Source organism: Methanogenium cariaci JCM 10550 (genome assembly GCF_001315945.1).
GTDB lineage: Archaea > Halobacteriota > Methanomicrobia > Methanomicrobiales > Methanomicrobiaceae > Methanogenium > Methanogenium cariaci.
Map to the genome: position 1 here is coordinate 1 of NZ_BBBG01000017.1, position 52,533 is coordinate 52,533.

The window sequence follows — 52,533 nt, forward strand, 5'->3', positions numbered from 1 at the left end:
AAAAAAAGATATGTAATTATATCATACGAACGAACAATCTCAGGTATGAAGAAGACAATCGGAAAAATCGTCGGGGTTCTGGTATTCTTTATTATCCTTCTCTGGCCCATGGACCCCCCCGCCTTTTTCCCGGTGCAGGCGACCGCCGCGTCTACTATGCTTATGGTGATCTGGTGGATCACCGAAGCAATCCCTATTCAGGCGACTGCTCTGCTGCCCATCGTGTTATTTCCCACCCTGGGTGTGCTGACTGCCACTGAGGCGACGGCCCCATATGCTGACAAGGTCATCTTCCTTTTCATGGGGGGGGATTCATCATTGCGATGTCCATGCAGCGCTGGGGTCTGCATGAACGGATTGCCCTTGCGATTCTTAACAAGGCGGGTTCAAATTCACGCATGCTGATCTTCGGGTTTATGGTCGCAACCGCATTTCTTTCGATGTGGATATCCAATACGGCGACCGCGATGATGATGGTCCCCATTGCCATCGCCATCATCGCCACGATCCTGCCGAGAAATGACCTGAAACTGGCAGAGATGGACAAATCACAACGTGACTTTGCAGAATGTATTGTCATCTCCATCGCCTATGCACCAGTATCGGCGGACTTGCGACAATCATCGGCACGCCGCCAAACGGCATATTCCTCGCACAGATGGAGACAATATTCCCGACTGCTCCAACAATAGATTTCTTTACCTGGATGAAGTTCGGGCTGCCGCTCGCCATCGTCTTCCTTCCGATTGCCTGGCTGTGGCTTACCTACGGGCCTATCGGCATATGCCGAAGAAGATCTCCCACGGGCATAATATCATCCAGCAGCGGATATCAGAGCTGGGTCCGATGAGCAAGGGGGAACGCTGGACCCTGATGGTCTTTGTACTGACCGCGGTTGCCTGGATTATGCGTTCTGAGAAGGACATTGGTGGACTCATCATCCCCCCCGGTATCAATACGTATATGCCGTGGTGCATGATTCCACCATTGCAATCGCAGGGGGGGCTCTTTTGCTCTTCCTGCTGCCGGTTGACCGGAAAGAGGGCGTCTATACGATGAACTGGGAGTGGGCAAAGAAGATCCCCCCCTGGGGAATTCTCATCCTCTTCGGCGGAGGTATTGCTCTCTCAAAGGCGTTCATCGCATCGGGCCTTGCACAGGAAATCATCAACACCTTCACGATATTCCATGGTCTCCCGATTGTAGTGGCAGTGGTTGCGGTGGCAATCATCGTCTCCTTTTTGACCGAGGTGACGTCTAATACCGCGATGGCATCGGTGATGATTCCCATCATGGCGGTGACCTCCCTTTCGATGGGTATTCATCCGTGGATACTGATGCTTACCGCAACTTTTGCCGCTTCGATGGCATTTATGCTGCCGGTGGCGACCCCCCCACCGAATGCGGTGGCCTACGGTTCCGGCTACATCACCATGCAGGATATGATGCGTTCCGGATGGGTGCTCAACTTCATCGGTATCGGTATCCTGACCGTGATGATGTTTACCATCATCACCTGGGCCCTTGGTATCGGCCCGGATATCCCGATATGGGCACTGGAACCCGTGCTTGGTCCCTGAAAAAGAGAGCATCTTTTTTTACCATTTTATATTTTTGCGGGTTTCTTTCCGATCCCGTGCGTATTCACCATATGACCCTGTGCCAAAGGTAGTAACATTAATAACTTACGGGTCGACGTTTTCCGTATGGCACGGGAACGCTTTATAAAATCTGATCTTGATGAGGGTCTTGGTGTCGAGGGAAAGCGGCCCAACGATACAAAGGCCCGTGTTGATGAGGGGTCTGGCAGTTCCGTTCAACCAGAGAAACGGTCTGCCCCCCCTGTTGAACGGAACCAGAATCCGGAAGCAAAGACGAAAAAAGGGATGCCATTTGATCGTCTCTCGATTAAAGAACAAAATGACGCAAACATATTCCGGTAACACGTGCCGGATTTATTGCGGTTGGATGGTAATGTCTTTTGGACATTCAACGACTATCTCTTTTTTTCTTGGTATGTCTGAACGGTGCCGGTCACACTGACCGTCTCTCCTACAACAGTTTCCGGGTCAGCCAGGGCACCGTCCGGCACAAAGACGGAGGTATTGTTTACGGTGAGGATGAGGTGGCCGCCCGTCCGGGTATTGGCCGCGGCAGTTACGGTGCCGGTGAGCACGGCAAGGTGGCCGTCCTTCAGGGTATCCGAGAAGGGTGTTGCAAACGGTTCCTTTCCTGTGGATTCAATTAGAAATGAGATCCCCCCCGCAAGCAGTATGAGAATTCCTGCGATGAGGAGGAGGGCGGTCCGTTCCTGCGGATGGAGCATACTATCTGAATGTTGCCTTCTGCTCTTGTAAATATGGCGGTAAACACATGGTGAGAGGATATGTTTATCAGGTTGATTAATTAAATTTGATTGATTTTGGAGTAACAATTCACAATTCTTTTAAACCCCCCCGGATACAGATTTCTCCAAATCAGGTGTTTTTGTGGTTTCCCGTATCTGCCGTTTTAGTTTACTGTGTATTTTTCTTATCGGGCTTGTCATCCTCCCCCCCGTTATGGCCACAACAGAGATTGTCACTGTGGCACGCTATGCCCCCGGGAGTAGTGAACCGGCATGTGAAGAGTCGTTCACCATTGCGTGGATGGAAAAGAATCTCCCGGTAATGGGAGATGGTACAACTCATTATTATCTGCAGGGCCCGGTCTTTGATGAATCCGAGGATCCCTGGAACCCGGATGAGGACATCAACTGTTATCCAAATAAGGACATGGGTGCTCTCCGGGGGGGCACGAATGTGGTTGACCTCTGTGACCAGGTAGGCGGTGCCCACCGGGGGGGAGATGTGATTCTCATCCGCTCCGGTGATGGGTTCCGGAAGTCGTTTCCCTATGCGAATGTCTATACCCCGCCCTCCCGGCAGGCCCGATGGTACTTACCTGGGAACGGGACGGGCAGAAGGCGGGTGCCGGATACTATGATGGGATGCGGCTCATTTTCTTTGCCGATACCTCGGTGAACCCGTGGGGGGGCGAGCATATCTTCGGCAACAGTGATATGCAGTCCGCACTTCCTGAGGAATACTGGCACTTCTTCCAGCCGAACCTGCCCACCACCACCGGGCTTTCCGTACAGTCGGTTTCCCGCATCGAGATCTATGAATCAGGCGGCGGACAACCCCCCCCGGTGATCCCGTCCGGCGGGAGTGACGACGGAGCGGATATATGGACACCTGCCACCGGGACCCTGACCGTGCACTCTGTTCCAACGGATGCTGCGGTAGTGATTGACGGTGCCCTGACTGAGTTTGTGACCAATGTCTCCATTCCGGATATACCGGAGGGGTATTGCGGTGTCACGGTGCAGCGTGAGGGATACAAGATCCCAGCCGAAGAATGGGCCAGTGTGGAAGATGGATCCAATGCCACGGTCTCCTTTTCCCTGACCCCCATCCTCTCCTCCTGCACAGTCATATCTCATCCCGCGGGTGCTGCTGTTGCCGTGGACGGAGTAGACAGCGGGACCGCAGCGGGTGCCGAACCCCCCCTGACACTCATCACCGGAAACCATACCCTGACGCTCACCATGGAAGGCTATGTGCCACTTGAAATTCCGGTACACATCACGAAAGAGGGTGAAAACCGTGCGGAATGGGGGGTTCTTGTGCCCCCCCTCTGCAGTGAGGATGATATCCCTGTGCTCTCTGCGGCCCCATGGTCTCCTTCCCGGTTCCCTGATGGTGACAGCGGCACTGGGATATCCCGGATTTATTGCCAAAGGGGGGGTGTGGCCCGGGTAGACCTGCCTGATGCAGACGGAAAGGAGATCACGTCATATCTGCTCTTTTCCCATGGTTATAACACCACCTCAGGTCTTCCTGCAGAACCACAACCCGCCCTGTCGGCCGGGGGGGGAACGGGCCTGATTCCCCGGCACCTTGCCAATGCCCCCCCCGGCCCTGCGGGTACCGTTGACCAGACCTGTGCTCTCTTCCCGTCCGTATCACGGGCAATCTCGGTCAGTGGTGCAGGAGGAACGGATGCGGTTTTTTCTCTCTGTGCAGCAGTATCCCTTTCTGCCCGCCCTGGCCCGGAAGAGTTCTCGTATGCGGTGTATGAGGGATGTGTCCCGGCAGAAGGAGATTTTCTTACTATTCCTGCAGATACTCTGCCGGTAAACGGCACCCGGACACTCACGCTGATCTGTAGCGGAGGGGGGGAAGAGAAGACAGATGCCCCGGCGATCTCGGTGAACGGGATGCCGCTGACAGCAGAGGTCTCTCTTCCTGTGCCGGGCCTGTTGTGCATGACACTGCCCCCCCTGCCGCTGGGTGATGGTGTATACACCGTCACCGCAGCGGGCGCTTCTCCCGGATGTGTGGTGAGAGTAGCGGTTGCGACCGTGGCAGCACCGTCCGGTGCTGTTCCGGATGCAGCAGATGCGCCCGGTGACGCTGATGCCGATGCCGATGGCGGCATCTTCGCAGGCATATCCCGGTTCTTTGCTGCCCTCTTCTCTTCATCTGCATCGGAAATGTCCGCACCCGGGAATGGCACCTCCTTCCCAGTGGCAGGCAGTCTGCCGGATGCAACACCCCTCCCCGACACCCCGGCCCCGGAGATGACGGCAACACCTGCAGAGGAGAGCAGCTCGCCGGTGATGACCGGGGGGGGATACTGGTGGAGTCTGTGCCGTCAGGAGCGTGGATCAGTCTGGACGGCAAATCGACCGGGCAAAAGACCCCCGCCCTATTCGCCGGGCTCAAGGAGGGCAACCATCGCATCGGTGTCTCATCTGTACTTACCGATGACTCACGATCTGATACGGCCTGGGTCTATCCGGGGGGGCCCTTGGTTCTATCTTCTTTGACTTATCAGGCAGTCTCCCCGAGGCGACCATACAGGTAACGAGCGGCACGGATGAACCGGTAATGTTTACCGTGAACGGAAAACTCCCGGAGCAGACAACACCTGCAGAGGTGACGATCATGGATGCCGATTCATTCGTTGCCGTCACTTCGGATGCCGGATATCAGACGTATCCCCCCTGAACTACCAGCGTGATGCCGGGACGCTCTCCCTTGTCCCGGCCGCGTCCGGGCCCTGCACTGTTGTGGTCACATCCGACCCGGCAGGTGCGGAGATCTTTATCGACGGCAGAAGAACAGGAGAGATCACGCCGTCTGAAATCTCCGGACTCTCCACCGGTCACCACCGGGTCGCCTGTTCCCTGCCGGGTTATCAGCCGATGGCACGGGTGGTATCCGTGAATGATCTCCCGGCACTCCCGATGCGGAGGCAGGGTTTACCCTCTCGTCGTATTCAAACGGCGAGATATGCGTGACATCAGAGCCCGCGGGTGCAAAAATCTACCTCTATGATCGCTACACCGGTCTGGTGACCCCCCCCGCGACGATCTCCGGCCTTCCGATAGGCACCTATGCAATCGGTCTCTCATCAGAGGATGAGACCCTGATCCGCGAAGCCACCGTCCTCCCGGACACCGTGGTGACGTATGAATTCCGGTTTAAAACAGATTGACCGGGATAAAAAACATGAACACGAGTATGATTCCCATGTATGCAAAACAGAACGGCCCTTCCGGGCCAAAGATTCTCTGCCGCCTCACCGTGGCAGTGATTGTGGCAGCACTTCTCCTCTGTGCAGGGGGGGCTGCCGCGGGACCGACGACAAACATCACCGTGACCAAGATTGCGGCAGATACCGGTGACGTCATTGCCGAGAAGACGGTGGACTATCTCTGGATGCAGGCGAACCTGCCGGTGCAGGGCGATGGCGTCACCCATTACTACCACCAGGGTCCGGTCTTCTCCGACGATAAGGAGGTGGCCTGGGACCGCAATGAGACGACAAACTTCAAGGACCATGGGGCAGTGATGGGCACCGATATCGCCGACCTCTGCGAGCTGGTCGGCGGTGCTGCACCGGGGGGGATGAGATCATGGTGAAGGCCGGAGATGGCTACCATGTGGAGTTCCCGTATGAAAACGTCTGTACCCCCCCGACCCCCCCGTCAGACCGATGGTCGTTACCTGGTACAATGGTGAAGACGCTGTCTCCGGAGAACGGGCCGGTGTCGGGTATCCGCCGGAGGACTACTACAGCGGCATGCGCCTCATCTTCTTTGCAGACACCTCCACCAATGCAGAGGGGGGGAAGCATATCTATGGAAACTGGGATATGCATGAGACAATGCCTGGATCGGTGCAGCACTTCTTTGATCTGATGCCATCGAACAACGGCTACACCGTGAAGCATGTGGATGAAATACGTATCTATGAAGGCGGGTTTACCGGGGAAACCTCCGCACCGGTCAAGTCCCTGCAGGCTGAAGCCGGAGAAACCGGCGCTGCAATGCCGGACACCACACCTACACCCGCTCCGCTGGCGCTCATCGCTGCAGGATTTGCCCTTGCCCTGGTGCCGCTGCGCCGGAGGTTATGATGAAGCAGCTGATTTTGGTGCTTGGTCTCTGCCTTCTGGCCGCCGCCTGCGTATGCGGCTGCACGGGGGGGACGGCTGAGACGACCGTGGCCGTTCCGGAACCCCCCCTGCCGGGGGGGAATATTACGATCATAAACGGGGGGGATTCCGAGATGGTTTTGGACTGGGACGCGATCACGGCGATGCCCGCCTTTGAAGGGTACGGGTATGGTGTCTCCACCGTGGGAATCAAATACGGCCCCCTATGAGGTGAAGGGTGTGCGCCTCACCGACCTCATCGCTCTTGGAGGGGGGACTTCGGGCCGGAGAACCTGACCTGGATCTCGGCGCCGGACGGCTACCTCTGGGTCTTTGACTATGAACAGGTGCAGGGTGGGGGGTTCATCACCCTCGATGACGGCCTCAAAGAAATTTCGGCACCGCCCCCCCTGACTGTGATCATCATGTACGAGCAGGATGGTCTGCCCCCCCTGACCTACAATGATGGCGGCCCCCCCTACCGCATGGTGATCGCAACCGATACGCCTGACGTGATCACCGAAGGCAGTTCCTGGGTGAAATGGGTGGATACCATTGAAATCAAGTAGTTCCCGGACATCTCCCCCCCTTCTTTTTTTGCTCATCTGTTGTTCTCTGCTGGTCATGTCCATTGTGGCGGGGTGCAGTGACGCAACGGAGAAGACGGTCGTCAATGTGGTTCCAGCGGGCAGTCTCTTGGGCCCGATGGAGACGATGGAGGCCGAGTACGAAGCCCTGCACCCGGATATTGATATCCGGAGCGAGGGGGGGCACGGCAGTATCCAGTGTATCCGGCAGGTGACTGACCTGCATCGGGACTTTGACGTGGTCATTGTCGCAGACGAGTCGCTGATTCCCGACATGATGTACATCCCCCCCCGTGAGGACGGGAACGAAACCTATGCGGTGTCGTACACGCCTCTGGCCCGCAATGAGATGGTCATTACCTACACCAACCTGAGCCGCTACAACGATGAGATCACTGAAGAGAATTGGATGGAAATTCTTTGCCGCCCGGATGTCCGGACGGGCATATCAAACCCGATGCTCGACGCAGCGGGTTACCGCGGTCTGATGGTGCTGCTTCTCGCGGAGAATCACTATGGCACCGAGGGACTCTTTGACACGATTGTTACCCGCAATCTTGCGCAGGAACCGGTAGTGGTGCGCAACGGCAGCGCAGCTGAGGTCATCCTCCCGGAGATGATGAAGACGTCCGGGCCAGGGCTTGTCATCCGGGACGGCAGTGTGCATCTGCTCTCCCTTCTGGAGGCAGGCGGCATCGATTATGCCTTTGAATACCGGAGTGTGGCAGAGGAGCACAGGCTGCATGCCCTTTCCCTGCCGCCGGAAATCGATCTTAGTTCACCGGCATATGCGGACCTCTACGACGACATCAACGTGAGCCTCTGCTACCAGCGGTTCAGTTCAATCGGCAGTGAACGGACCGGGCGGCCCATCGTGTATGGCATCACCGTGCCGACGACAGCCACCCACCCGAAAGAGGCGGAGGAGTTTGCAGCGTTTGTTCTTCAGTCGATGGCAGCTGGGTATGATACCTGGCCCCCCCGACCGTATTCTGTAACAAATATTCAATCCTGATCCTCATCTCTTTTTTACGCGTTGATCGTTTCTCGTCACCAGTATCTCTGTGAGTCAGACCGGTAGTGATTTTGTGGATCCGGTTGCAGAAAAAAATGGAAATCAGAGAGCGTTTAAGTCCATCACGGTTCTGATGCTCCGGGCACTCTCCGGGTGATGATGAAGGGCATCCCCCCCTTCCCGGTCTGAATCTCAATGGAGAAGACCGTCTCCGGGGACAGACCTTCTGCAGGATAGAGGAGAATGGTGAATATTTCACCGGGCTCGATGATGAGGTCGTTGTCCGCCTGTTCTCCCGGATTGACATGGCTCCGGGATGCCACCGTCCAGTTCGGGCGCTCCAGCGGCATGTTGCCGGAGTAGCGGAGTGCCTCGACGTGCTCTGGTGCGGATATCCTGACATCTGCGGTCTCCATGTCAACCCCCCCTCCCATCTCGCCTCCCATCAGACGCAGGGAGAGCGAGACTGCACCCATCATATCCGGATGGGTGGGGGGGCCTTCGGCCACGGTGACGCCCTCATATGGTCCGCCATTGTCGGCAAACCCGTAGACATCCCCCCCGTCAGTGATGAGTGCATCGGCGGATGCCTCAACGAACTTCGGGATGATGCCCTTATCGTGGTCCGTGGTCAGGGGTGATCCAAGCAGGAAATGGATCAGGATCACAATACCGATGACGGCGATGACACCAATCACGAGGTCTGCACCGGTGACGGCGTCTTCACGGTGGGGGGGGTTCATAGTATCTCTTCTGTTCTGCCCTGATGTTAATATTCGTGTTTATCGCAGGCGGCGCCGGATACCGTAGCCGATGATGAGGAGCAGGACGACCCCCCCCGCTGCAATCGCCTGCCGGAGAGAGGTGTCATCCGTTTCTGCTGTCATGTCATCCCGTAGCGGTCGGGCGTCCTCCCAGTCTTTTGAAAATACTGCACTGAAGTAGGCACCTGCCTCCGGACTTTCGACGATGACCCCCCCTGCCTCACGGTTAAAGGAGGGGGGGGAGTTCTCGTTCCAGTTCACCGATGATATGAGCACCATGTCACCGTCCACGATGACGCCCTTGTTGTGTACCTTGTCCGGGTATCCGGAACCGATGCGGGCAAGGCGTGCCTCCATGGGCAGGTTCTCTGCTGCGGCAACGGCGTTGATGTGTGCGATCATCTCATCGTTGTCGTTCTTTCCTTCCGTATTGAACCAGTAGCTGTCGAGAATGATTCGCACGGAAACTCCCCCCCTCCGGGCGGCGTCCATTGTTGCTTCAAGGTAGGGATTGGGAGCGCCCTTTGTCCAGTTGCTGATATATGCCTGCTGTATGTCGACCGAACGCTCCGCCGTTTCGATGAGTGCCGGTATGAGAGATGCGGTGTCCGGAGCAAGGACCGGAGTCACGCGGGCATTGTCAAAGGAACGGGTGCCGAATGTCGGTTTGTATGAGTCTCCGGTTGTCTTTTCCGGCAGGTCGCCGGTGCCGGGAAACGGTATGATATCACCCCCGGCCATGTCGGTCTCAAAGACGTCTGCAAAGTAGTCTGCCACCCGCGGGTCGGTGATAAGTACGCCCCCCACCCCCCCCGGTTTCCTGCTTTGCCTTTCTCCGGAAATCCGCTCTCTTTGAAGTTTTCCGATGTTACCAGCACGACCTTGCGGTCGGCAATGATATACTTGGCGTGGTCATAGCGGTAGCGGGCATGGGCATTGTCTGTTGTCTCCATCGTGTATACTGCGGCACCGTTGTCGCGGAGGTATGCGACCACGCCCTCCTCCTCGGTGCTGATGCCGCCGACCGGCCCGCCCTCAAGGAGGATGGTGATACTGGTGCCGTTGTTCCGTGCGGCGGCAACGTCCATGGCGATGGTCGGATCGGCGAACTCATAGACGTTGATGAGCAGTTCTGTGTCTGCAAGGTTGATGGCCTTCCGGATCATCTCCTGTGATGCATCCGGTGCCGTGAATGCCGTCCCGGAGACGCCACTGAAGGAGATGGGGGGGAAAACCGGGACTGGCCGATCATCAGGGGGGGCGGGGGGGGTCCCAGACCTCGTCTTCATAGAAATGTACCTGCCCTCGCGGCAGACGACATCCTTTGGCCAGGTGATGCAACTGGTCTCCTGCCCGTCCTCCCGGAGAATGACTTCGTCGCCTTTGTTTGCCAGTTTCAGCGTGCCGGTGCGGATCATGTCCGGCACATCGGGTGTGGAGTCATACCATTCATAGTCCGGGTAGTTGCCGTGCACCGTGCGATAGGCTTTTGCCCGCTGGGCTATGACCGTTCTCCCGGTGGCCCGGTCGCCGTCCGGAAACCGGGCACTGCCCCCCCCCGTCTGATATCGAGACACCGGTGAGACGGCCCGTGCCGGTGATGACGAGGTATTCGTCGGCCTCTCCCTTGTACCAGGTATCCGGGCAGACCTCGGTGATGGTGAATGCCGCGGTCACCGTGCCGCAGCAGAGGAGGCAGAGCATGAGTGCAACAGAGAGCGTGCGCATATCTGAGAGATGCGCAGGGGGGGGAGAGATACTCTTTGCGGATCATATCCGTTCCGGTCTTTTGGCGAACGGCTTATGTCCCGGAATGGTGATGATGTATGAGATATACCGATGGATATGGCAGCAGAAAAAAGCGAAGACCTTCTGGTCGTTAAAGCGGGCGGCAGCCTGACAACAGAGATTCCGGCACTATGTGCACTTCTTGTAGCATCCGGCCGGGACCTGCTGGTCGTGCCGGGCGGCGGCCGCTTTGCCGATGCGGTCAGGGACAGTGGTGCTGAAGACACTCCGGCGCACTGGATGGCCATCTGTGCAATGGAAGAGATGGCCTGGCTCTGGGTGGCTGCCGGGGCAACGCCGGTGGAAGGGTTGCATGATCCGGTAGTGGGTGTCTCGGTGCTGTTGCCCTACCGGGTGATGCGACAGGCAGACCCGCTGCCGCATTCCTGGGATGTGACCTCTGACACCATTGCCGCATGGGTGGCAACGGCACGGGATGCCCCCCCGCTTCTGCTTTTGAAGTCAGTGGATGGAATCTGCTGTGAGGGAGTACTGTGCGAATCAGTTTCCGGGGGGGAAATGGAGGTGTCAACAATGGGGGGGACCGATGTGGTGGACCCGATATTTTTGTCCTTTGCCCGTGCATCCGGTGTCCGGTGGGCCATCGTGAACGGCCGCAAGCCGGATCGCATCCGCAGCTTCCTTGAGGGCGGCAGGCCCCCCCCGGCACCTATTCTTATCCACATCTTTAATAGTTTTGATGCCGAATTAATGAGTTAACTATGGCAATAGAGAAGTGTACTTCCTGTAATGTCCCGCTCGCATCAGAGGGCTGGACAAAGTTCCCCCCCTGCCCCCCCAAGTGTGGGGGGGAAACCATATACCGGTGCCATGACTGCCGGCACCAGAGTATTCCATACGAATGCAAGAAATGCGGATTCATGGGGGGGCCCTGAAATATGGGAGACGTAGCAGTCATCATCAAGATTATGCCCGCGTCACCCGACGTCGACCTCGTGGCACTGCAGGCGTTAATCAAGGAAAAGCTTCCCGGAACACAGGATCTGGTTGTCGAGCCTATTGGCTTTGGCCTCTCCAGCCTGAAAGCTGCAATCGTTGTCCCGGACGCTGAAGGGAGCACCGAAGAGGCCGAGGAAACCCTTCGTGGCCTTGAGGGTGTTGAGTCTGCAGAGATTATCTCTGTTACCCTGACCTGAGAACAGAATATCTGTTCTTATCAATTTTTATCATTGGGCCGGTGTGCCTGTTTGGTACGTTGGCGTCTGTAGTGGATCAAACGAGTTGTTGAGTATTTTTCCCCCCCACGGGTTCGGATGTCTGGAACGTGGGTGGGCCGGATTGTTTTGATTCCCATCCGTTGTATGACGGGTAAACGATTGGCTCATAAGATATTAATTACATGAAGTCAAGAGTCATGCACGTAGCACACAGAAAAAATGTTGCACGGGTTCTATAAATATCGAAAGTATATATTGGTTAATTAACAAGCAACAATATCCATATTTGAATTAACATACGCATCAATCGGTGAGATAAATGAAGAAAAAACTCATATTTTTAGTCCTTATTTTTATTTTTTTATCCGGAGTTATTCCCGGATGTGTTGAAAACAATAATCAGGATACTGAAAAATTTCCGTCAGATAATCAAACCGTAAATGTAAGTGAATTAAATTCCCTGACAGAAGAAAAGACTGAAATGCTTGATAAAATGCTGTGGGTTCCTGAGATCATATTTGATGGCAATACGTCAGATTCGGTCATAAATGCCACCGCTGAGAAATATTTTGGGGGGAAAACAGTCCCTGGAAGATAAGAGACGAACCAGTTTATGTAAACTCCTATCTCAAATCAGATAAAGACCACTTTGAAGGATACAAAGCTGATTTACAGAATGACAGCCTCGTGGAGATCGGAAACCCGGCTTTACCCTGGTTATACACAATTGTTGAACCCGAAAAAGCGATTGACGGAGACATTATATTGGCGACATATATATCAAGAGAAAATATATCCGAAGAATTCAACAGGATCACGGATTCCGGAATCCCCATTAAAAGAACAAAATCCGCAATAATCAGCACATCATATGCAGCAAATAATTCAGATTCTAAAATGACCACCGCAGTTGATGAATGTAACAGAGATGAAAATGTGCTTTTTGTGCTCAAAATATATCTCAAGTGCTGATACGTTTGATTTCGGACCCCCCCTCATAAGAAAAAACCATTTGAATTAACGACCCTGGAGAATTGCTGCGAAGCGAAAGACTGCGTGTGTTGAAATGCAAACTGGTCGGATCAATACCGGAAACGGGGGGACTGCACTGAGTCCCCCTTTTTTCCCTTTTTTGACCCTCTTTGACCTCATGTTTTAATGAATCTGAGGGTAAATCGGACGTATTTTTTGCTCATATTTATTGCTGAAAAATACGCCTGTAATGCATTTTATTTGCTGAAATATCGGTTGATTGCAGATTAATAAGGGGGGGTCGCGATTGATTGTAATTTTGGAGAGGACGTATGGGTTGTCTCAACTGAGAAAGGGCCACTCAGGGCTTCTGTGTGGGTGCGGTTTTTTGGAGGTTTGGTCATTTTGGAGGTTATTTAAGCATTGTTTAACCCGATGAGGATTTTTGGTTCCCAACGTAACAAGAACCGTGGCCCGCAGCAACGGGCGGTTCTCTCCTCAACGATCATTTATCAAATCGTACCCGTCATCCCGCAGTCTACTCCACCCATGCCGGCATCCCGGAAAGATAGGTATCTGCCTTTTCCTCTGCCATATCCCGGCTCAGATCCTGTATCTGCATCAGAAATGCGGCCATGTTCTCACGCACGTCATCAAAGCTCTTCAGGCTGCCGTCTGTTTCGGTGCAGCGCACACAATAGGGGGGGTTCGCCGGATTCCCGCCGCCCCCACTCATCGGGTCTGTGTATTGGCATGCCGCAGCTCAGGCATTGTCGGGAGGTGACCTCGGTGAATGCAAGCCGGTATCCATCCGGGTCTTCAACGGTAAAATTCCTGACACCATAGGATTCGTCTTTGATATCCTGTGTGAAACGGACATTGTTCTGCTTTAGTTCCCGGTAGTAGTCATTGATATCTCCGTCAATGTTCAGATACAGCGTTACGCCAATGCCGAACGGTTCCTCCGTGTCGGTACCGTGATCCTTCGCCGGTATCACCATCAACACCATGCCGTCCTTTGACAGGTCGGCATACTCAGGATTTTCGGCGTTGGGAAATACCATTTCCGTCTCAAATCCGAGCATGGTGGTGTAGAATGCAATCGTGTTCTTCATGTCCCGTACGGCAAGCAAGGGTGAAAGCATACCCATCTTTATCATCTCCTCTGGTCTGGCAGAGCATACTGCATTGGTGCTATATACGGTTTTTCCCGGATCAGCCTGAAACCACAGAGTAAAGGTCATCCATCTCGTTATGGACAGTCGGCTGGCTCACCGACCATGCATCCCGGATGGGATCTTTTTTTCACCGTTATCCTTATCGGTGCGGCAATCAGATTTCATCTCTGACGTCCGGGAAAAAACAGAACGTTGGAATAATATTCTGTCTGAACACGGGGGGGCGTAGACAGTTGTTATGAACAATTCCATGAAGAGATATGCCGTTTGTCTTGTTCTTTTCGTACTTCTGAGTGGTCTTCCTCTCGTTGGTGCGAACTGCCAGACAGGGACTGAACCAGGATACTACATCGTCCACTGGTATACGTATGACAGTGCAGAAGTCTATTTTGATGACGAGTATAAAGGCACTATCAGTGATAGTGAACTCGTTGTCCCGGTGAACCTGACAGCACTGCCATACCGCAGGTATTCCATCACAAAAGAGGGGCATGCGACCTTCACCGGCTATATCAATTCGGTTCCCGCACCGGGAGAAACAATTGATCTCCATCCCTGGTACGTGCAGACAGAACAACCTGAACCCGAATGGGACGGTGGTGACTTGGGATGGTATGTGGTGCATGAAAGCAAAAGCAGAGAAGGGTCCTCCGTCTACTTTGACCGGACGTATATGGGTGAGATTGCAGACGGGACACTCAGGTTGAGGTGAATCTGAGCGAACCTGCCTTCACCGAGTACCGGGTTGTTGAACCGGACGGGTGGACAAGTCATACCGTGAGTATTCAGCACATCCCTCCGGCAGGGGGGTACCGTGCATTATTATGCATGGGTGCAGTCAGCCCCCCCTGGCCCCCCCGCCGATGCGGCCCGGCCCGGATGCACCGGAATCACTTCCCACAACCCCCCCGGCAGCCAGTCCCGAAAACACTACTGACAGTGAGGGGGTGAAGACACCCGGCTTTGGAATTGGAATCCTCATCGGCGGGCTGGTGATCGCGGCGTGTGCGGTGAGGAGATGGTAAACAGTGCACCCGACAGGAGTCCGTATTGAGACCGGCAACAGGGATGTTGCAGGTCGGCGATACACTTAATTGAGGTGGGGGGGGTGTTTTTTATTTCAGGCAGATTCCTGAAAGTTCTGAATCATGGGTGTACGTTTGCTCCTCCTCCCGGAGTTGGACTGACGGGAGCACCGGAATTGTCCTGATGCAACAGGAATGATGCAAAATGGGAACCGGCCCTGAATTATGTGATAGAAATGGAGAAATACACCTATTATACCCTTCTGCTCATCGGCGCACTGCTCCTTCTGTCACTCTTAAGGTTCATCCCTTTTCATCAGTTATTCCCGGATATAGATACCGAAGAAAAGATGGTCGATATCACGCATTTCGACCTCCATGACAATACATCCGGATCACTGGTACAGGGGGGGGCGATGTTTGCAGGGATGAGTGACGTAACCCGTCAGGTGATCATCACCGCCCGCATTTGGATATCTCCAAAAGACTTCGGGGGGGCGTGGAGTTTTCCATCCCTCAGGAGTGGGTGGTTACAGAAAAATACAGCAGTTATCCCGGAGGTGAGATGGAATCCCGTCCTGAATCCTTAATATCTGAATGGCATACCGGTGGTTTGGCAGAATACAACAGAAGGGTGAGAATTACACGGTATGTCGATTCCTACGATACCTATATTTCCGGCGAGGGAAAGGAAGGGTATGTCGTTCTGCTCCTTCAGCCGGAGGGTGGGAAACATCCTCCTGAAGAATGCCATATTTGTGTTGGTGTCGGGAGTAAAATGATCAAAAACATTTCGGTAATCCATCCGACCTTTGGAGAATATGCCGTGAATTTTACCCCCACCCGGAAAGGATCTGCATATGCCCATCTCCGGATTCTGAACCGTCAGGAGGAATGGGTGGGGGGGTGAGCAACCCCACCGATGAATTTTATTATCCCATATCTTTTTGGTCTAAAAAATGATAACTGACACAGAATGAACGGCAGCGTGGTATATGGGCTACCTGTAGGAACCCTGAAGTGGCTTACCCTTCTGATCCTGATTCCCTTTGCCTGCATGACTGCGGCAACCGGTGCCGGACTATCATCCTTTGATGCGGCACCGGGCACGATTCTCACCCTCACCGATGATCTTGATGCCCAGGAAAACCCGGCAATCGACGGAAACACCATCGTCTGGAATCATGTCAGTGAAGAGAATCCTCTAATCGTGGTCTATACCATCACAACCGGAGAGCAGACCGAAATCCCGGTATATATCACAGACCGGCGAGAGGGCCCGCAGATCTCAGGGGGGGACTACATCGTCTGGACAGACAAACGCAGTGCCGGTTCGCCGCGGGATGTGCAGGCCGTGTATCTCTATACAATTTCCACCAAAGAACTCCGGAACATATCATCCGAAGCTGCCAGACCGGAAAACCCGCAGATATCCGGTGATTATGTGGTTTGGCAGGATTCCCGGGAGAAGGAAGGCTATAGCAGCAGGGACATCTATCTCTATCATATCCCCCCCACCGGGGAGGAAACTGTAGTCTGCACAGCACCGCATGACCAGCGGGCCCCCCCCGCATCTGGGTGATCGGATTGTCTGGACGGATATGCGCAACGGAAATGCCGATATCTATATCTATACCATCTCAACCGGTGAGGAGACTGTGTTCACAACGGATACCGGTGATCAAACCGTATCTGATATCTTCCGGGATCAGGTTCTCTGGACTGACACTACATCCGGTGAACTGCGTCTCTCGAATCTCACCAGTGGGACAGATCGGGTGGTCTCCGGCGGCACTTCATGGAAGATGGGGGGGCTGCTCTTTCTGGTGACCGGGTGGTGTGGAGCGATGCTGCCTTCCGGGGGGCAGCGATATCCCGGATAATGACCTCCACCTCTTCAACCTCACCGGGGAAAAGGAGATGCTCGTATATCCGTCCCGCTACCACAGCCAGGGCCGTCCTGCCATATCCGGAGATTACATTGTCTGGGAAGAGGGGGGGGAGATATCCGGCTCTTCACATACATACCCGGGGGGGCTCGCCGCCTCCCTCTCAGGAGACGCCCGGCTTTGCAGCGCCGGGCGCCCTCCTGTCATCCGGCATCTTTCTTTCAGTATGGCGGAGGGCCGGGGGGGGAGGTGAACACTTCGAAAGAGGGTAACGATCTCTCTTTACGGTAGATGGGTTACCGGTATCCTATTCCCACTCATGCCTGTCTGCGTAAACGAAAACGCTAATATCTCCCCCCCAACAGTCTGCTCAGCCCTTCGCTGGTGATGATCCCAAGAACTGTTGTCCGCGTCCACCACCGGGAGTGCCGATATGGAGTTTTTCGTCATCTTCTCCGTTGCCTGCTCTATCGACTCTTCCGGCGCCGTGCAGACCACATCCGTTGTAATGATCTCCTCAAGCCTCTCAAGGCGGCAGGCAACGGCCTTTGCAATGTCCCATGATGTGACAATCCCTGAAAGTCTCCCCGATGCATCCGTTACCGGCAGGTGATTGATCCCTCTTCTGATGAGTACTGCCGATGCCGCTTCAATCGTTGCGTTTTTTTCGATGGTGACGACCGGAGTATACATCACATCCTTCGAGCAGATCCGGGAGAGGAACCGGCCGATGATGTAGTTCAACTGGCCACCTTCAATCAGAAAGGCGTCATGGCCGTAATGGGATCTGATTTCTGCATACTCCGCTTCTACTCCGTTTTCGAGCAGTGCTGATACAATCTCCTTTGATTCAGACGGCGGGTAAAGCCAGTCGGACGTGATTGATATGACCAGACATTTCGCCCTGACCGGTGAGAGCCCCCTCTGAGAGCGTGTTGTTTGTGGAGAGGTCGAAGAGATCCACGGCCTTTGTGATGTAGAGGTATGCGTTTGCATCAAATCTCCCGGTAAACGAACCGCCCTGATAATCGAGATAGCTTTCCACCTGAAAGTCCGGGGGGGACAGATCGGGTTCGTCTTTCTGTGCAAGCAGGGTATCCCTCCCGAACTTTTCATACATCGATTCAGAACTCAGGTATGTGGTATGGCCGATCATCCGTGCAAGCGAGAGGCCCTTTTTCGGGAAGGCAACCCCGTAGTAATGGCCGTCTTTCCACTCGGGATCATCGGTAACCGCCCTTCTGCCGATCGCGTTGAAGGCAATCTGTTGCGGGCCTGAGGACGCGGTCGTTGCAATTGCGACCACCCTTCTGACCATCTCCGGGTATGAGACCGCCCACTGTAAGACCTGCATCCCGCCCATCGAACCTCCGGCAACGGCAAAGAGGCGGGTTATGCCGAGATCATCAATGAGCAGCTTCTGTGCCCTGACCATGTCCCCCCCGATCGTCACGATGGGAAAGTCTGTTGCCCACGGTCTGCCCGTTGTCGGGTGTATCGATGCAGGGCCTGTCGAACCACTGCATCCCCCCCCAGCACGTTTGAGGAGATGACACAGAACTGGTCCGTGTCAAACGCTTTCCCCCGGCCCGATTGCAATATCCCACCAGCCCGGTTTCCGGTCCCCCCTCATGCCATCCGGCCGCATGGGCGTCTGCGGTCAGGGGGGGATGGCATATGAGTATTGCGTTGCTCTTGTCGGCGTTCATCCGGCCGTATATTTCGTAGGCAATATCAATGCCCGGCAGCACCCTGCCGCTTTCGGTAACAAAGTCTTCGGCGTATGAGAATGTCCCCCCCTCCTGAATTGCCCTGACCGTCCCTTTCCTATTTTTCATCTTCAGATTCTCTTCAGCGCTTCACTGAGATCTTCAATCAGATCGTCAGGGTCTTCGATGCCGATGGCGAGTCGCACGAAGTTGTCCCGGACTCCCGCAGCTTCTCTCTCTGTTTCCGGGAGCTGTGCATGGGTTGTCGATGCCGGGTGCACGATCAGGCTTCTGGTGTCCCCCCCGATGTTTGCCAGATGGGAAAAGAGCTTCACCTCCTCGGTCAGCCGGGAGGCAGGTTTCATCCCGCCTTTCATGCCCACCCCCCCGACAATCGGCCGAACCCTCCGGTGAGATATCGTTTCGCCCGGTCATGCGATGGATGGGATGAAAGACCGGGATACGAAACCCATTCAATTTTGGGGTGATCCGTCAGGAATTCTGCAACAATTTGGGCGTTTTCAGAGTGCTTTCTGATTCTAAGCGGCAGGGTTTCAAGCCCGGTCAGGAGCATGAATGAATTGAACGGCGATATGCACGGCCCCATATCTCGCATGAACTGCGCCCTCGCCTTTACGATGAATGCCGCATTCCCGAACTGTTTGGGATAGCATATCCCGCCGTAGCTCTCGTCCGGTTCGGTGATCTCAGGGAATGTACCGGAATCCCAGTCGAATGTTCCGGCGTCCGTGATTACACCCCCCCCATTGAATTGCCGTGGCCGCCGATATACTTCGTTGCGGAGTGGACGACGATGTCGGCACCGAAGTCAATCGGCCGGGTCAGGCCGACACCCACGGTGTTGTCGACGATGAAGGGTATCCGGTTTTCGTGGGCGATTTGGGAGAGTCTATCAAAGTCCGGGATGTCCAGCCCGGGGTTTCCGATGGACTCGACAAAGATGCCACGGGTCTTTTCGGTTATCTTGTTTTCAAATGCAGATGGGTCGTTTGCATCGGCAAACGAGACCGTTCTCCCGAGTTTCGGGAAGGTCTGGCTGAAGAGTTCATGCGTTCCCCCCCGTAGAGTTTGTCTCCTGAGAGGATCTCATCGCCAAGAGCGGTGAACGAGAGTATGGCCGTTGATATGGCAGCCATCCCTGATGCCGTTGCAAGCGATCCGACTCCTCCTTCAATTGCCGCCACTCTCTCCTCGAAAACCGCTGTTGTCGGGTTGTTCAGCCGGGTGTATATGTTCCCGGTCTCTTTGAGCGCAAAGAGATTCTTTGCCTGTCTGGAGTCTTTGAAGACATATGCCGCGGTCTGGTAGATGGGAACCGTTCGTGCCCGGGTCACCGGGTCGGGTGTTGCACCTGCATGGACGCAGAGGGTTGCCTGCCGGTATGTTTTATCGGTCATGGTATTACCTCAGGCGGGTGTGTTACGGCAATTTCGTCAAACGCGTCAGCGAGGTATCTCACCTTCTCCGATGGCCCGGATGCCTCTTCTCTGTCCCGTAGGGAAGGCTGGTGTCGATGGTCCTGAGCTTTGGCTGTCCGGTTCCCGATTCGATATCCGACAAGGTATGTTTCAGTGCTTTTGCCATATGGCTTACTGCTGTTTCGCCGTCTGCATCCGGCCCTGCCGGGAGGGGCTCCCGGAAGACTTTCCGAATCTTTTCAGGATCGAAAAGGGCCTCATATGTCTTTTGTATTCTCAAATCCAATGTCCCATCTCCTCTTTTCTTTCTTCCGGCAGAAGGCACCGATCACCATTGTGAACGATACCGGTTATGTTCCGGCCGATGACCCTGATAGGAATGGAAGAGATAAAAATAGATCCGGGATTTTGTGTAGGGTGTCGCAACAACACGGTCCATGTCTGTCGATCAGTATTGGGTGCGATCAGCGGCTGTCCGCCTCATGAATTCTGGTGAGAATTGGTGTTCCCCCCCCGAGTGATGGTCGTCACATATTCCTCAGTACTCACCATGGCGCCGTTTGGCACCTGGGTGATGCGGAGTGCATTGGAATCATAGAACGCGGCAGTCTGCGTGCCCTCTTCATCAAAGACCCGGACGATCCCATCCACCGAAAAGAGCATGACTGACCCGTAGGGGGGGATCTCGTAGTCTTTCGTCTGTTCGTCTGCCGCTACCAGCATGATTTCGTGCGTGAGCAGCACCGGTTTCATCGATTGGTTCACGGTAAGCGGGGGGGCAGGTGGAGTGCTTCCCAGTCGATGGGGGGGTTTTTGGGCAGGAGGGTGGGTGAAGGCTCCGGCAGGAGGTCGAATATCTGCGTGGTCTCGACATCGTAGCGTTCACTGAGGGGGGAAGACCTCGAGGCGGTACTCGCCCGGCCTGAGCAAAGATGCATTGACCATGCAGGAAAATCCCCCCCGTGTGGTGGCGTTAATCCATGTGACGGTGGTGTTCATATCCGCCCTCTCGTGCGACCAGTCATAGTTTTTCGGCGTGGGATGCGTTATGGTGGTCATGACGTGTACGCCGAGACGCTCCCCCCCTTCGGAAGGTTGGTGGTGCCTGAGATCCGGAGGGTATTTTTCCGTGCTGTTCCTATGGGGTCAATCTCAATTTGGGGCGGTGCCGCGATGATATGATAGATGGTGCAGCGGTCACGGGATATTGGATCGGTGATTGCCTGTATGAGGGTGCCGGCGGAGTTGTTTATTTCCATCGACCGGGCCGCGGTGAGCTGGAAGAGTCTGGTATTGCGGTAGAAAGAGGCGACTTCATCGGTGGTCGCATTATACGTGACGCCGAACCGGCCATCCGGTCCCGGCTCCTGCACCACAATCACGTACGTGGCATCGCTGAATCGACGCGTCTCCCCCGGGGGGGGTGAGGTAGTTGTAGGAGCGGTCGAAAGGTAGTTGCTGTTCGGTAACGGTCGCAGTATCCGGCCCGAACAGCCATATTTTGACCACGGATGAACCGGACTGCTGTGCTGTCCCGGTTATTTCAATGGGTTCGCCGGAGATGACGGAGAGCGTTGATTCGGGTGTAGGAAGGGGCAGTTCACGCAGGGAAACGGATTGCGACTGGTTGCCGGTCAGCCCGATCTCCAGTGTTTTGATGCCCTGTGTTACCCCCCCGGCCCGTGTCTCTGCGAACACCATGACGGGATAAGTCCCCCCCGTATGTGTAAACGTATGGGTGGTGTGCTGTCCGGTTGCATTCATGCCGTCACCGAAATCCCAGCGCCATGATGTGCCGGGTGTGGTGGGTGTGGCGTTGAAGATGACCGTGGCAGGAGGAGTATCATTCACCAGTCTCGCGGTAAATCCGGCATCCGCAAGATTTTCACAGAGCATCCGGAGCACGAATGCATCTGAATTGCCCTGTTTATTTCTGAACTGTGCATCTGGTGTGGTCGGGAAGGTGGCATCCATCGTCTTTCCGGTCATCCATATGGTGTTGTTTCCGGCGGCAGCGATGTCAGTTCCCGTTGAATAGCTCTCCTCTCCCAGGAATGTTGCGTAGGAAAGTGTTGTCAGGGGGGGCGTTCAGACGTGCCACGAACGCACTTGAATCCTTCATGAATGTCTGCTGATAGGCGCCGTCGGTGGTCGGGAAGTCCGGTGAACCGGTGACCCCCCCGGTCACGTAGCAGTCCCCCCCGTCCGCATCAACGGCGATGCCTCTGATCCCGTCCGATCCCGTTCCGCCCAGGAGCGTTGCCGCCACAATCCCTGTTCCGGTGGCGTTCAGGTGTGTGACAAATCCATTGGTGGTGCCGTTGTTCGTCTGCTGAAAGGCAGCGTCAGTTGCCGGGAAATCAGATGAACGGGTGTTCCCGGCGATTGCAATGCTGCCGTCGGGACACCGGGCGCATCCCGTTGCCTCGTCGTCACCGGAGCCGCCGATATACGTTGCGAAGAGGAGATCTGATCCGGACGGGCTTATTTTTGCCGCGAACACATCCGTTCCCCCTCCGGTGTGCGGGCAGCAGCTGCCAACCGTTGCCGGGAAGTCATGTGAACCCGTGGTTCCGGTGACGATGACGGCACCGTCCGGTTCGAGGATAATACCGGTCGCTTCATCGTGTCCTGTCCCGCCGAGACGGGTGGCATAGATCAGGTCAGTTCCTTTCGGGTGTAGTTTCAAAACGAACGCATCACCCGACCCCCCCTGCGGGTTCTGCTGGTATGCACCCGTTGTTGTGGGAAAGTCCGGTGAATACGTCGTGCCTGCACAGAGGCATTTCCTTGTTCGTCTACCGCGATGGCAGCACCCCCCATCACCGATTGACCCACCGATTACGGTTGAATACAGAAGCGAGGAGCCTGACGGATCGATTCTGGTGACAAAGAGATCCTGATCCCCCCCGCTGCCTGTTTTTGCGTAGGCTCCGTCTGTGGTCGGAAAATCCGCGGAACTGGTCTTGCCAGTGAGAAATGCGCTGCCCCCCCTGCTGTCCACCGCGATGCATGGATTGTACCCCCCCCGGCACCCCCCCACCCAGATACGTTGAATAGACGATTTGGTGTGTGGTGGCATCGAGTTTTGTCACAAACATCTGTGATGAACCGGTAGCGCTCTCTGAGTAATCCGGAGACTCTGCGTCCGGTGTAACGGGGAAGTCCGGCGAACTGGTGGTGCCGGTGACATAGATGTTGCCGGCCGGGTCGAGGGTAATACGGTTCCCGTCTTCATTGTCCAGCCCGCCAAGGTAGGTGGAGTAGAGAAGCTGGGGGTCGATTGTGAGCGGGACGGTCGGGTCATAGCGGCCGACTACAAACCCGACGTCATTGCCGTCCCAAAGTCGGTAGCAGACAGGCACCGTCACCTCTCTTTCGTCAATCATCTGGAAGCCGACCGGTGCGGATTCGTCTGGATACCGGTGGGTGTCGTAATGATGAGTGTCCCGTCTGTATCGACAGAAATTCCTGTCGCTCCTTCATAGTGAATTCCGATTGCTGAAGGGTTGGCACCGGGGGCCACGACAAATTCCCGCTTCATGTGGCCGTCTGTATCCCGGTAGATGCAGTCAATACCGGGATACAGGTTGTGATAGACAATGCCGGTATATGTGGTGAGGTTCGTGTACCAGCAGGAGGGGGTCAGACCCGGAAAAGAAGCTGGCCGAATTCTCCTGCGGGCCAATTCCCTCAATCACCGGGTGGGGGATCTGCCCCCCCCTCCCATGTCTGCACGATCACAGCATTCCCGGCGTTTTTTTCCCCCCGGCATCCGTGAGCACCACCAGTGAGTCCGGTATAAAAGTGAGCGTGGTGCGTCCACGAAGCACCGCGAAGGCGACCGGTTGCTCAAACTGTCCGGCATTGGGAATGAATCTGACCGGCAGAATGTTGGCGGAGCAGTCGGCATCCGGTGAGATGGGAGTTGATGAGGCTCCTTCGGCTGATACGCCAGCCCCCCCGCACACCACGGCAACGAGTGCGATTGTCAGGAGTGTGAGAGCAGGGACGCGGGATCGAGAGGGGGGCGGACTGGAACACTCATGATGTTACTATTATAAAAAGCGACCATTAATTTTTCTGATACAATCGTCTACATGTTTTAGGTAAGTCGATGATCATGACCGGGCACTTATTGTGCAGTTTCCTGGGAGTTTCATGAGCTGTCCGTGAACATATCGGAATGATGAAGATAAGGGATATTTGTATGCTGGGCGTTTCTGATGGTGAGAACAGCAACGGTCTTTCTGTCCGTCAGCGACATGATTGTTGACTCCGACACTCTCCAATTATCCACAGTATCCCATTGAGGAAATGGCGAGGAAGGGAGTCGCCAGCACTGCGGGCCATCATTTCCGGAGTGCGGATTTCTCTTTTGTTACCCCCCCGGAAAAGGGTTATCCCGGAAGCTGTCGCATCCTATGTACATGTTGGATGATTACTATGCGGTCAGCGAGATCTCCGGTGTGATCGACCGAACCAAAAAACTCCTCTGGCCGTTTCAGTGGGGGGGTGTCTGGCTCCGTATTGCCCTCATCGCTCTCTTCATCGGCGGGGGGGAGGGTTCAACCTCCCCCCCAGCGGCTCCTATGGTGACTTCTCCGATGCTGACCTCCCTCCGGGCAGTCTCTCCGACCTTGGGATGGACGGTCTCGGTCTCATCCTGTTCATCGCTGGTGTGGTCCTGCTGCTGGCGCTCATATGGATGTTCATTGGATCTGTCCTCCAGTTCGTCTTTGTTGACTGCCTCAGCAGTGGCCGGATACTGCTTACCCGGACATTTAAAGAACGCAGCGGTAAGGGTGTTCGCCTGCTGCTCTTCAATATCAGTATCACCCTGATCTTCCTCCTCATCATCGCCGTCCTGGCTCTCATCTTCTTCCTGCCGGTGATGGGCGGGACATCGCCCGGTAATGCAATGGCTATCGGCAGCGTGCTGACGTTCGTCCTCCTGATACTGCTGCTTATCATCCCGCTGGCGCTCATTGCGCTCTTCACTACCGACTTCGTTGTCCCCGTTATGATCCGGGATGACTGCGGCGTGATCGCGGCGTGGCGGCAGGTCATTGCCATCCTCGCACCCGAGTGGAAGCAGGCGCTCGTCTACGTGTCGCGAAAATTGTGCTTGGGATTGCTGCAGCCATCCTCCTCCTGCTCGCCCTCCTGCTCGCCCTCCTCGTCATCGCCATACCCTTCGTGATCATCGGGGTCGTGCTCGCGACGGTCTTCAAGGTGATGAATGTCACGCTCCTCCTCCTGCTCATCCTCTTCCTTGCGATCATCATCCCGGTAGCCCTGCTGATCCAGGTGCCCTTCGTCACGTTCTTCCGCTACTACTCCCTTCAGGTACTGGGGGGGAGACTGAACGCGAAGTACGCCCTCCTTCCCGGCGAATCCATGGATGAACCCCCCCGCCGCGTGATCAGGGGCCGGTCGGTACGGTGATATATGGAGGTTTTCCAGACACAGAAAAACAGGTGGTGGTCAGCAGGGTGAAAGGAACATTTTTCTCCTCTGATCATGAAAACCAGCTCCTGCAAGGGTTCTCGTCACTCTTGCCCTGACACCATCACCATTGAAAAAACAGGTTATTGTATTTGTTTTAATTTATTTTTCAGATAATCAATGGAGAGTTTCACGTCATCCAGATTCTTTGCCCCCGTGAGAATTAATTTCCCGGATGAAAAGAGCAACGCCACGACTTTTGGATCATACATCCGGTAGACCAGACCCGGAAACTGTTCGGGTTCATATTCAACACTCTCATGACTTAACGTGATAACCACTTTATTGAGGTTAATAAAATTTCCACTATCATAGGAACAGACCATATTTGAAATAACCACATCAGGGGGATTCAATCGTCTTTATACCCAGCTCGTTTAGCTGACGGACAATGGTAGCAAGGCCTTCCTGAAATTCTTCATTGTCTGATATTCCCGTCATGACGATTTTCCCTGATGAGAACAGCAGGAGTGCAATATCAGGGTTTTTCATATGATAAATGGCACCCGGAAATTTTGCTTTATTTAAATCACAGCCATCCAGTACGCCTGAAAGATATTCAATATCAATAGCTTCTGCAACACTTCCGGAAGCAACAATATTTTCAATTTTCAGTGAACTATATTCACCCACATCATCCATCGCCCTCTGTTATGCTTCTAAAACGATAACTATTCGCCAATAATTTTATCTTTGCCTCGTTAACGGGCCAGTTTCGGATCTTATTATCAGAGAATTAGTCCCGGATGATCGTCGTGATCGTACCGATCTTTTGAAACATCTGCACACTGCTACCCTCCCCCCCATCATTTTAGTTGTGGGCTTTCTGCCTGTGTTCTTCGTAAGATTAATGTGTATACTCCGTCCATACCCGATTCATACCGGTATCATTATGGGAGAAACATCTGTTTATGCACATATTTTGATTGCACGAGTGCCGGACTCGGTTCTCCTGTCCACCTCATATTCATTGTGGGAATTTTTTATGGAGATCTCTTTTCAGATATCGGACGTTACCTGCTGATGTTTTTGTCCCTGTTTCTCATCATCTACGGCATATATCTGGGAAATTCGTCAGATGATCGTGCTGGTTGCATGCAGGAAGAAGAACGCCACTTACCCACGGATGCAAAAATTCTGAAAATAACTGCCGTTTCATCCATTACAACCGGTCTGTTGCTATCTCTGTATTTCGGGGGGGCACCGGCATTTTTGTTTGCCCTTGCATGCAGTCTGCTGTTTCTTTTGTATAATTCCCTGCTGAAGAGGGTGCCTCTTCTCAAGGACATCATCGTCGGCTTTGGATTTACCTTTCCGTTGCTATATGGTGCCCTGATACATTCGGGGGGGATGTGCCGCCGATTTTATTCTATTTTGTCGTACTCAGTTTTCTTGCTGGATTTGGTATTGAGATACTGTGTGATATCAGGGATAGGGAAGAGGATGTTCTGTCACACGTTAACACCCTCCCGGTTATCACATCAGAAAAATGTTGTGCACTCATTACCTCGGCAATCTTCGGCTGCATCATTATTCTTGATCCGTTGCCATTCTTTTGGGACATTGATGCAGGATTATACCGAAATTATATCTTTCTATTTCTGATCATCATTCCGGTTGCAACCTTTGCCGTAATGATTTTCTCCCTCTCAAAAAATGCCGGTCCAGATAATGCCGGGAGATGGATCACCTATGCCCGCCCGGCGATGCTGGCAGGCTGTCTGGCATATGTCCTCGGGGTCGTTTTTCAGGATCAGTTTATATGCTTTTTATGAGATTTTATGGTATGGAAGAAACCGGGCATGAAAAAGATATTCTGGTATTTGTTTACAATGCGGACAGCGGTGTCTTCAGTGAATTAAAGGATTATGTCCATAAGGCTGTTTCACCGTCTACGTATGACTGTCCCTTGTGTGCACTGACCTATGGGAGCACGGGGATGAAGAAGGAATGGAATACCTTTTTGAAAGAGCTTGACTTCAGGGTTGAATTCCTGCACCGGGACGAGATGGCAAAAAAATATCCCGCTGTTGGCGTCCCTCTTCCGGCTGTATTTAAGAAATCGGGTTCGTCCATGAATCTGGTGGTGAATGCAGGAGAGATCGGGGGCATGCAGGGATCTTGAGGAACTGATGGACTTGTTGACGTACAAGCTGAAACACGTGGGTGTCATGATGAAAATGATGCACTGAGAATCCGAATGGACGGCATAATCCCTGCATTCCATCGGCGGAGGATACAACGGGGGGGTTATTCTTTCCTGTCAGCGTATGAAATATCGCAGACCCCTTCAACACGAAACACAATCAGAAAATACCGTGAATTCCCCCCATTGGAAAATAAATGAAATGGGAGCGGTCTCACTCCTTCTTCAGAACACCGGCTGCAACCAGCAGACTACCGACAAGGAAGACCGGAACCATCAGTGTGGGGAATTCCGGAACGGGTGGGTCCCGGGGTATCGGAACCTCGATGATAATCTTCTGTCCTGCCAACCGACAGGTTCAATCAGGACTGCGCCGATATCACCTGGTCCCGGCGAATACGCAGGGTCTGCAGCAGCGATTAATCCCTGGGAAACAAGGTTATTCCAATCGGCGGTGGTAAACAGTGCAGGTTTCCCCCCCTGGCCCAGTATCTTCAGGACTGCGACCTCGATTTCAACATAGGTGGCACTTCCCTTGTTGTTCAGGATCCAGTTGATCCTGTTCCAGTCATCACCTTTCCCAAGGGTTGAAGAAAGACAGGCCATATACGCAGTACCCCCCCTGATTGAACTGCTCCCGGTATCGACGCACCAGCCGGGATAGTCGGCCCCCCCGTGTTTTTCACGAGCAGAAGAGGAATCTGCCCCCCCATTTGTATTTTCAAAGACAGATACGTCAAAGTACGTGCCCATTCCTCCCGGCGAATATATCTCGTCGATCCAAACGATCATATCGGTGGGAAGCATGTCCCATTCTACCGTGGGTGACGACATAGCAATGGCTGGTGCTACCAAACAGAGTGCGGCAGCCAGCAACACTATGCAGAGTTTTTTTATTTTCATAACCTACCTCATTTTACATGCAAAATCGATGGCGTCCCGTCTTCAGCAGGTGAACACCGTCTTGCACATGTGCCCACGTTATCCAATCACTATATATGGTGATGTGCCTGACAGAAGTGCACAGCAATCCCGGTGCATCAGAGGGCAGAGACTCTTCTTTGCTTATTTTCCGGGAGGTATCTCTCATCAGTATTAAAAATGGGTTTCCGGGGGGGATTCTGCTTGAATTTCTGCTCCCGGTGATGCGCTCAGACCCGATCGAATGAGCCCACAAAGCGCTCTTTGATCTCAATCGGTGAGAGCGGGATATTCTTTGCGTCCGAATTTCCCGGTTTTAGGAGGACATGAATAAAGCACGGGCCTGTTTTCCTGTTTTGCCATGCACATTTCAGTTCGTCTGCGGTGTGCACCTTGCAGGTGTGGGTGATGCCTGCTGCGCGTGCATACAACTCCATGTCAACGCCGCTCCAGGCATGCGTCATCTGGTTGCCGGTGCTCCCGAACGCCCCCCCGTTGTCAAGGCAGATGATGGTCAGGTTTTGGGGGGGTTTTTCTGCGGCGATTACCGGCAGAATCGCGGTTCCCAGCAGGCTCCCGTCGCCGTCAAGCACAACGACATCGCGTTCGGTTCCCTGGCTGATGCCAAATCCGATGGGGGGGGATGCCTGCGTATAGCTTCCGAGCATGTAGAAATTCTCGTCCCGGTCGGATGCGGCGTAGAGCTCCTTTCCCGGCACACCGATGTTTGAGACGATCAGTTCATCATCCAGCACCTCTGCAACGGCTTTGATCGCGTCTGCCCGTTTCATCACCGGTTCCGGGAGTCTGCGGGTGTAACTGAGTGCCACGTCCCGCTGCCGGGCGGGGGGGAATATGGTTCCTTTCACCGAGCAGCGGCTGCACTCCCAGACTTTCGGGATGATTAACGCCACATGCGGGCGTGAATGGATATACGCATCCCTGATAACATCCCGGATCTGTTCCAGTTCAGAGATGTCGGATATGATGGTGTAGGGAATGCCCAGCACATCGAGCAGACCGGGAATGTGTATGTTGAACGGCACCTGTGCCGGGATCTTTTCCTCGTAGACCCCTCTCCAGCTTGCAAGGATGGGGGGGAGCGGCAGGTGGTAGAGCACGGTCAGGGACATCATTGCGTTGAACATGTTTCCCAGACCCGAGCTCTGAATATGCACCACCGGTTTTTTTCCGGCGAGACAGAGGCCCGCACACAGACCGACCGCGTCCTCCTCCCGCATGACGGTGATCGTCTGCGAATACGTCTCCAGAAGGGAACAGAGTTCCTTTGTTCTGTCACACGGGAGAATGACCGTCAAGTCGATACCCTCTTCCGAGAGGATCGTACGCACCCGCTCTTCAGGCATAGCTCTTCACCCAGCCTTCGATATCGCGTCTGACTGCATCAACCGTGGCACCTTTCTTCACCCCCCCGAACAGGGGGGGTTCCACCGGGAACCGGGTTTTATCCTCTGCCACGCGTCGGTATCCGCCGCCGGTGATGTTGAGCAGGATGGAGTCATCCCTTCCGACCGCACCCGTCTCCACCGCTTTGATGAGCGATGCCACACATACCGATGCCGCCGGGTCAAGGTCTATCTCCTCTGCGTCGACAAATCGCTTTTCCGCCTCCGTTGCTTCGGTGTTGGTGATAGCGTCCATCGTGCCGTTCGTTGCGATGAGTGCGTCGTAGACACCTCCTCTGACGGCGTAGGGAGGTTCCCGGTTGGTCAGCACATCGGCATAGACCTGACTGACAGCATGACGGGCATCCGGCATATCCGTTTCCGGAATGATCTCACGTCTGTTGTTTTGCCAGGCGTGGGTCATCGGCACAAAGGGTTCGTTCTGTGCAAGGTGCAGGCGTGGCAGGTTTGTCCCGAACCGTCCGTCGCCCTTCAACCGCATCGCCGCCTCCCATGCCGCAATGCCTCCGGTCCCGCTGCCCACCGCCTGGAAATAATGATCCGGCAGTTCTCCTGCCGTAACCGTGCCGTCCAGCATCACCGTTCCCATGCCGTCCCTGCGGGCGACATTCCGTGCACCGCCCTCCGCGACGATGCCGGGTATGCCACAGACCGCGTTTCCGAATGCGATTGAATCGGTATAGTCTCCGTCCACGGTGATCAGACAGACGTTTTCGGTGGGTGTGGTTGTCCAGAGCCGGTCCACCGCAGATTCCGGCACGACCACGACCACCGGGGGGGCACCAGTGATCGCTGATACCTGACAAAACGCCCTGCCGGTGTTTCCGGCTGATGATATCTGAAGAATGCCGTTGCCTTTCTCTTTCATCCGGACGGTGGTCGGGAGTGCCTCCAGTTCCTTGAACGAGCAGGAATCAGTCTGTGCACCTCGTTCCGGCCAGTAGCCGGAAAAACCGATAAAAAGATGTGAGAGCCCCCCCAGTTCCCGTGCCAGTGCTTCGCTCTGGTAGGTGACCGGGCCCGCATCGGAGGGCAGGTATCCTTCCACCGGCAGCCAGTCGGAGAACCGGAATATTCCCGGCAGGGGGGTTCGAATGTCAAGCATTTTTTCCGGTATTCAGCCTGATCAGGCCGGTGCAGCCCTTTGGGCAGACATTGGTATAGTGGTCGGGGGGGATAATGGTCCCGCAGTTCGGGCATCTGAGCACATATTTTTCGGTCATATTCATCACCAGTGAGAATTTACGTTCGGTATCTTTTGTTGCAGCGCTGGCGGGGCGCTGACCCCCCCGTTCCTGCTTTTGGTCTTCCGGACGTTCTGCAATGGATGTCAAAGGCGTATGTCCTCCACCCTGATCTGTGTCCCGGATGACTTGTTCAAAATCATATTGACGACTCCCGTATGTCCGAGATACATCATACAGAACCCCCCCGGCAAAAACTTCTGTCTTTTGCCGAAGACCGGTGCATGGTTTACCGTCCTTGCCATACCTTCAAACCCGGTTATGTGGTAGGCTTCGATATCTTTGTATGCCTGTCCACGCGAGAACTGCGGGCCGACCACATGAGTGGTGATGACCCCGCTGACGGGGGGGGATGCGTCGATCACTCTGAGCACATGCTGGACCGGGCAGCCCGCACCCATCGGTCTGCCAACCACGATGTCCCCCCCGCTCTGATATCCCATTTCTCAACGAGGTCCGGCCGGAACGGGTGGATGATCTTGCGTGCGGAGATCTCGCCCGGCAGGGGGGGTTCAAGGATGAAATCATACGGCTCTTTGTGAATGTCGAAACCGGAGTAGACCGCCTCGGAGGCATGACGCAGTCCGGGAGCACACGCTGGTAGAACGGGCAGTCCCCCCCATGGGATTTTGTGCCTTTTTTTATCTGTTCAAGAAACGCTGCGCATGACGCCGCCCCACATGCCCCCGCAGTCTTTCCCCGGAGGTGTCCAGCTCATATTGTTAGTCCCCCCGATAGAGGTAATCCGCCCCCCCGTCCAGTTTTCGGATCACCCCCCCGAAATGGTTCTGCCACCCGATCTCGGTCTTGCCGATGCAGATCGTGCAGACGCCAAGGGGCGGGGGGCACCCCTGAGCGTGATCGTATCCGGGTCGTGTATGTCGGGGCACTCGTCAATCGCACGGAGCAGGTAGCGCATACCGGTCCCCTGCACGGCATTAGTCTCGATGATGTCGATATCCGCGTTCACCTCCTTGATCCGCTCACGGAAGACCTCTTTTTCCGCCTGTGATACGAGGTCGATGCGGGTCACGACGGCCATGTCGGCAAGGGCGATCATCGGCGCCATCTTCAGGGGGGGCGTGTTGATGCCGTTCACCGCACTGGTCACGACTATGCCCAGCGACTGGGTGGTGTAGGGAGAACACCGGAGACAGAGTCCGGCACTCTCGACGATCAGGATGTCGGCCTGTTCTTCTTCGGCCCATTCGATGGCATCCTTCATCACCATGACGCTTGCATGATCCGGGCAGAGATCACCTGAGTATACTTTTTTGTCGGGATGCCAAACTCCTGTCTCAGCTCCTCATCCTCAAACGCCCGGGTGACATCAATCTTCAGGTAGGCGATCTGCCAGAGTGTGCCGATATTTTTGATGATCTGCTTTACCACTGCGGTCTTCCCGCAGGACGGCGGTCCTGCAATGACGAGCAGTTTCATGGGGATCCCTGACTGCAGATCATCTCTCCTGCACGAATCTGTTCCCGCATCCGGCACAGGGCCCGGTCCAGTTCGATGACCCTGAGCAGCGCTTCCTCTTCCCTTCCGTTCGGTTCAAGCACGTCACTGACCCCGCCGTTTTTCATGACAATCCTCCGGTCGGACATCAGGGATACCATGGGATCATGGGTGACAAAAATAAGCGCTTTATTGTATTCTTTGAGGGTTTCAATCACCCGGTCTTTGAAAATTCCTGCATTTTCCACCTCGTCCAGCAGGATTAACGGGGTATCGCTGATGGTGATTGCATCCGCGACCATGAGCGAACGGGTCTGTCCCCCCCGGAGAGTGCGGTCATCTTTCTGTCGGGGGGGTGGATCTTCTCGCCGGTGAACTCGTTTGCGAGGTCGATGGTCGTTTCGATGAGTCCGGGCTTGACAATCCCACGGGATCGGATGTGCATTGCCAGGAATTCAGACACCTTCAGGTCTGCAAGGCATTTGGTATTCTGAGTAATCAGTGCCACCGGTTTTTTGCAGGGTCGCGTATGTAGTCCTCCGGGGGGGGATGGGCACCATTTACCAGTATGGTCCTACCCGTCGCGGTGTCATTCCGGGCAAATATTTCAATGTCCGTTATGAACGCACTCTTGCCCGAACCGGTCGGGCCGACGATGGATAGTGTGTCACCGGGACGGATGATGATTTCATCAAAGTTTTCCGGTTCCCCCCCTGCCCGGTTCTTTCCGGACAGGACGGTGATCTCCTCGATCCTCTCAGAGTTCATATGTAGATTTCCTCTGCCCCGGATATTATGTTTATCCATTTGTGTGCAGATTGTTGGACATATGTGTCCAATGATATCGATCAAATATCCAATTTATGATAATTAACTCATTTTGGATCTAAAATCCGGATCTGTGCGATCTGCCATTATGCGTCATCGTTACCGGGGAATACCCGGATAAAAAAGGGCATGCGGTGTACTCTGATCGTGGAAATCAGCCTGCATCAGAAATGGAAAGCAGGGTTCTTACAGAAAAAAGGGTATGGGTATAACTTAACGTCCGTGGCAGCTCTCATCCAGCTGTTCAATGACTTCCTGGGTGACACTCCGGACCTTCTCCACCGATTCCCGGAACCCCCCCTCCACTTCGGTTTCACTGATGGTAATGGCAAGGGGTGTGGCACCATTTTTATCCAGCCGGGCGGGGGGGATGCCGATGCAGACATCACCGATGTTGTGGATCTCGCTGCTGATGAAGGCGGAGACGGTGAGTATCCGTTTTTCATTACCGAGAATGGTGCGCACAATGGTTGCTATTGCGTCACCCGGCCCGTAGACGGTCGCACCGATGCGGCTGATGATGGCCGACCCGGCGTTCATGACATTGTACATGATCTTGTCTTTCGGGAAGTCTTCAAACTCGGGGAGGTTCCGGATGGAGATCCCTCCGACGGTGGTCGCCGACCATAACGGGACCATGGACTCACCATGCTCGCCGATGATACGAGTATGGACTTCGCTGACATGCACATCGAAGTATTTGGCAAGATTCCATTTCAGGCGCATCGAGTCCAGATGGGTGCCGAGGCCGATGACCTTGTTTGGTTTCATTCCCGAGTATTTCAGGGCCACCGCGGTCATCACGTCGACCGGGTTGGAGACGATGAATAAAATTGCGTTGGGTGCGTACCACCCGACCATGGCGGCGACTTCGGATATCATCCGTGCATTCTCGTGGGCAAGGTCAATTCTGTCCTGACCTTCCTTTCGCGGAACACCGGATGTCACGATGACGATATCAGACCCCCCCTCAAGATCCTTTGGGATGCAGGAAAATTTCACGTCCGCCTGGTTGCCGCGTGCGGCAAACGAGTCATGGAGATCATAGGCGAGCCCGTGCAACACTTCTTCCCGGCCCGGCCGCCCGAACAGCAGCAGTTCGCTGACATACGGGATATATGAAACTGCAAGTGCAGTGTATCGGCCGACATTGCCGGTCGCTCCGATGATTGTGACTTTACCCATTAAAAACACCAGAAAAGGGACATATCCGGGGTAGACAATACGTGTCTGCCGTATTCTGCCACTCCATCCTCCACCCCCCCGCACCCCCCCATGGGCGCCGAATGTTCACGGTAAGCCTGCTCCCTTCCGGGCCTGGGCCGGTCTCCGCGACAAGGGGTAGGATATTCCCTACGGAATATCCAAATCCCCCCCGCCATTGACCTCATGGGACAAGGCTTCGCAGTCAGGAAATGGTAGCTTCAGACAGATCGCCAAAGCCGTCTCCGGACTATCACCCCCCCCGCGTATCGGCGGTTTCGGGCAACAGGTGACGCCTAACCACCCGGGCTAGTCCCCATATCATGTTGTCCTTATGGAATAAAAACCTCGCCGCCTGTTTCTCTCTTCCACCGGTGCAGGGTATCTGCCATCAAAGCCCGGTCTTCCTTGCCAAAGAGGTCAATTACCGTGAGATCCACGCTTTTTGGAAGCACATCTGCGAGCTGGTGCAGGTCTCCCCCCCACCAGACCTCGTAGTGTTTTCCATCCCCCCCGAAGGCATCGGCCACCTTCCGGGGTTCTTTCCGGACAGGTGACTCCTGCACCTCTGCGTAGGCAATATGCATCTCCACACCCTCCAGACCCAGGGTGTCGCGATTGATGTTCAGGTTGACGGCCGTCCAGTATGCCGCATATCCCCAGGCATCGTTCATGATGACCCGGGGGGGGATGTCATACTGGGCTGCGACGATGCCGAGCGTCCCCCCCACGCCGCAGGCGGCATCGACGAAGACGGAGGGTTCATGTTGTATCACTTCGGTGGCGGTGGCGACGAGCTTCGGGTCAAACCCGCGGGGATACTCGATGTGGGCACAGGACTGCTGCATGAAGACGGTGACCGGCGCCTCTTCGGTCTCGAATATATTGGCCCTGACGTCGCACCCGGCAAGCAGGGTGTTGACGTGGTATTCCGGCTCAGGATCTGTTTCAGCGATGCCGGGCACCTTTCCGGTGTCGTGCACGACCCCCCCTTTGACCTCGGGGACATTCGCTACGATGCGGTCTGCCGCATTTTGGGTAACCGGGCGGGAGAGAAATACCAGGGATGCCTCACCGTGATGGGGCGGTGCGGTGAGTGCCACCCCCCCCGGATGGATGAGGGGGGGATACCTGCGGCCATGACGGGGGGGGCGGTGGGGGGGCAAGGTCTCCTTCCTCTGCCATGATGGTCCAGCAGTCCGCCACCACCTCGTCAAGTGGCCGTTTTTCGCATGCGGAACATGGCGCTCTGCTGCGGTATGACGGGGGGGGTGACTGTTTATTAAGGACGGTGGACCTGCATGAAGGACAGGGAGAAAAGCGTTCTTCACGCTGTCGGGTAATTTCTGCTGCTTTTTTGAGGCAGGAACTGCCACACACCTGGCACTTCATTATTCAGGTATTAGTATGCTGTTCCTGATAATGGTTGGTGGACCAATGTTTGAGTACGAAACCGAATGCTTTATATTCTGCTCCCATAAATATGTATGGATTTCATGAAAGACAGGCTCAAAACATATACACCGCATATCTACGCTACGGTGTTTGGTCTTGTCCTCCTTACGGGAATGGGGGGGGTATATGGTTTATGAAGCCAGTCGGCCGAGATTACCGTCATTGAGATGGAGGGGGCACCCAATGATATCGTCTTTATCGCAGACCCGCACCTGAAGAGCGGGAATCTGGCGTTTATGAGTTCGGTGGCGGAGGAGATCAATGCCCTCAATGCCTCGGTGGTCCTTATCGGGGGGGATTTTGTGACCAGTGACGAGGATGATCTCAGTTACCAGAACGTCTGGGCAGAGATTGATGCGCCGGTCTATGCCGTCCTCGGCAATCATGATTATAAGGCGGGCGTCCACGGCTGAACGGGCCTGCAAAGATGCTGGCGATGCAGGAGGCTGATCTTTCAGTAGATGGGTATGATGTCTCGATGCTGCAGGATGACCCGCTGATTGATCTCGCATACGGGGCAGATGTTGCCGCGGCCCTTGAAGGCGCCGGTGTCCGGGTGATGCAGAATGAGTATGAACTGCTGAACCTTGACGGGACAGAGCTCATGCTTGTCGGGGTGGATGATGCATGGGCGGGCCGGGCGGATCCCCCCCCGGAAGTCCCGGAGACGGATGCCTTCACCATCTATATGATTCACGAACCGGGTGCCCGGGCGGACTGGGACGCGGACTTGATTCTCTCGGGTCATCTGCACGGCGGACAGTTCAGCGCACCGGGTCTGGAAGTGATTAAGGATCTGGGAATTGTTGATATTCAGGGGTTCTGTAATCAGGGCGAGACTCCTGCTTTCATCACCCGTGGCATCGGGTCATCGAGCATGATCGAGCAGGATCTCCGGTTCGGCACACCGCCGGAGATTGTGGTTATTAATCCGTCCGTCCCGATCGACGGGGCGGATGTGATGCGGGCGTGATGAAGATTCTGCCCGTTGTGACGGGCACTGGATATGGTGTCTGAGTTCTCCGGTAGCTGCAGGGTAATAATCTTTTTATTTTTGGGTGAAATCCCGGCATTCACAGCTCAATAATTTTACTGTCTTCGATCAAATCAAAAATATCATAAAAAACGTGCCCTTTATCCTCAAGAACTGCCCGGTCAGCGTCATTCATACCCTTAGCCACAATTCCGGTAATCATATTGCGGTTTTTCTCTTCACCGGAAATTTTGGGTTTATTGTCCCCACAACTGTCAATTCCTGAATCAAACACTTTCTTTTCAAAACAGGCAGTATCAAAAAATCCCGGAATAAGGCTGAGCTTATTCTCAAGCTTCTTCAGAACCAAAAGAGCATCCTCTGCTGTCATAGTCCTGCTTTTAACTTCAATTGCAACCGGGACTTTTGATGTGCCGAGGGCGATAAAATCAATTTCATCTCCGCGTCTGTTCCACCACCCTCCGGTCATCTCATATTCCCAATACCTGCGGTCGAAAAGCAGACTTCTGGCAAGATCTTCAAATACATGGCCGGAATAGGACTGCCACTCTTTATGGACGAGATTTTCAATGGTGCTGGTATCCTTGCCGCTTATGAAACTGCTCATATTCGGATAGATGAAATATGCATAAAATCCGAAAAAATTGTCTTTCAGCACATATCTGCCTTTCTTGGAATGTCCTGGTTTCTCAGTTGCAGGAATCCGGTACTCAACAATTCCCAGGAGGTGAATAAGATTGTTGAGATATGCCGTAAGAGATCCCGGTGCAATATGGGTCATGTCTGCGATCTCTTTCTGTGTAGACCTGCCCCCGTGCAAGTGCAGATATTATCTCGTAATATGTTGGGTGGAGGCGGCCGAATTCCTCAACAAGTACATCCTTTACTTCATCTTTCAGGGGGGCCCGAATTCATCAAAAACAAGATTTTTCAGGGCTGAATCAAAACTATTGCATCCAAATTTTTCAGCAAGCCGGTAATAATAGATCATCCCGCCAAAGAGAAGGTACAGTTTCAGCTTCTCTTCCCTGTCCCTTACACCAATACTATCAAGGTAATTCCAGATTTCGTCCGGTGAAAATGGCTTCAGGGTCAGAATGGTATCAGCTCGTTTAAAGAGTGGTGCACCACCCTCAAGGAATATTTTATTCATCATCCCACCGACGATCCCGAGGCGATAATAAACAGCCGGGAGAAGTCTCCCCTCATATCCCATTTGTTCTGTAATTGCGTAATAAACGCGGGATATATGTCATAAAATCTCTGGAATTCATCAAATACAACAACAAGATCCTCACGACAGGTAAACAGAAAGTCAAGCAGATCCTCCGGTGTGGTAATTTTGACGTAGGCAGGAAGACTGAGGGTATCAGTGATTTGATAATAAAAATCCTGAATAAGGATATCAATCGTTTTATTGTTGTCAACAAAAAAATAAAGCGATTTTTATCTTTGATAAATTCTCTGATGAGTGAAGTCTTGCCAACCCGCCTTCTTCCGTTGATAACAACCATGCCGGGGGGGAGTTTACCATATAACTTCTGCAGGAGTTGAAGTTCCCTTTCCCTGCCATAGAAAACCATAATGATTATAGTTATAATCATTATGGTTATAATCATTATCTCCCCCCAGAGGGATCCGGATGTGGGTTCAACCAAAATTTTTAAGGGTGTGTGCACCAGAACCCTCAAAGGTATCGGTCAATACATGGGACAACCGGATCTGTAATACATCCCGGATGTGGAGGTTCTTGTTTTGGCGACGGTTCGCTGCTGAACCGGCAGTTCCCGATATCAGGAAAGGATCTCAGTTCCTGTTTTCCTCCCTGAAAGATACAGGTGGGTGACGGGTGGCCCCCCCTGTTCCCTTTGTTTGTTGGACTCTTACAAGGTTTGCAGGGCTTTGCAATCCTGTTTGCAAACAGTTATAGTGCCCATATGGGGCCTAAGTGCAAATTAGGGCCAGATTTACTATTTTTTCGAGAGTCTTTGCAATGTTGCCCGGATCATATACACACCCACAGTTACCTGCTACCACATACGGATTGCTCTGTTACTCATGTAAAGTACGCAAAGTGCCTGTACTCTCTGTACTTCTATCTCCTATAGTACTCTCTTTTACATGAGAATGGGAATTCTGCCCGTTGTTTGTCTTTGCAATATTTGCTGTTTTTTTATGCAAAGTGGTTGTAACATTGTAAACATCTCCGGTTTCATCCGCATCATCCACATCCTGCAGGAAGATGTGCATCAGGGCATGGCACGGTATGAGGTTAAAAAGGAAGTGGTAGGTCGGGTGATGCCGGTGCAGGGATTTTGCGGTTATCCCCCCTGAATTATATGATGTATTCATCTGATGGGTGCATGCATATATGTCTTTTTTCAGACGGGCGAGGGTGGTGGAAAACTCACTCTCCTGAAGTGTGGTGAGTTGCAGGGCGAATGATCAAGTGTTCTTCATTTGTAAAGGCGAAAACGACAAAATATTCTGATATTTAGTGTTTGGAAATATGGAAGAAATCAATCTTAATTCAATTTCAAGAACAGCAGCGCAGCGTGTGGGTTATCCTGTCTTATTTCAAATGAACGTCTTATATCCCTTTTTGCACATTCTAATTGGCCCATTTCATAATATGAATTCGCACGTAAAAAAAGAGCTATTGCATTATCTGAATTATTATCAAGAATCCGATTACAGATCTCAATTACACCGAGGTAATCTTTTAATTGATGTTTAATATTGGCACAAAATATGAGGGCCTCGTAGGAAATGGGGGGGTTTATTTTCAAGGCTTCCTCAACGTGTTCAAGTATATCACCTTTGTCGCAATCACCAATGACCCACATTGATTTTGCTTTATTCATGTGTTTCAGATATTCTTTGGAATAGTATGGTTTTTCACAGCAATTTTCTGATGCAAATCCCACCATGTCATTAAAGAGAGTTAGACCACCGATATCATGAAAATCCTGCAATTCGAATAATATTTGGGATTTATAATCTGCATTAATTCTAACACTTTTTATCGATTTGTTGTTAATATCAGGTTCTCCAAAAATGAATAGCGAATGCTGTTTTGGTATTCGGTTATTCAAATCAGAAGGTTCCCATACCCAGAGATGATCCTTCTTTTCTTCCAGATATTTCTCAAATTTCCATCCTGAATTATCACTATCAATTTTTTGGAATTTGTCAAAATCATGAGTATTAATGACGTATACGACTCCGTCTTTACCTGGATCGTTTACAGATGCAAAATATAGCGCAACCAAAGAAGAATACGTGAAATCGATTAATGCAGTTGCAGCACCATGATGTTGGAGTTCTGCCATAAGTTCAAGTTCTTCCAGAGTTATGTTTCCTTTCTTATCATAACCCTTAAGTTTTGCATTGGAAATCAAATCACAGTTGTAATCAATAAATTTCTTAAAACTGTCACTTTGCGATTGAGTAAAGCCAAGTCTCCTTGCAGCTGTCGAACGAATTGGATGTGAAACGTCACCTTGTCCTCTGAACGCAAATTTTCCATATTCAGATATTGTCAGGTCTTTAATGGCATCAAGATATTCGGCCACATTTGTCACGGCGATGTTGCCTTCCGGAGGTTCAATTTCCTGTTCGGTCAATTGATCACATTCTTGAAGATCTTTAATCATTTATTCAATATAATCATTTGAATCGCTTGGGGGATTTCACTCCCCCCCCACCCGTGTAACAGCCTGATCATAGCACATCAACAGTTTCGGGTCTTCCTCCAGCACCTTCGGCGGGATCCTTTTTGCCACAGCAATAATAATCCGATAATCCTTCTCCTGCCACGCCTTCTTAAACCCGGCCCGGATCGCCTCAATCCGGAAGACCTTCAGCCGTTTCGTCTCCCCCCCCGTGTGGCCGTCGAACTCCCGGAGAAGGGCCCGCTCCCGGAGATCTGTGGTCTCGTCATTGGCAGCAGGTCAATGTTCAGAATGAGACTGTCATGCTCGCCCTTTGATTCTTCAATATTTCTGATTATGTGTGATTTCATCCATATTTCACCCGGAATGTTAAAAATTTATAATTAATGCTTTCTATCCAGTGTATGGAATATGTTATATTTACTGGCATTTATGCGATGTGTTTTTTTAATAGTATGGATAAATGTCCAGAACATGGTGGCAGATAACATGGGACATATCAGGACAATTGAAGATAACGCCCGACGGATTATTATTTCGGATATAATCAGGGCCATTATCGGTTTTGGGTAGAGGGGGGGATATTATCTTAGATAATATATGCATAGAGTTTGTTTCACGTCAGAATCAGCGTTCAGAGTATGACTGGGTAAACATCTCTTTTCAGAACAACAGGGTTGGAAAGGCACGGTGCCTGATTGACGGGGACAGCATCACCATATACTCAATAAATATATTTCCTGAGTTTCAGGGGGGCAGGTTACGGAAGTTTTGTGGTTGAAAAGCTAAAAGAAGTTTATTCAGACATTACCGCAGACCGGGTGCGGCCAACTGCACGAAATTTCTGGAAAAAACAGGGGGGGTTTGCAGATAATGGTGACGGGAATTATGTTTATGCGGATGCAGACTCAAAATAGTTAATTCGGATTCATTCATTTTTAATGTATTTCCAGAATTTCAAGAGTCCTAAATTCTTATAATTATCTCGTTGAATTTGAAACAGATTTAATATATGGTGGTTATTCTGTTTCAATTACTATCTGCACTTTCCCTTTTTTTGTGTTCTAATTCAATTAACAAATTGATAGACGCTAAATATGCATAAAATATCCATTTGAGCCAAATTGGTTTGTCATATCCGTTTTTTTGGTTAGGGGTATGATGACGAATTGCATAATTATTGGCGATATTGAATAAATCATTTTCATCTTTAGAAAGCAATCTCATATCAAATCCCCCCCTCTTCAGGTATTCAAGAACATCGGCAAGTTCTCTTACAGCTTCTTTTTTATCCTGCTCTGTTGATTGATATTTCCGGAATTTATGTATTGCAATTCTGATGCGTCCATCAATATTTTCTGGATCAAATACCAGAGTTTCCGTTTCAAAGAGTTCTTCAAATCCGGTTTCTATGATTTCTAAGATTTCTCCTTCACTGGACAATTCGTACCCATTTTCGTAATTGGCAATGACAGAATTAATTTCTGTTTTGTATTCATTCTGTCCTTTTTCTTTGATAAAAGTCTGATAGTGCCATCCACAATCATTCCACTCGTGATAATATCCCTTCTCTGGATCTGGAAATGAAATTAAGTCATATAGAATTTCAATCAGATCGAAAAGATCTTCTTCTGAATAGTTATCGATATTATCTCTAATTGGCCAGATATTTCTTTTTCTTAATTTCCTAAAAAAATAGGCGGATACATTATTCCCAGCAATCCCCGGGACAAATCCTGCATCTACGCATTCATAGCCAAATGCTTCCTGAAAATAGTATTTACGCTCAAAGTCTTGATATGTTGCAAAAAACATATCCTTTAATTCCTCAAGTGTCAGATCCAGTTTACCATTATTCCTCCCTGATCTGACAGAATAATAGGGCCTATCATTCATGATAATAGTTGAATGTCATTAGACTATTATGGTGTTTTCTTTATGTGTCCACATTTTGAATGTTAAATTTGGGACATGGATCTATTATCTTTATTTTATCATTTAATTGCGTAAATCTTCATTTTATGCGTCATATCCCGATACTCATCAACCCCCCCTGTCTGCTGCCGACGGTAACCATGCAGGAAAGGCCCCCCCTCACGCCGAGGGATTCGGTGCCGATGACCATGATCTCCATCGGTTCCTGTCTGGCGGGGGGCAGGAGGCATAATGCTTCTGTCACCTGACCTGGAAAAAGAGAGATAGATTGAGTTATTGAGAGAGATTTGTGTGTCTCATATCCCCCCCAGTTTTGTCCGGTTCTCCTCAATGTGTGCGAGAATCCCGTCTGCTGCCTTCGCTGCATCCGGCTCGACACTGAGCAGGCCTCCCGTCACCCCCCCTTCAGGTCTTCCGTCAGCAGTTTCACGAGGTTCGGGCCGCCGGTGACCGTGGGAATCGGGTTGACGTAGGTGTACAGGCCGAATGCCAGTGCAAAGATGGCATCGATGGTGGCCTTCTGTTCCATGTACTCCGGTGCCGCAACGGCGACGGGCAGGTCGGGCACCGGCACCCCGCCGAGGGCTGCAGAGACGGCCGCGACCAGATCCGCACATCTACCGGTGTCGGTGCAGGTCCCGTATGAGAGGACCGGCGGGATGGAGAGCGACTCGCACACCGCCCGGAGTCCGTCACCTGCCTTTGCCGCCGCCTCCGGTGAACAGAGTCCCGCGACCTGCATCGCGGCATTGCCACAGCCCATCGAGAGGACGAGCAGGTTCCGCTTGATGAGTTCTTCTGCGACTGTGACCGAGTGCACATCCTGTCCGGTGTCTCGCAGGGTGGTGCAGGACACCAGGCCCACGATACCCCCCCGGATGGTGCCGTCCTTGATGAGATCAAGGAGCGGGTCAAGCGTGCCCCCCCGAGGGCTGCGGTGATACTCTCCGGTGAGAATCCGACCACCGCGTCCCGGCTGGGAAGGCCCGTCACCGGGATCACTTCCCGCCGCCGGACGGGGTAGTTCTCAATCCCCATGGCCAGAATCTTCTCCGCCTGTTCGTGTGCCTGTGCGGGCACGTAGTTCAGGCGGTCGTCAACCCCCCCTTCAAAGGCCACCAGATCCGAGACCGGAAGCAGGCGGAAGCGGTATTTTTCGGAGTAGAGAGGATCGAGAGGCAGGGAGCAGTTCATGTCTGCGACAAAGACATCAATTGTTCCCGTTGCAAGGATCGCCTCCTGCATGATCCAGTTGCCGGTATAGCCCCCCCAGAAGACATCATCCGTCTCCCAGCGCTGGACCATCTCCTGTCCGGTCTCGATATTCGCGATGATGCGGATGCCCTTTGCCCCCCCTGCTGTCTGTGCCTTCTTCTGCCACGCCGGGTTGCGTGCCGCCTCGATGAGGGCAAAGCCGAGGAAGGGCTCATGCCCGTTCGGGAGAATGTTCACGTAATCCGGGTCGAGCACCCCCCCGAGGTCGACCTTCACCGTGTGGGGTTCGGGGATCCCGAAGAGCACATCCTGCAGGTATTCGCAGACGATCTGGCTCTGGTATGCCATCGCCACAGAGAGCCGCATCGCCTTGAGGGCGAGGCTCACATACGAACTGTCCACATTCGTGAGACATGAGCCAGTGGCGTTCATGATCTCCGGGTGGATACCTCCCGGAAGGATGCCGAGCCTCGCCCAGGTCTCCTGCCGCTCTGCCGGTGCCAGATGGCGGACGATTTCACTGGGTTCCGTGACCGGGCGGGAAAAGTCCGTCTCCACCATGTCGCAGATTCTGAGTGCCACCTCTTCCTCGGTGCCGTCCGGTGACAGCCCGAGGCGACCGGCAAAGTTCCGGAGTTTTTCCGGAGATGTAATCGTAAACGAGGTCTTTCCTTCTGCTGTCTCCCGGAGCGTTTTCACTGTTTTATCGGCGTGGTAATGATAGGTGGTCGTCCCCCCCAGAACATTGCGCAAAAGCATCATGCGCATCGCCATCGCATCGGCACCGATGCCGCAGACCCCCCCCGCTTGTCTGTTTCTGCATCCGCCCGGCAGGGTCCGTTTGAACAGAGATCGCAGCGTGCCCCCGCGGTGCAGAAGGCGCACCGGGTGTCAGGGTTTCCGAACCCTGTGCTTCATAACGATCCCATACATTGCTCATCCCGTCTTCCTGCAGGTGTTTGTACATCTGCCGGACTGATTCATGATATGATATCCTGTCCTTATCCATATGCTCCACCCCCCCCAGAGTGGCAGGCCGTCTATCACCCTGTGATGATAAATAGATATTATCCCAACCGGTGTTCGGGGGGGGAAGATTGAAACGATGGGGGGGCGGGAATAGGAGTATCAGGGGGGAGCACCGGTATGACAAAACAACAGTATGTTCATGGATATGGGAAAGATGACTCTGAACGGCTCGTGAAACAATCTGAGGCACTCGAAGAGATACTCCATGCGGATGAGGATTTCCCAGCAGGCACCCGGATACTGGAGGCCGGATGTGGGGGGGTCGGTGCCCAGACGGTGATCCTTGCCCGCAGGTTTCCGGGGGGGCGGATATCCTCTCGGTGGACATCTCAGAGACCTATCTGGCGCAGGCCGAGGAGCGGGTGAAGGCCTGCGGGTATACCAATGTCACCTTCCGTCACGCCAACCTTGCAACAACGGACCTGCCGCCGGAGAGTGCGGACCATATCTTTGTCTGTTTTGTGCTGGAGCATATCCCGGAACCGGAGGCCGCACTCAACAACCTCTATCGTGCCCTCCGGCCGGGCGGGTCGGTTACGGTCATCGAAGGCGACCACGGCTCTGTGATCTTCCATCCCGAAAGTCCCGCGGCCCGGCATGTGGTGGACTGCCTGATTGAGCTCCAGCACCGAAGCGGCGGTGACGGAACTATTGGACGGCGGCTTTACCCCCCCTGCTCACGGCTGCCGGGTTTGTCGAAGTCACTGTGACACCCGCACCCGTATACGTGGACGCGGCCACCCGGAGCTGGTGGAGGAGTTTACCGAAAAAATATTCATTGCGATGGTGGAGGCCTCACGGGAGGCGGCGTTCCGGGCAGGCATATCCGACCCGGCCCGCTGGGGTGCGGGGATTGCCGCACTCCGGCGGACGGAGGAGCCTGACGGCACCCTCTACTACTCTTTTTTCAAGCGACGGCGGTGAAATGAACGGAGCATCCGTTTTTGCATCGCTGATGCCGAGGATGCGAAAGACGGACTCCTCCCAGATCCTGTGGATCTCCGGTTCTTCAATGCCCGCTGCGGCAAGTCTCTGCACCCCCAGGGAGACTGCCTGAACCATCAGGGCGGAGCGGGCCGGATCCAGTGTCGGGTCAATGGCTCCCCGTTTCTGCTGGTCGCGAATGAATGATACGATGGCACTGCCCACCTCTCTGCGTATGGTGGTCACGATGGCCCCGATTTCCGGGTCGCGGGCGGCAAGCGGGAAGAAGTCAAACATTACCCCCCCTACTTTTCCCGATATGCGGGGTGCACGGTCTTTTCGTAAATTGTGCTGACGGAGGTGCGGAGGTCTTCATCCGGTGTCCGGACGATGGCTGCACAGAACTGTTGGATGATGCACTCCAGCACTTCGCGGGAGAGTTCCTGCTTGTTGGTAAAGTAGAGGTATATTGTCCCCCCCTTTGATATGCCCAGACGGGCGGCGATATCCTCCATCCTGAGAGCGTGGTATCCCTTCTCCTTTGCCTCGTCACAGGCGGCCCGGAGAATCTTTCGGCGAACTTCTTCTTTATATGCGGGTATCACTCTTGGCATCTGCACGTCCTGCATATCCATTGGTTGTTGAAAAGGAAATAATGAATGATCGTTCATTATCTGCGGGGTTCACCCTCTGTTTCAGACAGGTGGTAGGTATCTCTCCCCGGCAGGGGGGGCATACCCCTCGTGCAGTTGCCTGAGACCGGGGGGGAGTGCCGGACTGCAAATATTGAGCAAAAAAGGCTGGATGGGTCGGGTTTTTCACCTCATCCCGGATTTATTTAATACGACCCGGTGATCGCGGTGGCAGTGGTGAGCGCTGCAAGGATGAAGAAGGCAATAATCGCCAGGATGATTGCCGGTAAAAAGACTGCGATGAAGGCCCGTGTGGTGGATATCTCATGCAGTTCTTTTATGGCAAGAATCTCCAGGGCAAGGGTCCAGAACTGCGAGAAGACCGATGACGGGAATCCAGCCGAAGAGCAGGTTCGGAGTGAGGGAATAGATGAAGGCCCGTATGGTGGTGGTGAGTCCCTTCCTCCCGCCTGCGATATAGACGAAGATGTGGAGAAGGACGCCCGCGATGAAGAGTCCGATGATGCCGAAGATGATGATGAACAGGATGGACGCAACGACCATCCCGGCCATACCCAATGCGGCAATCCCACTCACGCCGAGGGCCCCCCAGCCCGGCTTCGGCCCCGGCCATTCCCCCGGCCATGCCCATAAACAGTCCGAGCATTATCCCGGTCAGAACCCCGTAGATCACCAGGAATGTGATGAAATACTGCAATGCGTCTCCGAGGCTCTCGTCTTTGTGTGCGATCAGCGTCTGTGTCGGATCGAGGAGGAATCCTTTCAGTTTATCGATGAATCCGGTTGACATGGTAATGTTTCACCTGTTGATGCGTTTTCGTTTTGGGGGGGGATAAAGATATTCACCATACTGTCGTTTTCCGTTTCCTATCCTTCGGCAGTTTCTCAGGGGATATACCGGAATGGAACCCCCCCGGCATCCGATCTGAATTGACGATTTTTAAAAGCCGGTTATCGCCATTCTCAGCCATCAACCCGGTGTCTTACCTGCTCGCTGCACGGGTGATTTTTCCTGTCTCAGGCTTTGTGGGAAAAGAATGTCAGAATAGATCCGGGATAAAAAAGGGTTGAGAGGATTCTTCCTGCTCTGCCCCCCCCAATACCGTTCTAATACGGTGTGAGGTTGAGGTTGAGGTTGAAAACAGGAATGCTGACAATGATAATGCAACAAGAATGATCATGAGGATGAATGGCAAAATGACCGCGATGACTGCCCGTGCAGTGGATATCTCATGCAGTTCCCGGATGGCAAAAATCTCCAGTGCCAGTGACCAGAAATTTGCGAGGATGCCAATGAGGGGAATCCAGCCGAAGAGCAGGCTGGGGGTGGCAGCGTAGATGACGGTCCGCAGTGTGGTGCTGACATCCTTTCTTCCGCCTGCGATATAGACGAAGATGTGGAGAATGATGCCGGTGATGAAGAGGGTGATGATGCCAAAGATGATCGTTGCTACAATAGCCACAAGAACCACCCCCCCAATGGCACCGAATGCAGCCAGACTGGCAGGGAGACCTGTCAGGGTTTCTGTTACGGCAAAATTAAGTCCGATCATAATCCCGTAAAATGCACCGCAGATACTCATTATGATGGCGAAATAGCGCAATGCGTCTCCGAGGCTCTCATCTTTGTGTGCAATCAGCGTCTCTATGGGATTGAGAAGGAATCCTTTTACGTTATCGATGAATTCGGTTGACATGGGATTTTTTACCTGCTGATATGTTCTGGTTTGTGGGGGGGATAAAGGTATTCGCCATACCTTTGCTTCCTGCCTCTGCTCCTCCGGCAGCTTCTCAAGGGCATAGTGGAATGCAGTCCGTGGCATTCGATCTGCATGGTCTTTGAGGGATGCAAATACCTCGTCCGGGTGGTCTGCACGGACAACTTTTAAAAGAGCCATCGCCCTTCTCTCTCACCAGAACCCATGTCTTATGCATTCCTCGCCCCCCCGGCAATTTTTTCAGTTTCGGGTTTCGTATGAAAAGAATGTCTGAATAGATCTGGAATTAAAAAATGGGTTGACCGGATTCTTTCTGCCCCCCCGTCCCCCCCGATACCGTTCTAATACGGTGTGATGGTCGGGTCTGAAAAAATGAATGCTGCTATTACCATTGCAGCAAGAATGATCATGAGGATAATCGGTAAAATGACCGCGATGACTGCCCGTGCAGTGGATATCTCATGCAGTTCCCGTATCGCAAGAATCGCCAGGCCAATTGTCCAGAGATCTGCAAAGAAACCGATGAGGGGCACCCATCCAAAAAGCATTTTAGGTGTATATGAATAGATGATGGCCCGCAGGTAGTGCTGACATCCTTTCTTCCGCCTGCGATATAGACGAAGATATGGAGAATGATACCTCCGATGAAGAGTCCGATGACGCCGAAGATGATGAATAATATGATGGATGCAACGATAATCCCGGCTACCCCCCCTAACGCGGCCAGGCCACCCGCTCCGAGGGGGCCAAGTCCGGCGGAGAGGGCAGCTAGGGTTCCTGATATACCGATGCCAAGCCCGAAAATGATCCCGTTCAGTGCCCCCCCGTAGATGGCCAGAAGAATGACAAAATACCACAATGCGTCCCCGAGGCTCTCGTCTTTGTGTGCAATCAGGGTCTGTATGGGATCGAGAAGGAATCCTTTTACGTTATCGACAAATCCGGTTGACATGGAAATTGTTCACCTGATGGTCTGTTTTGGTTTGCGAACGATAAAGGTATTCACCACCCCCCCATTGCTTCTTGTCTTTTCTCCTCCGGAAGTTTCTCAAGGGCATACCATCTGTATGTCTCTTCAGGAATGCAGGGATCTCGTCCGGGTGTTCTGCACTGACAAATTTTAAATGAGCCATCGCCCTTCCCTTCCACTAGAACCAGTGTCTTATGTATTCACTGACCGGGCGATTTATTCAGTTTTGGGTTTTGTGTGAAAAGAATGTCAGAATCGATGTGGGATGTAAAAAACGAGTAGACCTGATTCGTTCTGCCTGCTTCCTGACATCCGTTCTAATACGGTGTGATAGTCGGGTCTGAAAAAATGAATGCTGCCAATGAGAGTGCAGTAAGGATAAAGATGAGGATAATCGGTAAGATGGTTGCGATAACTGCCCGGGAGGTGGATATCTCATGCAGTTCCCGGATTGCAAGAATTACCAGTGCCAGTGACCAGGGAATTGCAATGAGACCGATGAGGGGGGGAATCCATAAAAAAAGCAGGCTTGGCGTGGCAGCGTAGATGACAGCCCGTATGGTGGTGCTGAAATTCTTTCTTCCGCCTGCAATATAGACGAAGATGTGGAAGATGATACCTGCGATAAAGAGTATGGCGACACCATAGATGATGGTGGATATGATAGATATGATGGATGCAATGATCACCCTAAATATGCCTAACGAGGCCAGACTGTCCGCTCCAAAGGGGGGGTCAAGTCCGGCGGAGAGGAAAGCGATGTATACACCAGTTTCTAGCCCGGGTATAACTCCGTTCAGTGCCCCCCCGTAGATGGCCAGAAAGATGGTCAGAAGAATGGCAGAGTAGCGTAATGCATCTCCTAATCTCTCATCCTTATGTGCAATCAGGGTCTGTGTGGGATCGAGAATGAATCCTTTTACTTTACCGACAAATCCAATTGACATAGAAATTGTTCCCCAGAGGATGTCTTTTCATTTGCGGAAGAAAAAGGTATTGCGGAAAATTATTTATTTGTCAAAAATTTGTCAAAAGTATATATACTACCCTTCATTTTGTTGTCAAAAGGGGGGGTTATTCGTGACTGATTTGGTTTTGATGATGCACGTTTGAAAACGGGAATCGGGCATCTCCCCCCCGGTTTTCATATCCCTCCTTTTGTTCTTCCCAATCAAATCCGATACGTTATTGTTGAAAATGGAATAATACTCAGTTAATGGGACTCTACGATACCCTCAGAGATTACTGGGGGGGATACTCCTCGTTTCTTCCTCAGCAGATTGAGGCGATATCGGAGATCTGTCTGGAACGGGATGTCCTCCTCCTGAAAGCGACCGGTGGGGGGGGCAAGTCTCTGTGCTATCAGATCCTCCCGGTTCACGAGAAGAAACTGGGTATTGTGGTCTCCCCCCCTCATCTCTTTGATGAAGGATCAGGTGATGATCTCTGCCAGAAGGGTATCCGTGCCGCGACCATCAACAGCGAATCATCACCTGCTGAAAAGAGGGCAACGGAAAAATCCCTCCGGGAAGGCAAAATAAACCTGCTGTATGTCTCTCCCGAACGGTTTGTCAGCGAGAATTTTATCCGTCTTCTCAAAGTGCTCCCCCCCCTCTCCCTCGTTGCCATTGATGAAGCCCACTGCATCTCCCGGTGGGGCCATGATTTCCGCCCAGAATACCGGAAGCTCACGGTAATAAAAGAGATCTGGCCGGAGGTTCCTATCATCGCCGTGACCGCCACCGCCACCCGTGAGGTCAAAGAGGATATCATACGGCAACTGAATCTGAACGACCCGAAAGTGCTCGTCGGTTCATTTAACCGGACAAACCTCTCCTATGAAATCCGTGAATCCGACAACCCGAAAGGGGGGGAGGTCATAGCATTTCTGAACCGTCATCGAAATGAATCGGGGGGGATCATCTACTGCTTTTCCCGGAAGACGACCGAGGAACTCTCTCAGTATCTGCAGGAAAACGGGTTTGCCGCTCTCCCGTATCATGCAGGACTGACGAATGCTGTCCGGAAAAAACCCAGGAATCGTTTGTCCACGATAAGACCCCCATCATCTGTGCGACGGTTGCCTTCGGCATGGGTATCGATAAACCCGACATCCGGTTTGTTCTCCATTACGAACTGCCCAAGGACATTGAATCCTACTATCAGGAGACGGGACGTGCGGGGGAGGGATGGTCTGCCGAGTGAATGCATTCTCTTTTTTAATCGCGGAGATATCGCAAAACAGCTCTGGATCATCGATAAGGATGATGCCGACGAGGATTACAAGGAGGTGCAGAAGAACAAACTCTTTGCACTGACACGGTTTTGTGAGTCCCCCCCGGTATGCAGAAGGCACGCCATTCTGTCCTACTTTGGCGAGGAGTATGAACAGGAGAACTGTGAAATGTGCGACAACTGCCGCAAGGAAAATCCGAGAATTGATGCGGGAGCATATGCACAAAAGGTCATGGCCTGTGTCAGTGAACTGAACGGTCACTTCGGACGGGGGGGAAAGATTGCTCAGATCCTCTCCGGATCCACGGCCAAAGAGATGGATTCCCTGAACCCTCGCAGACTGAAATCGTTTGGAACGATTGTTGATATACCGGAAAACCAGGTTAAACAGTGGATCGATGAACTCGTATTTCAGGGCTACCTTTCCCGTTCTGACGGGAGATATCCGGTTCTTTCCCTCTCGAAAGAAGGGCGGACGTACCTGAACGGGCAAAAGGCCGTCCCGATATTTCTCAGCAAACCAAAGAAGACCGGGAAATCCCCCCCTCGCAAAGATGGCCGGGACCTCTCTGCTGTCCGGTATAACCAGTCGCTATTTTCCCTGCTTCGTGTGCAGAGAGATGATATTGCACGGCGTGCGGGCCTTCCGAAATATATGATCTTCACCGACCCGACGCTGATTGAGATGGCGGCCTATTACCCCCCCGGACAGAGGATGAATTCCTGAATATTAAAGGGGGGGTCGGTGTCGCAAAATGGAATTCCTATGGCGATCTGTTTACGGGCATGATCAAAACATTCTGCACCGAACATGGCATCACCGGTGCGGACGGGACCGGTGCAGAATAATCCGTCACCGCAGAGTCTTTCTGTTGTGATCCTCTCAGGCTCCCATATTTCTCCTTTGATCTCGTCGCGTATCACTATTGGACAGCAGGGCGATCTTTCCACTTTCCCCCCCTCTTT

The 52,533-nt window shown here is 53.1% G+C and carries 73 protein-coding genes, 1 other RNA gene and 7 pseudogenes; 34 read left to right on the forward strand and 47 right to left on the reverse strand.

The genetic code is table 11. The features are described 5' to 3' along the window. Window positions 1–45: 45 nt before the first annotated feature. Window positions 46–1,580: pseudogene (locus JCM10550_RS25180) on the forward strand (SLC13 family permease). A 126-nt stretch (window positions 1,581–1,706) separates the two neighbouring features. Beyond that, window positions 1,707–1,943: a hypothetical protein gene (locus JCM10550_RS12270; protein WP_062399513.1), complete on the forward strand. Its 237-nt coding sequence runs from the start codon at window positions 1,707–1,709 to the stop codon at window positions 1,941–1,943. 53 nt (window positions 1,944–1,996) lie between these two features. Here the strand turns inward: JCM10550_RS12270 and JCM10550_RS12275 are convergent, their stop codons facing one another. Continuing rightward, on the reverse strand, window positions 1,997–2,326 hold the full coding sequence (locus JCM10550_RS12275; protein WP_062399515.1) for a hypothetical protein: 330 nt from the start codon (window positions 2,324–2,326) through the stop codon (window positions 1,997–1,999). A gap of 163 nt (window positions 2,327–2,489) precedes the next feature. Between JCM10550_RS12275 and JCM10550_RS18990 the strand changes: the two genes are divergently transcribed. From JCM10550_RS18990 to wtpA, 9 genes are all read left to right on the forward strand, one after another. Then, the gene (locus JCM10550_RS18990; protein ID WP_062399516.1) at window positions 2,490–3,023 is read left to right on the forward strand and encodes a hypothetical protein; all 534 of its coding nucleotides are present in this window, start codon (window positions 2,490–2,492) and stop codon (window positions 3,021–3,023) included. Further along, the gene (locus JCM10550_RS12285; RefSeq protein ID WP_083475500.1) at window positions 2,933–4,873 is read left to right on the forward strand and encodes a PEGA domain-containing protein; all 1,941 of its coding nucleotides are present in this window, start codon (window positions 2,933–2,935) and stop codon (window positions 4,871–4,873) included. The genes JCM10550_RS18990 and JCM10550_RS12285 overlap by 91 nt, the downstream gene beginning before the upstream one ends. Window positions 4,874–5,116: 243 nt before the next feature. Next, entirely contained in the window at window positions 5,117–5,347 is a 231-nt protein-coding gene (locus tag JCM10550_RS12290) for a PEGA domain-containing protein (protein ID WP_062399520.1), read from the forward strand. After that, window positions 5,344–5,544 (forward strand): PEGA domain-containing protein, encoded by a 201-nt coding sequence (locus JCM10550_RS12295; protein ID WP_062399522.1) that lies wholly within the window; start codon window positions 5,344–5,346, stop codon window positions 5,542–5,544. Before JCM10550_RS12290 ends, JCM10550_RS12295 begins: the two co-directional genes overlap by 4 nt. Before the next feature lie 14 nt (window positions 5,545–5,558). Then, entirely contained in the window at window positions 5,559–5,972 is a 414-nt protein-coding gene (locus JCM10550_RS23255; protein ID WP_245619165.1) for a hypothetical protein, read from the forward strand. Window positions 5,973–6,045: 73 nt separating this feature from the next. After that, window positions 6,046–6,468, forward strand: coding sequence for a hypothetical protein (locus tag JCM10550_RS23260; RefSeq protein ID WP_062399526.1), 423 nt, complete (start codon window positions 6,046–6,048; stop codon window positions 6,466–6,468). Then, window positions 6,465–6,716: a hypothetical protein gene (locus JCM10550_RS12310; RefSeq protein WP_062399528.1), complete on the forward strand. Its 252-nt coding sequence runs from the start codon at window positions 6,465–6,467 to the stop codon at window positions 6,714–6,716. The genes JCM10550_RS23260 and JCM10550_RS12310 overlap by 4 nt, the downstream gene beginning before the upstream one ends. A 117-nt stretch (window positions 6,717–6,833) precedes the next feature. Further along, window positions 6,834–7,055 (forward strand): hypothetical protein, encoded by a 222-nt coding sequence (locus JCM10550_RS12315; protein ID WP_062399530.1) that lies wholly within the window; start codon window positions 6,834–6,836, stop codon window positions 7,053–7,055. A 55-nt stretch (window positions 7,056–7,110) separates the two neighbouring features. After that, window positions 7,111–8,088 (forward strand): tungstate ABC transporter substrate-binding protein WtpA, encoded by a 978-nt coding sequence (wtpA, locus tag JCM10550_RS12320; protein ID WP_062399631.1) that lies wholly within the window; start codon window positions 7,111–7,113, stop codon window positions 8,086–8,088. A 122-nt stretch (window positions 8,089–8,210) separates the two neighbouring features. On the opposite strand, the gene JCM10550_RS12325 is transcribed toward wtpA, so the two are convergent. The 4 genes from JCM10550_RS12325 to JCM10550_RS18995 are packed head-to-tail and all read right to left on the reverse strand — an operon-like array spanning window position 8,211 to window position 10,580. Further along, entirely contained in the window at window positions 8,211–8,831 is a 621-nt protein-coding gene (locus tag JCM10550_RS12325) for a hypothetical protein (protein ID WP_062399531.1), read from the reverse strand. 39 nt (window positions 8,832–8,870) lie between these two features. Then, window positions 8,871–9,482, reverse strand: coding sequence for a phospholipase D-like domain-containing protein (locus JCM10550_RS12330; protein WP_062399533.1), 612 nt, complete (start codon window positions 9,480–9,482; stop codon window positions 8,871–8,873). Continuing rightward, on the reverse strand, window positions 9,479–10,327 hold the full coding sequence (locus JCM10550_RS12335) for a phospholipase D-like domain-containing protein (RefSeq protein ID WP_157200240.1): 849 nt from the start codon (window positions 10,325–10,327) through the stop codon (window positions 9,479–9,481). Before JCM10550_RS12335 ends, JCM10550_RS12330 begins: the two co-directional genes overlap by 4 nt. After that, entirely contained in the window at window positions 10,302–10,580 is a 279-nt protein-coding gene (locus JCM10550_RS18995; RefSeq protein ID WP_157200241.1) for a hypothetical protein, read from the reverse strand. The genes JCM10550_RS12335 and JCM10550_RS18995 overlap by 26 nt, the downstream gene beginning before the upstream one ends. Here JCM10550_RS18995 and JCM10550_RS19000 point away from each other — a divergent pair. From JCM10550_RS19000 to JCM10550_RS12360, 6 genes are all read left to right on the forward strand, one after another. Further along, window positions 10,573–10,752 carry a hypothetical protein gene (locus JCM10550_RS19000; protein ID WP_157200242.1) on the forward strand — a complete coding sequence of 60 codons (180 nt, stop codon included), beginning with the start codon at window positions 10,573–10,575 and terminating at the stop codon, window positions 10,750–10,752. The two genes, JCM10550_RS18995 and JCM10550_RS19000, sit on opposite strands and share 8 nt — an antisense overlap. Then, window positions 10,698–11,360 (forward strand): hypothetical protein, encoded by a 663-nt coding sequence (locus tag JCM10550_RS12345; protein WP_062399539.1) that lies wholly within the window; start codon window positions 10,698–10,700, stop codon window positions 11,358–11,360. The genes JCM10550_RS19000 and JCM10550_RS12345 overlap by 55 nt, the downstream gene beginning before the upstream one ends. Before the next feature lie 2 nt (window positions 11,361–11,362). Continuing rightward, window positions 11,363–11,536, forward strand: a complete 174-nt coding sequence (locus JCM10550_RS17395; protein WP_083475504.1) for a zinc finger domain-containing protein — start codon at window positions 11,363–11,365, stop codon at window positions 11,534–11,536. Between the two features lie 3 nt (window positions 11,537–11,539). After that, on the forward strand, window positions 11,540–11,797 hold the full coding sequence (locus JCM10550_RS12350; RefSeq protein WP_062399541.1) for an elongation factor 1-beta: 258 nt from the start codon (window positions 11,540–11,542) through the stop codon (window positions 11,795–11,797). A 340-nt stretch (window positions 11,798–12,137) separates the two neighbouring features. After that, window positions 12,138–12,416, forward strand: coding sequence for a hypothetical protein (locus JCM10550_RS12355; RefSeq protein WP_062399543.1), 279 nt, complete (start codon window positions 12,138–12,140; stop codon window positions 12,414–12,416). A gap of 89 nt (window positions 12,417–12,505) precedes the next feature. Continuing rightward, on the forward strand, window positions 12,506–12,790 hold the full coding sequence (locus JCM10550_RS12360; RefSeq protein WP_062399545.1) for a hypothetical protein: 285 nt from the start codon (window positions 12,506–12,508) through the stop codon (window positions 12,788–12,790). Between the two features lie 538 nt (window positions 12,791–13,328). On the opposite strand, the gene JCM10550_RS20735 is transcribed toward JCM10550_RS12360, so the two are convergent. After that, window positions 13,329–13,484: a hypothetical protein gene (locus JCM10550_RS20735; RefSeq protein WP_157200244.1), complete on the reverse strand. Its 156-nt coding sequence runs from the start codon at window positions 13,482–13,484 to the stop codon at window positions 13,329–13,331. Continuing rightward, the gene (locus JCM10550_RS12365; protein ID WP_172673895.1) at window positions 13,444–13,950 is read right to left on the reverse strand and encodes a glyoxalase superfamily protein; all 507 of its coding nucleotides are present in this window, start codon (window positions 13,948–13,950) and stop codon (window positions 13,444–13,446) included. The genes JCM10550_RS20735 and JCM10550_RS12365 overlap by 41 nt, the downstream gene beginning before the upstream one ends. A 256-nt stretch (window positions 13,951–14,206) precedes the next feature. On the opposite strand from JCM10550_RS12365, the gene JCM10550_RS12370 reads away from it, so the two are divergent. The 7 genes from JCM10550_RS12370 (at window position 14,207) to JCM10550_RS12400 (ending at window position 17,135) form a co-directional block, all read left to right on the forward strand. Beyond that, the gene (locus tag JCM10550_RS12370; RefSeq protein ID WP_062399550.1) at window positions 14,207–14,680 is read left to right on the forward strand and encodes a hypothetical protein; all 474 of its coding nucleotides are present in this window, start codon (window positions 14,207–14,209) and stop codon (window positions 14,678–14,680) included. 49 nt (window positions 14,681–14,729) lie between these two features. Further along, on the forward strand, window positions 14,730–14,993 hold the full coding sequence (locus JCM10550_RS12375; protein ID WP_062399552.1) for a hypothetical protein: 264 nt from the start codon (window positions 14,730–14,732) through the stop codon (window positions 14,991–14,993). A gap of 227 nt (window positions 14,994–15,220) precedes the next feature. Continuing rightward, the gene (locus JCM10550_RS12380) at window positions 15,221–15,583 is read left to right on the forward strand and encodes a hypothetical protein (protein WP_062399554.1); all 363 of its coding nucleotides are present in this window, start codon (window positions 15,221–15,223) and stop codon (window positions 15,581–15,583) included. A gap of 44 nt (window positions 15,584–15,627) precedes the next feature. Beyond that, window positions 15,628–15,903, forward strand: coding sequence for a hypothetical protein (locus JCM10550_RS12385; protein ID WP_157200245.1), 276 nt, complete (start codon window positions 15,628–15,630; stop codon window positions 15,901–15,903). Window positions 15,904–15,969: 66 nt separating this feature from the next. Further along, entirely contained in the window at window positions 15,970–16,575 is a 606-nt protein-coding gene (locus JCM10550_RS12390; protein WP_062399558.1) for a hypothetical protein, read from the forward strand. Beyond that, a complete protein-coding gene (locus JCM10550_RS12395; RefSeq protein WP_062399560.1) occupies window positions 16,544–16,876 on the forward strand; it encodes a hypothetical protein in 333 nt (110 codons plus the stop codon). Before JCM10550_RS12390 ends, JCM10550_RS12395 begins: the two co-directional genes overlap by 32 nt. Further along, window positions 16,833–17,135 (forward strand): hypothetical protein, encoded by a 303-nt coding sequence (locus JCM10550_RS12400; protein ID WP_062399562.1) that lies wholly within the window; start codon window positions 16,833–16,835, stop codon window positions 17,133–17,135. The genes JCM10550_RS12395 and JCM10550_RS12400 overlap by 44 nt, the downstream gene beginning before the upstream one ends. Window positions 17,136–17,164: 29 nt before the next feature. Here the strand turns inward: JCM10550_RS12400 and JCM10550_RS23265 are convergent, their stop codons facing one another. The 14 genes and pseudogenes from JCM10550_RS23265 to JCM10550_RS20740 all read right to left on the reverse strand — a co-directional run bounded on the left by JCM10550_RS23265 (window position 17,165) and on the right by JCM10550_RS20740 (window position 24,001). Then, on the reverse strand, window positions 17,165–17,626 hold the full coding sequence (locus JCM10550_RS23265; RefSeq protein WP_245619167.1) for a CBS domain-containing protein: 462 nt from the start codon (window positions 17,624–17,626) through the stop codon (window positions 17,165–17,167). Between the two features lie 106 nt (window positions 17,627–17,732). Next, window positions 17,733–18,380: an alpha/beta fold hydrolase family protein gene (locus JCM10550_RS23270; protein ID WP_245619180.1), complete on the reverse strand. Its 648-nt coding sequence runs from the start codon at window positions 18,378–18,380 to the stop codon at window positions 17,733–17,735. Beyond that, window positions 18,289–18,720 (reverse strand): hypothetical protein, encoded by a 432-nt coding sequence (locus tag JCM10550_RS23275; RefSeq protein WP_245619169.1) that lies wholly within the window; start codon window positions 18,718–18,720, stop codon window positions 18,289–18,291. Before JCM10550_RS23275 ends, JCM10550_RS23270 begins: the two co-directional genes overlap by 92 nt. A gap of 2 nt (window positions 18,721–18,722) precedes the next feature. Next, a pseudogene (locus JCM10550_RS12410) lies at window positions 18,723–20,009 on the reverse strand (O-acetylhomoserine aminocarboxypropyltransferase/cysteine synthase). A 58-nt stretch (window positions 20,010–20,067) separates the two neighbouring features. Beyond that, entirely contained in the window at window positions 20,068–20,310 is a 243-nt protein-coding gene (locus tag JCM10550_RS12415; protein WP_157200247.1) for a hypothetical protein, read from the reverse strand. Between the two features lie 200 nt (window positions 20,311–20,510). Beyond that, window positions 20,511–20,783, reverse strand: coding sequence for a hypothetical protein (locus JCM10550_RS12420; RefSeq protein WP_157200248.1), 273 nt, complete (start codon window positions 20,781–20,783; stop codon window positions 20,511–20,513). 129 nt (window positions 20,784–20,912) lie between these two features. Then, entirely contained in the window at window positions 20,913–21,089 is a 177-nt protein-coding gene (locus JCM10550_RS19010) for a hypothetical protein (RefSeq protein WP_157200249.1), read from the reverse strand. Further along, window positions 21,086–21,403, reverse strand: coding sequence for a hypothetical protein (locus JCM10550_RS12425; protein WP_157200250.1), 318 nt, complete (start codon window positions 21,401–21,403; stop codon window positions 21,086–21,088). The genes JCM10550_RS19010 and JCM10550_RS12425 overlap by 4 nt, the downstream gene beginning before the upstream one ends. Continuing rightward, a complete protein-coding gene (locus JCM10550_RS12430) occupies window positions 21,360–22,019 on the reverse strand; it encodes a PKD domain-containing protein (RefSeq protein ID WP_062399570.1) in 660 nt (219 codons plus the stop codon). The genes JCM10550_RS12425 and JCM10550_RS12430 overlap by 44 nt, the downstream gene beginning before the upstream one ends. Before the next feature lie 31 nt (window positions 22,020–22,050). Next, window positions 22,051–22,719, reverse strand: coding sequence for a hypothetical protein (locus JCM10550_RS12435; protein ID WP_062399571.1), 669 nt, complete (start codon window positions 22,717–22,719; stop codon window positions 22,051–22,053). Beyond that, window positions 22,716–22,856, reverse strand: coding sequence for a hypothetical protein (locus tag JCM10550_RS19015; protein WP_157200251.1), 141 nt, complete (start codon window positions 22,854–22,856; stop codon window positions 22,716–22,718). The genes JCM10550_RS12435 and JCM10550_RS19015 overlap by 4 nt, the downstream gene beginning before the upstream one ends. Then, window positions 22,853–23,419 (reverse strand): SBBP repeat-containing protein, encoded by a 567-nt coding sequence (locus JCM10550_RS12440; RefSeq protein WP_062399572.1) that lies wholly within the window; start codon window positions 23,417–23,419, stop codon window positions 22,853–22,855. The genes JCM10550_RS19015 and JCM10550_RS12440 overlap by 4 nt, the downstream gene beginning before the upstream one ends. Next, the gene (locus tag JCM10550_RS12445) at window positions 23,416–23,727 is read right to left on the reverse strand and encodes a hypothetical protein (RefSeq protein ID WP_157200252.1); all 312 of its coding nucleotides are present in this window, start codon (window positions 23,725–23,727) and stop codon (window positions 23,416–23,418) included. The genes JCM10550_RS12440 and JCM10550_RS12445 overlap by 4 nt, the downstream gene beginning before the upstream one ends. 43 nt (window positions 23,728–23,770) lie before the next feature. Further along, the gene (locus tag JCM10550_RS20740) at window positions 23,771–24,001 is read right to left on the reverse strand and encodes a hypothetical protein (RefSeq protein WP_062399574.1); all 231 of its coding nucleotides are present in this window, start codon (window positions 23,999–24,001) and stop codon (window positions 23,771–23,773) included. Between the two features lie 536 nt (window positions 24,002–24,537). Between JCM10550_RS20740 and JCM10550_RS12455 the strand changes: the two genes are divergently transcribed. Further along, window positions 24,538–25,233: a hypothetical protein gene (locus JCM10550_RS12455; protein WP_062399575.1), complete on the forward strand. Its 696-nt coding sequence runs from the start codon at window positions 24,538–24,540 to the stop codon at window positions 25,231–25,233. After that, the gene (locus JCM10550_RS12460; RefSeq protein WP_157200253.1) at window positions 25,155–25,478 is read left to right on the forward strand and encodes a hypothetical protein; all 324 of its coding nucleotides are present in this window, start codon (window positions 25,155–25,157) and stop codon (window positions 25,476–25,478) included. The genes JCM10550_RS12455 and JCM10550_RS12460 overlap by 79 nt, the downstream gene beginning before the upstream one ends. A 143-nt stretch (window positions 25,479–25,621) precedes the next feature. On the opposite strand, the pseudogene JCM10550_RS12465 reads toward JCM10550_RS12460, so the two are convergent. Next, window positions 25,622–26,180, reverse strand: a pseudogene (locus JCM10550_RS12465) (TATA-box-binding protein). A 710-nt stretch (window positions 26,181–26,890) separates the two neighbouring features. On the opposite strand from JCM10550_RS12465, the gene JCM10550_RS12475 reads away from it, so the two are divergent. Both JCM10550_RS12475 and JCM10550_RS12480 read left to right on the forward strand, forming a co-directional pair. Then, window positions 26,891–27,313 (forward strand): hypothetical protein, encoded by a 423-nt coding sequence (locus JCM10550_RS12475; RefSeq protein WP_062399581.1) that lies wholly within the window; start codon window positions 26,891–26,893, stop codon window positions 27,311–27,313. Between the two features lie 11 nt (window positions 27,314–27,324). Next, window positions 27,325–27,663 (forward strand): hypothetical protein, encoded by a 339-nt coding sequence (locus JCM10550_RS12480; RefSeq protein ID WP_157200254.1) that lies wholly within the window; start codon window positions 27,325–27,327, stop codon window positions 27,661–27,663. Window positions 27,664–27,960: 297 nt separating this feature from the next. Here the strand turns inward: JCM10550_RS12480 and JCM10550_RS12485 are convergent, their stop codons facing one another. The 4 genes and pseudogenes from JCM10550_RS12485 to JCM10550_RS23285 all read right to left on the reverse strand — a co-directional run bounded on the left by JCM10550_RS12485 (window position 27,961) and on the right by JCM10550_RS23285 (window position 31,719). Next, window positions 27,961–28,587, reverse strand: a complete 627-nt coding sequence (locus JCM10550_RS12485; RefSeq protein ID WP_157200255.1) for a hypothetical protein — start codon at window positions 28,585–28,587, stop codon at window positions 27,961–27,963. A gap of 248 nt (window positions 28,588–28,835) precedes the next feature. Continuing rightward, entirely contained in the window at window positions 28,836–29,972 is a 1,137-nt protein-coding gene (gene comD / locus JCM10550_RS12490) for a sulfopyruvate decarboxylase subunit alpha (protein WP_062399587.1), read from the reverse strand. Beyond that, window positions 29,965–31,255 (reverse strand): annotated as a pseudogene (locus JCM10550_RS12495) (cysteate synthase). Before JCM10550_RS12495 ends, comD begins: the two are co-directional and overlap by 8 nt. Window positions 31,256–31,362: 107 nt before the next feature. Then, window positions 31,363–31,719 carry a hypothetical protein gene (locus JCM10550_RS23285; protein ID WP_245619173.1) on the reverse strand — a complete coding sequence of 119 codons (357 nt, stop codon included), beginning with the start codon at window positions 31,717–31,719 and terminating at the stop codon, window positions 31,363–31,365. A gap of 26 nt (window positions 31,720–31,745) precedes the next feature. Between JCM10550_RS23285 and JCM10550_RS25185 the strand changes: the two genes are divergently transcribed. Continuing rightward, complete coding sequence (locus JCM10550_RS25185; RefSeq protein WP_281175388.1) at window positions 31,746–31,880, forward strand: hypothetical protein; 135 nt, start codon at window positions 31,746–31,748, stop codon at window positions 31,878–31,880. Window positions 31,881–31,998: 118 nt separating this feature from the next. On the opposite strand, the pseudogene JCM10550_RS12505 reads toward JCM10550_RS25185, so the two are convergent. The 6 genes and pseudogenes from JCM10550_RS12505 to JCM10550_RS12530 all read right to left on the reverse strand — a co-directional run bounded on the left by JCM10550_RS12505 (window position 31,999) and on the right by JCM10550_RS12530 (window position 36,157). Further along, window positions 31,999–32,716: pseudogene (locus tag JCM10550_RS12505) on the reverse strand (GTP-binding protein). Then, window positions 32,713–33,502, reverse strand: a pseudogene (locus JCM10550_RS12510) (ATP-binding cassette domain-containing protein). The pseudogenes JCM10550_RS12505 and JCM10550_RS12510 overlap by 4 nt, the downstream one beginning before the upstream one ends. 273 nt (window positions 33,503–33,775) lie before the next feature. Beyond that, window positions 33,776–34,747: a malate dehydrogenase gene (locus JCM10550_RS12515; RefSeq protein ID WP_062399589.1), complete on the reverse strand. Its 972-nt coding sequence runs from the start codon at window positions 34,745–34,747 to the stop codon at window positions 33,776–33,778. 13 nt (window positions 34,748–34,760) lie between these two features. Further along, window positions 34,761–35,085, reverse strand: an RNA gene (ffs, locus tag JCM10550_RS12520) — signal recognition particle sRNA. Between the two features lie 12 nt (window positions 35,086–35,097). Continuing rightward, window positions 35,098–35,868, reverse strand: a complete 771-nt coding sequence (locus JCM10550_RS12525; protein WP_062399591.1) for a hypothetical protein — start codon at window positions 35,866–35,868, stop codon at window positions 35,098–35,100. After that, the gene (locus JCM10550_RS12530) at window positions 35,837–36,157 is read right to left on the reverse strand and encodes a hypothetical protein (protein ID WP_062399593.1); all 321 of its coding nucleotides are present in this window, start codon (window positions 36,155–36,157) and stop codon (window positions 35,837–35,839) included. The genes JCM10550_RS12525 and JCM10550_RS12530 overlap by 32 nt, the downstream gene beginning before the upstream one ends. A gap of 230 nt (window positions 36,158–36,387) precedes the next feature. Here JCM10550_RS12530 and JCM10550_RS12535 point away from each other — a divergent pair, with 230 nt between their 5' ends. Together JCM10550_RS12535 and JCM10550_RS12540 are read left to right on the forward strand one after the other, a co-directional pair. Further along, window positions 36,388–36,633 carry a metallophosphoesterase gene (locus JCM10550_RS12535; protein ID WP_062399595.1) on the forward strand — a complete coding sequence of 82 codons (246 nt, stop codon included), beginning with the start codon at window positions 36,388–36,390 and terminating at the stop codon, window positions 36,631–36,633. Between the two features lie 23 nt (window positions 36,634–36,656). Beyond that, window positions 36,657–37,193 (forward strand): hypothetical protein, encoded by a 537-nt coding sequence (locus tag JCM10550_RS12540; RefSeq protein WP_172673897.1) that lies wholly within the window; start codon window positions 36,657–36,659, stop codon window positions 37,191–37,193. A 100-nt stretch (window positions 37,194–37,293) separates the two neighbouring features. On the opposite strand, the gene JCM10550_RS12545 is transcribed toward JCM10550_RS12540, so the two are convergent. The 8 genes and pseudogenes from JCM10550_RS12545 to JCM10550_RS25195 all read right to left on the reverse strand — a co-directional run. Further along, window positions 37,294–37,821, reverse strand: coding sequence for a DUF234 domain-containing protein (locus tag JCM10550_RS12545; RefSeq protein ID WP_245619182.1), 528 nt, complete (start codon window positions 37,819–37,821; stop codon window positions 37,294–37,296). Between the two features lie 288 nt (window positions 37,822–38,109). Then, a complete protein-coding gene (locus JCM10550_RS12550; protein WP_157200256.1) occupies window positions 38,110–38,370 on the reverse strand; it encodes a hypothetical protein in 261 nt (86 codons plus the stop codon). 1,369 nt (window positions 38,371–39,739) lie between these two features. Then, window positions 39,740–40,870, reverse strand: a complete 1,131-nt coding sequence (locus JCM10550_RS12565; RefSeq protein ID WP_062399607.1) for an FRG domain-containing protein — start codon at window positions 40,868–40,870, stop codon at window positions 39,740–39,742. 206 nt (window positions 40,871–41,076) lie between these two features. Beyond that, a complete protein-coding gene (locus tag JCM10550_RS19025; RefSeq protein ID WP_157200257.1) occupies window positions 41,077–41,238 on the reverse strand; it encodes a hypothetical protein in 162 nt (53 codons plus the stop codon). 679 nt (window positions 41,239–41,917) lie between these two features. Next, the gene (locus JCM10550_RS12575) at window positions 41,918–42,784 is read right to left on the reverse strand and encodes a hypothetical protein (RefSeq protein ID WP_062399611.1); all 867 of its coding nucleotides are present in this window, start codon (window positions 42,782–42,784) and stop codon (window positions 41,918–41,920) included. A 130-nt stretch (window positions 42,785–42,914) separates the two neighbouring features. Beyond that, on the reverse strand, window positions 42,915–43,067 hold the full coding sequence (locus tag JCM10550_RS19030; protein WP_157200258.1) for a hypothetical protein: 153 nt from the start codon (window positions 43,065–43,067) through the stop codon (window positions 42,915–42,917). Window positions 43,068–43,217: 150 nt separating this feature from the next. Beyond that, entirely contained in the window at window positions 43,218–43,688 is a 471-nt protein-coding gene (locus JCM10550_RS25190) for a hypothetical protein (protein WP_281175389.1), read from the reverse strand. 197 nt (window positions 43,689–43,885) lie between these two features. Continuing rightward, window positions 43,886–44,806 (reverse strand): annotated as a pseudogene (locus JCM10550_RS25195) (carbon monoxide dehydrogenase); the annotation flags it as partial. A 378-nt stretch (window positions 44,807–45,184) separates the two neighbouring features. Between JCM10550_RS25195 and JCM10550_RS23290 the strand changes: the two are divergent. Continuing rightward, window positions 45,185–45,433, forward strand: coding sequence for a hypothetical protein (locus tag JCM10550_RS23290; RefSeq protein ID WP_245619175.1), 249 nt, complete (start codon window positions 45,185–45,187; stop codon window positions 45,431–45,433). Further along, on the forward strand, window positions 45,388–45,777 hold the full coding sequence (locus JCM10550_RS23295; RefSeq protein WP_245619176.1) for a class I SAM-dependent methyltransferase: 390 nt from the start codon (window positions 45,388–45,390) through the stop codon (window positions 45,775–45,777). The genes JCM10550_RS23290 and JCM10550_RS23295 overlap by 46 nt, the downstream gene beginning before the upstream one ends. An 85-nt stretch (window positions 45,778–45,862) precedes the next feature. Here JCM10550_RS23295 and JCM10550_RS23300 read toward each other — a convergent pair whose 3' ends face one another. The 6 genes from JCM10550_RS23300 to JCM10550_RS12615 all read right to left on the reverse strand — a co-directional run bounded on the left by JCM10550_RS23300 (window position 45,863) and on the right by JCM10550_RS12615 (window position 50,279). After that, window positions 45,863–46,288, reverse strand: a complete 426-nt coding sequence (locus JCM10550_RS23300; RefSeq protein WP_245619178.1) for a hypothetical protein — start codon at window positions 46,286–46,288, stop codon at window positions 45,863–45,865. An 8-nt stretch (window positions 46,289–46,296) separates the two neighbouring features. Further along, entirely contained in the window at window positions 46,297–46,596 is a 300-nt protein-coding gene (locus tag JCM10550_RS12590) for a TetR/AcrR family transcriptional regulator (RefSeq protein WP_062399613.1), read from the reverse strand. A 351-nt stretch (window positions 46,597–46,947) separates the two neighbouring features. Next, window positions 46,948–47,220 (reverse strand): hypothetical protein, encoded by a 273-nt coding sequence (locus JCM10550_RS19035; RefSeq protein WP_157200260.1) that lies wholly within the window; start codon window positions 47,218–47,220, stop codon window positions 46,948–46,950. A 464-nt stretch (window positions 47,221–47,684) separates the two neighbouring features. Next, the gene (locus JCM10550_RS12605) at window positions 47,685–48,542 is read right to left on the reverse strand and encodes a YIP1 family protein (RefSeq protein ID WP_062399619.1); all 858 of its coding nucleotides are present in this window, start codon (window positions 48,540–48,542) and stop codon (window positions 47,685–47,687) included. Window positions 48,543–48,768: 226 nt separating this feature from the next. Then, window positions 48,769–49,314: a hypothetical protein gene (locus tag JCM10550_RS12610; RefSeq protein ID WP_062399621.1), complete on the reverse strand. Its 546-nt coding sequence runs from the start codon at window positions 49,312–49,314 to the stop codon at window positions 48,769–48,771. A gap of 335 nt (window positions 49,315–49,649) precedes the next feature. Continuing rightward, entirely contained in the window at window positions 49,650–50,279 is a 630-nt protein-coding gene (locus JCM10550_RS12615) for a YIP1 family protein (RefSeq protein WP_062399623.1), read from the reverse strand. A gap of 269 nt (window positions 50,280–50,548) precedes the next feature. Between JCM10550_RS12615 and JCM10550_RS12620 the strand changes: the two genes are divergently transcribed. Beyond that, entirely contained in the window at window positions 50,549–52,294 is a 1,746-nt protein-coding gene (locus JCM10550_RS12620; protein WP_062399626.1) for a RecQ family ATP-dependent DNA helicase, read from the forward strand. On the opposite strand, the gene JCM10550_RS12625 is transcribed toward JCM10550_RS12620, so the two are convergent. Further along, a partial coding sequence (locus JCM10550_RS12625; RefSeq protein ID WP_218185210.1) for a hypothetical protein occupies window positions 52,264–52,533 on the reverse strand: 270 nt, incomplete at its 5' end. The two genes, JCM10550_RS12620 and JCM10550_RS12625, sit on opposite strands and share 31 nt — an antisense overlap.

What these genes read in the sequence shown, in the direction of transcription:
- JCM10550_RS12270 (WP_062399513.1), top strand. Translation starts at nt 1,707, where the DNA reads ATGGCACGGGAACGCTTTATAAAATCTGATCTTGATGAGGGTCTTGGT.
- JCM10550_RS12275 (WP_062399515.1), bottom strand. Translation starts at nt 2,326, where the DNA reads ATGCTCCATCCGCAGGAACGGACCGCCCTCCTCCTCATCGCAGGAATT.
- JCM10550_RS12285 (WP_083475500.1), top strand. Translation starts at nt 2,933, where the DNA reads ATGGTACTTACCTGGGAACGGGACGGGCAGAAGGCGGGTGCCGGATAC.
- JCM10550_RS23255 (WP_245619165.1), top strand. Translation starts at nt 5,559, where the DNA reads ATGAACACGAGTATGATTCCCATGTATGCAAAACAGAACGGCCCTTCC.
- JCM10550_RS23260 (WP_062399526.1), top strand. Translation starts at nt 6,046, where the DNA reads ATGGTCGTTACCTGGTACAATGGTGAAGACGCTGTCTCCGGAGAACGG.
- JCM10550_RS12310 (WP_062399528.1), top strand. Translation starts at nt 6,465, where the DNA reads ATGATGAAGCAGCTGATTTTGGTGCTTGGTCTCTGCCTTCTGGCCGCC.
- wtpA (WP_062399631.1), top strand. Translation starts at nt 7,111, where the DNA reads ATGTCCATTGTGGCGGGGTGCAGTGACGCAACGGAGAAGACGGTCGTC.
- JCM10550_RS12325 (WP_062399531.1), bottom strand. Translation starts at nt 8,831, where the DNA reads ATGAACCCCCCCCACCGTGAAGACGCCGTCACCGGTGCAGACCTCGTG.
- JCM10550_RS18995 (WP_157200241.1), bottom strand. Translation starts at nt 10,580, where the DNA reads ATGCGCACGCTCTCTGTTGCACTCATGCTCTGCCTCCTCTGCTGCGGC.
- JCM10550_RS12345 (WP_062399539.1), top strand. Translation starts at nt 10,698, where the DNA reads ATGGCAGCAGAAAAAAGCGAAGACCTTCTGGTCGTTAAAGCGGGCGGC.
- JCM10550_RS17395 (WP_083475504.1), top strand. Translation starts at nt 11,363, where the DNA reads ATGGCAATAGAGAAGTGTACTTCCTGTAATGTCCCGCTCGCATCAGAG.
- JCM10550_RS12350 (WP_062399541.1), top strand. Translation starts at nt 11,540, where the DNA reads ATGGGAGACGTAGCAGTCATCATCAAGATTATGCCCGCGTCACCCGAC.
- JCM10550_RS12355 (WP_062399543.1), top strand. Translation starts at nt 12,138, where the DNA reads ATGAAGAAAAAACTCATATTTTTAGTCCTTATTTTTATTTTTTTATCC.
- JCM10550_RS12365 (WP_172673895.1), bottom strand. Translation starts at nt 13,950, where the DNA reads ATGATAAAGATGGGTATGCTTTCACCCTTGCTTGCCGTACGGGACATG.
- JCM10550_RS12370 (WP_062399550.1), top strand. Translation starts at nt 14,207, where the DNA reads ATGAACAATTCCATGAAGAGATATGCCGTTTGTCTTGTTCTTTTCGTA.
- JCM10550_RS12390 (WP_062399558.1), top strand. Translation starts at nt 15,970, where the DNA reads ATGAACGGCAGCGTGGTATATGGGCTACCTGTAGGAACCCTGAAGTGG.
- JCM10550_RS12395 (WP_062399560.1), top strand. Translation starts at nt 16,544, where the DNA reads ATGACCAGCGGGCCCCCCCCGCATCTGGGTGATCGGATTGTCTGGACG.
- JCM10550_RS23275 (WP_245619169.1), bottom strand. Translation starts at nt 18,720, where the DNA reads ATGAAAAATAGGAAAGGGACGGTCAGGGCAATTCAGGAGGGGGGGACA.
- JCM10550_RS12420 (WP_157200248.1), bottom strand. Translation starts at nt 20,783, where the DNA reads ATGAAACCGGTGCTGCTCACGCACGAAATCATGCTGGTAGCGGCAGAC.
- JCM10550_RS19010 (WP_157200249.1), bottom strand. Translation starts at nt 21,089, where the DNA reads ATGACCACCATAACGCATCCCACGCCGAAAAACTATGACTGGTCGCAC.
- JCM10550_RS12430 (WP_062399570.1), bottom strand. Translation starts at nt 22,019, where the DNA reads ATGACCGGAAAGACGATGGATGCCACCTTCCCGACCACACCAGATGCA.
- JCM10550_RS12440 (WP_062399572.1), bottom strand. Translation starts at nt 23,419, where the DNA reads ATGATTGACGAAAGAGAGGTGACGGTGCCTGTCTGCTACCGACTTTGG.
- JCM10550_RS12480 (WP_157200254.1), top strand. Translation starts at nt 27,325, where the DNA reads ATGGAAGAAACCGGGCATGAAAAAGATATTCTGGTATTTGTTTACAAT.
- JCM10550_RS12485 (WP_157200255.1), bottom strand. Translation starts at nt 28,587, where the DNA reads ATGAAAATAAAAAAACTCTGCATAGTGTTGCTGGCTGCCGCACTCTGT.
- comD (WP_062399587.1), bottom strand. Translation starts at nt 29,972, where the DNA reads ATGCCTGAAGAGCGGGTGCGTACGATCCTCTCGGAAGAGGGTATCGAC.
- JCM10550_RS23285 (WP_245619173.1), bottom strand. Translation starts at nt 31,719, where the DNA reads ATGGGATATCAGAGCGGGGGGGACATCGTGGTTGGCAGACCGATGGGT.
- JCM10550_RS12515 (WP_062399589.1), bottom strand. Translation starts at nt 34,747, where the DNA reads ATGGGTAAAGTCACAATCATCGGAGCGACCGGCAATGTCGGCCGATAC.
- JCM10550_RS12530 (WP_062399593.1), bottom strand. Translation starts at nt 36,157, where the DNA reads ATGAAGTGCCAGGTGTGTGGCAGTTCCTGCCTCAAAAAAGCAGCAGAA.
- JCM10550_RS12535 (WP_062399595.1), top strand. Translation starts at nt 36,388, where the DNA reads ATGGAGGGGGCACCCAATGATATCGTCTTTATCGCAGACCCGCACCTG.
- JCM10550_RS12540 (WP_172673897.1), top strand. Translation starts at nt 36,657, where the DNA reads ATGCAGGAGGCTGATCTTTCAGTAGATGGGTATGATGTCTCGATGCTG.
- JCM10550_RS12545 (WP_245619182.1), bottom strand. Translation starts at nt 37,821, where the DNA reads ATGAGCAGTTTCATAAGCGGCAAGGATACCAGCACCATTGAAAATCTC.
- JCM10550_RS12550 (WP_157200256.1), bottom strand. Translation starts at nt 38,370, where the DNA reads ATGATGAATAAAATATTCCTTGAGGGTGGTGCACCACTCTTTAAACGA.
- JCM10550_RS12565 (WP_062399607.1), bottom strand. Translation starts at nt 40,870, where the DNA reads ATGATTAAAGATCTTCAAGAATGTGATCAATTGACCGAACAGGAAATT.
- JCM10550_RS19025 (WP_157200257.1), bottom strand. Translation starts at nt 41,238, where the DNA reads ATGAAATCACACATAATCAGAAATATTGAAGAATCAAAGGGCGAGCAT.
- JCM10550_RS12575 (WP_062399611.1), bottom strand. Translation starts at nt 42,784, where the DNA reads ATGAATGATAGGCCCTATTATTCTGTCAGATCAGGGAGGAATAATGGT.
- JCM10550_RS23290 (WP_245619175.1), top strand. Translation starts at nt 45,185, where the DNA reads ATGACAAAACAACAGTATGTTCATGGATATGGGAAAGATGACTCTGAA.
- JCM10550_RS23300 (WP_245619178.1), bottom strand. Translation starts at nt 46,288, where the DNA reads ATGTTTGACTTCTTCCCGCTTGCCGCCCGCGACCCGGAAATCGGGGCC.
- JCM10550_RS12605 (WP_062399619.1), bottom strand. Translation starts at nt 48,542, where the DNA reads ATGGCTCTTTTAAAAGTTGTCCGTGCAGACCACCCGGACGAGGTATTT.
- JCM10550_RS12610 (WP_062399621.1), bottom strand. Translation starts at nt 49,314, where the DNA reads ATGTCAACCGGATTTGTCGATAACGTAAAAGGATTCCTTCTCGATCCC.
- JCM10550_RS12615 (WP_062399623.1), bottom strand. Translation starts at nt 50,279, where the DNA reads ATGTCAATTGGATTTGTCGGTAAAGTAAAAGGATTCATTCTCGATCCC.
- JCM10550_RS12620 (WP_062399626.1), top strand. Translation starts at nt 50,549, where the DNA reads ATGGGACTCTACGATACCCTCAGAGATTACTGGGGGGGATACTCCTCG.